Source organism: Kitasatospora sp. NPDC051170 (assembly GCF_044455705.1).
Taxonomy (GTDB): Bacteria; Actinomycetota; Actinomycetes; order Streptomycetales; family Streptomycetaceae; genus Kitasatospora.
Genome location: NZ_JBITFA010000020.1, coordinates 68,912 through 126,582 on the forward strand (window position 1 = coordinate 68,912; position 57,671 = coordinate 126,582).

At 73.3% G+C, this 57,671-nt stretch carries 45 protein-coding genes (1 of these 45 cut by a window edge); 11 read left to right on the forward strand and 34 right to left on the reverse strand.

The window, feature by feature from the left end:
- Window positions 1-160 precede the first annotated feature (160 nt).
- From ACIBCA_RS32765 to nrdR, 6 genes are all read right to left on the reverse strand, one after another.
- On the reverse strand, window positions 161-1,543 hold the full coding sequence (locus tag ACIBCA_RS32765) for an ABC transporter substrate-binding protein (RefSeq protein ID WP_396286705.1): 1,383 nt from the start codon (window positions 1,541-1,543) through the stop codon (window positions 161-163).
- Window positions 1,544-1,750: 207 nt separating this feature from the next.
- On the reverse strand, window positions 1,751-2,980 hold the full coding sequence (locus tag ACIBCA_RS32770; protein WP_396286706.1) for a cytochrome P450: 1,230 nt from the start codon (window positions 2,978-2,980) through the stop codon (window positions 1,751-1,753).
- Window positions 2,981-3,159: 179 nt separating this feature from the next.
- Window positions 3,160-3,738: a Clp protease N-terminal domain-containing protein gene (locus ACIBCA_RS32775; protein WP_396286707.1), complete on the reverse strand. Its 579-nt coding sequence runs from the start codon at window positions 3,736-3,738 to the stop codon at window positions 3,160-3,162.
- A gap of 3 nt (window positions 3,739-3,741) precedes the next feature.
- A complete protein-coding gene (locus ACIBCA_RS32780; RefSeq protein WP_396286708.1) occupies window positions 3,742-3,978 on the reverse strand; it encodes an RNA polymerase subunit sigma-70 in 237 nt (78 codons plus the stop codon).
- Window positions 3,979-4,144: 166 nt separating this feature from the next.
- On the reverse strand, window positions 4,145-7,036 hold the full coding sequence (locus ACIBCA_RS32785) for a vitamin B12-dependent ribonucleotide reductase (protein WP_396286709.1): 2,892 nt from the start codon (window positions 7,034-7,036) through the stop codon (window positions 4,145-4,147).
- A gap of 200 nt (window positions 7,037-7,236) precedes the next feature.
- Window positions 7,237-7,734: a transcriptional regulator NrdR gene (gene nrdR, locus ACIBCA_RS32790; RefSeq protein ID WP_396286710.1), complete on the reverse strand. Its 498-nt coding sequence runs from the start codon at window positions 7,732-7,734 to the stop codon at window positions 7,237-7,239.
- A gap of 530 nt (window positions 7,735-8,264) precedes the next feature.
- Here nrdR and lexA point away from each other — a divergent pair.
- On the forward strand, window positions 8,265-8,960 hold the full coding sequence (gene lexA / locus ACIBCA_RS32795) for a transcriptional repressor LexA (protein ID WP_396286755.1): 696 nt from the start codon (window positions 8,265-8,267) through the stop codon (window positions 8,958-8,960).
- Window positions 8,961-9,084: 124 nt separating this feature from the next.
- On the opposite strand, the gene ACIBCA_RS32800 is transcribed toward lexA, so the two are convergent.
- From ACIBCA_RS32800 to ACIBCA_RS32820, 5 genes are read right to left on the reverse strand one after another with little or no spacing between them, the layout of a single operon-like run.
- Window positions 9,085-11,217 (reverse strand): ATP-dependent DNA helicase, encoded by a 2,133-nt coding sequence (locus tag ACIBCA_RS32800; protein ID WP_396286711.1) that lies wholly within the window; start codon window positions 11,215-11,217, stop codon window positions 9,085-9,087.
- Between the two features lie 12 nt (window positions 11,218-11,229).
- Window positions 11,230-13,095, reverse strand: coding sequence for an IucA/IucC family protein (locus ACIBCA_RS32805; RefSeq protein WP_396286712.1), 1,866 nt, complete (start codon window positions 13,093-13,095; stop codon window positions 11,230-11,232).
- Window positions 13,073-14,458, reverse strand: coding sequence for a lysine N(6)-hydroxylase/L-ornithine N(5)-oxygenase family protein (locus ACIBCA_RS32810; RefSeq protein ID WP_396286713.1), 1,386 nt, complete (start codon window positions 14,456-14,458; stop codon window positions 13,073-13,075). Before ACIBCA_RS32810 ends, ACIBCA_RS32805 begins: the two co-directional genes overlap by 23 nt.
- Window positions 14,459-14,468: 10 nt before the next feature.
- The gene (locus tag ACIBCA_RS32815; RefSeq protein ID WP_396286756.1) at window positions 14,469-15,155 is read right to left on the reverse strand and encodes a GNAT family N-acetyltransferase; all 687 of its coding nucleotides are present in this window, start codon (window positions 15,153-15,155) and stop codon (window positions 14,469-14,471) included.
- Entirely contained in the window at window positions 15,044-16,846 is a 1,803-nt protein-coding gene (locus ACIBCA_RS32820) for an IucA/IucC family protein (protein WP_396286714.1), read from the reverse strand. The genes ACIBCA_RS32815 and ACIBCA_RS32820 overlap by 112 nt, the downstream gene beginning before the upstream one ends.
- Window positions 16,847-17,183: 337 nt before the next feature.
- Between ACIBCA_RS32820 and ACIBCA_RS32825 the strand changes: the two genes are divergently transcribed.
- The gene (locus tag ACIBCA_RS32825; protein WP_396286715.1) at window positions 17,184-18,365 is read left to right on the forward strand and encodes a trypsin-like serine peptidase; all 1,182 of its coding nucleotides are present in this window, start codon (window positions 17,184-17,186) and stop codon (window positions 18,363-18,365) included.
- Window positions 18,366-18,407: 42 nt separating this feature from the next.
- Window positions 18,408-19,517 (forward strand): trypsin-like serine peptidase, encoded by a 1,110-nt coding sequence (locus tag ACIBCA_RS32830; RefSeq protein ID WP_396286716.1) that lies wholly within the window; start codon window positions 18,408-18,410, stop codon window positions 19,515-19,517.
- 68 nt (window positions 19,518-19,585) lie between these two features.
- On the opposite strand, the gene hflX is transcribed toward ACIBCA_RS32830, so the two are convergent.
- The 5 genes from hflX to miaA all read right to left on the reverse strand — a co-directional run bounded on the left by hflX (window position 19,586) and on the right by miaA (window position 26,391).
- The gene (gene hflX, locus ACIBCA_RS32835; protein WP_396286717.1) at window positions 19,586-21,088 is read right to left on the reverse strand and encodes a GTPase HflX; all 1,503 of its coding nucleotides are present in this window, start codon (window positions 21,086-21,088) and stop codon (window positions 19,586-19,588) included.
- A gap of 210 nt (window positions 21,089-21,298) precedes the next feature.
- Window positions 21,299-23,536: a RelA/SpoT family protein gene (locus ACIBCA_RS32840; RefSeq protein ID WP_396286718.1), complete on the reverse strand. Its 2,238-nt coding sequence runs from the start codon at window positions 23,534-23,536 to the stop codon at window positions 21,299-21,301.
- A 191-nt stretch (window positions 23,537-23,727) separates the two neighbouring features.
- Window positions 23,728-24,684, reverse strand: coding sequence for a diaminopimelate epimerase (gene dapF, locus ACIBCA_RS32845; protein WP_396286719.1), 957 nt, complete (start codon window positions 24,682-24,684; stop codon window positions 23,728-23,730).
- A gap of 30 nt (window positions 24,685-24,714) precedes the next feature.
- Window positions 24,715-25,227, reverse strand: a complete 513-nt coding sequence (locus ACIBCA_RS32850) for a hypothetical protein (protein ID WP_396286720.1) — start codon at window positions 25,225-25,227, stop codon at window positions 24,715-24,717.
- A 228-nt stretch (window positions 25,228-25,455) separates the two neighbouring features.
- Window positions 25,456-26,391, reverse strand: coding sequence for a tRNA (adenosine(37)-N6)-dimethylallyltransferase MiaA (miaA, locus tag ACIBCA_RS32855; protein WP_396286721.1), 936 nt, complete (start codon window positions 26,389-26,391; stop codon window positions 25,456-25,458).
- Between the two features lie 169 nt (window positions 26,392-26,560).
- On the opposite strand from miaA, the gene ACIBCA_RS32860 reads away from it, so the two are divergent.
- Window positions 26,561-26,818 carry an antitoxin gene (locus tag ACIBCA_RS32860; RefSeq protein ID WP_396286722.1) on the forward strand — a complete coding sequence of 86 codons (258 nt, stop codon included), beginning with the start codon at window positions 26,561-26,563 and terminating at the stop codon, window positions 26,816-26,818.
- A gap of 13 nt (window positions 26,819-26,831) precedes the next feature.
- Here ACIBCA_RS32860 and ACIBCA_RS32865 read toward each other — a convergent pair whose 3' ends face one another.
- Together ACIBCA_RS32865 and miaB are read right to left on the reverse strand one after the other, a co-directional pair.
- Complete coding sequence (locus ACIBCA_RS32865) at window positions 26,832-27,539, reverse strand: hypothetical protein (RefSeq protein ID WP_396286723.1); 708 nt, start codon at window positions 27,537-27,539, stop codon at window positions 26,832-26,834.
- Window positions 27,540-27,731: 192 nt separating this feature from the next.
- Window positions 27,732-29,234: a tRNA (N6-isopentenyl adenosine(37)-C2)-methylthiotransferase MiaB gene (gene miaB, locus ACIBCA_RS32870; RefSeq protein ID WP_396286724.1), complete on the reverse strand. Its 1,503-nt coding sequence runs from the start codon at window positions 29,232-29,234 to the stop codon at window positions 27,732-27,734.
- Window positions 29,235-29,330: 96 nt separating this feature from the next.
- On the opposite strand from miaB, the gene ACIBCA_RS32875 reads away from it, so the two are divergent.
- Entirely contained in the window at window positions 29,331-30,350 is a 1,020-nt protein-coding gene (locus tag ACIBCA_RS32875; protein ID WP_396286725.1) for a TAXI family TRAP transporter solute-binding subunit, read from the forward strand.
- Window positions 30,351-30,373: 23 nt separating this feature from the next.
- Here ACIBCA_RS32875 and ACIBCA_RS32880 read toward each other — a convergent pair whose 3' ends face one another.
- Entirely contained in the window at window positions 30,374-31,807 is a 1,434-nt protein-coding gene (locus tag ACIBCA_RS32880; protein WP_396286726.1) for a sensor histidine kinase, read from the reverse strand.
- Between the two features lie 6 nt (window positions 31,808-31,813).
- Window positions 31,814-32,560 (reverse strand): response regulator transcription factor, encoded by a 747-nt coding sequence (locus ACIBCA_RS32885; RefSeq protein WP_396286727.1) that lies wholly within the window; start codon window positions 32,558-32,560, stop codon window positions 31,814-31,816.
- A 437-nt stretch (window positions 32,561-32,997) separates the two neighbouring features.
- Between ACIBCA_RS32885 and ACIBCA_RS32890 the strand changes: the two genes are divergently transcribed.
- The 5 genes from ACIBCA_RS32890 to ACIBCA_RS32910 all read left to right on the forward strand — a co-directional run bounded on the left by ACIBCA_RS32890 (window position 32,998) and on the right by ACIBCA_RS32910 (window position 38,195).
- Entirely contained in the window at window positions 32,998-33,771 is a 774-nt protein-coding gene (locus ACIBCA_RS32890; protein WP_396286728.1) for an amino acid ABC transporter ATP-binding protein, read from the forward strand.
- A gap of 118 nt (window positions 33,772-33,889) precedes the next feature.
- Window positions 33,890-34,801, forward strand: coding sequence for a glutamate ABC transporter substrate-binding protein (locus ACIBCA_RS32895; protein WP_396286729.1), 912 nt, complete (start codon window positions 33,890-33,892; stop codon window positions 34,799-34,801).
- 57 nt (window positions 34,802-34,858) lie between these two features.
- The gene (locus ACIBCA_RS32900; protein ID WP_396286730.1) at window positions 34,859-35,509 is read left to right on the forward strand and encodes an amino acid ABC transporter permease; all 651 of its coding nucleotides are present in this window, start codon (window positions 34,859-34,861) and stop codon (window positions 35,507-35,509) included.
- The gene (locus tag ACIBCA_RS32905) at window positions 35,506-36,351 is read left to right on the forward strand and encodes an amino acid ABC transporter permease (RefSeq protein WP_396286731.1); all 846 of its coding nucleotides are present in this window, start codon (window positions 35,506-35,508) and stop codon (window positions 36,349-36,351) included. The genes ACIBCA_RS32900 and ACIBCA_RS32905 overlap by 4 nt, the downstream gene beginning before the upstream one ends.
- Window positions 36,352-36,473: 122 nt before the next feature.
- Window positions 36,474-38,195: an FAD-dependent monooxygenase gene (locus tag ACIBCA_RS32910; RefSeq protein WP_396286732.1), complete on the forward strand. Its 1,722-nt coding sequence runs from the start codon at window positions 36,474-36,476 to the stop codon at window positions 38,193-38,195.
- Window positions 38,196-38,253: 58 nt separating this feature from the next.
- Here the strand turns inward: ACIBCA_RS32910 and recX are convergent, their stop codons facing one another.
- The 5 genes from recX to ACIBCA_RS32935 form a co-directional block, all read right to left on the reverse strand.
- Window positions 38,254-39,084 carry a recombination regulator RecX gene (recX, locus tag ACIBCA_RS32915; RefSeq protein ID WP_396286733.1) on the reverse strand — a complete coding sequence of 277 codons (831 nt, stop codon included), beginning with the start codon at window positions 39,082-39,084 and terminating at the stop codon, window positions 38,254-38,256.
- Window positions 39,085-39,088: 4 nt separating this feature from the next.
- Window positions 39,089-40,216, reverse strand: a complete 1,128-nt coding sequence (gene recA / locus ACIBCA_RS32920) for a recombinase RecA (protein WP_396286734.1) — start codon at window positions 40,214-40,216, stop codon at window positions 39,089-39,091.
- A 197-nt stretch (window positions 40,217-40,413) separates the two neighbouring features.
- On the reverse strand, window positions 40,414-41,646 hold the full coding sequence (locus ACIBCA_RS32925; RefSeq protein ID WP_396286735.1) for an AI-2E family transporter: 1,233 nt from the start codon (window positions 41,644-41,646) through the stop codon (window positions 40,414-40,416).
- Window positions 41,647-41,678: 32 nt separating this feature from the next.
- Window positions 41,679-41,873: a DUF3046 domain-containing protein gene (locus tag ACIBCA_RS32930; protein WP_031076654.1), complete on the reverse strand. Its 195-nt coding sequence runs from the start codon at window positions 41,871-41,873 to the stop codon at window positions 41,679-41,681.
- A gap of 52 nt (window positions 41,874-41,925) precedes the next feature.
- Entirely contained in the window at window positions 41,926-43,380 is a 1,455-nt protein-coding gene (locus ACIBCA_RS32935) for a S8 family peptidase (protein ID WP_396286737.1), read from the reverse strand.
- Window positions 43,381-43,592: 212 nt separating this feature from the next.
- On the opposite strand from ACIBCA_RS32935, the gene ACIBCA_RS32940 reads away from it, so the two are divergent.
- Window positions 43,593-48,296, forward strand: a complete 4,704-nt coding sequence (locus ACIBCA_RS32940) for an ATP-dependent helicase (RefSeq protein WP_396286738.1) — start codon at window positions 43,593-43,595, stop codon at window positions 48,294-48,296.
- A gap of 72 nt (window positions 48,297-48,368) precedes the next feature.
- Here ACIBCA_RS32940 and ACIBCA_RS32945 read toward each other — a convergent pair whose 3' ends face one another.
- The 9 genes from ACIBCA_RS32945 to ACIBCA_RS32985 form a co-directional block, all read right to left on the reverse strand.
- Window positions 48,369-48,659 carry a hypothetical protein gene (locus tag ACIBCA_RS32945; protein ID WP_396286740.1) on the reverse strand — a complete coding sequence of 97 codons (291 nt, stop codon included), beginning with the start codon at window positions 48,657-48,659 and terminating at the stop codon, window positions 48,369-48,371.
- 55 nt (window positions 48,660-48,714) lie between these two features.
- Entirely contained in the window at window positions 48,715-49,083 is a 369-nt protein-coding gene (locus ACIBCA_RS32950; RefSeq protein ID WP_031077754.1) for a helix-turn-helix domain-containing protein, read from the reverse strand.
- A 318-nt stretch (window positions 49,084-49,401) separates the two neighbouring features.
- Window positions 49,402-49,902 carry a CinA family protein gene (locus tag ACIBCA_RS32955; protein WP_396286741.1) on the reverse strand — a complete coding sequence of 167 codons (501 nt, stop codon included), beginning with the start codon at window positions 49,900-49,902 and terminating at the stop codon, window positions 49,402-49,404.
- 27 nt (window positions 49,903-49,929) lie between these two features.
- Entirely contained in the window at window positions 49,930-50,568 is a 639-nt protein-coding gene (gene pgsA, locus ACIBCA_RS32960) for a CDP-diacylglycerol--glycerol-3-phosphate 3-phosphatidyltransferase (RefSeq protein WP_396286742.1), read from the reverse strand.
- Window positions 50,565-52,055: a 30S ribosomal protein S12 methylthiotransferase RimO gene (gene rimO / locus ACIBCA_RS32965; protein ID WP_396286743.1), complete on the reverse strand. Its 1,491-nt coding sequence runs from the start codon at window positions 52,053-52,055 to the stop codon at window positions 50,565-50,567. Before rimO ends, pgsA begins: the two co-directional genes overlap by 4 nt.
- 97 nt (window positions 52,056-52,152) lie before the next feature.
- Window positions 52,153-53,007, reverse strand: coding sequence for a helix-turn-helix domain-containing protein (locus ACIBCA_RS32970; protein ID WP_396286744.1), 855 nt, complete (start codon window positions 53,005-53,007; stop codon window positions 52,153-52,155).
- A gap of 204 nt (window positions 53,008-53,211) precedes the next feature.
- Window positions 53,212-55,896 carry a DNA translocase FtsK gene (locus ACIBCA_RS32975; RefSeq protein ID WP_396286745.1) on the reverse strand — a complete coding sequence of 895 codons (2,685 nt, stop codon included), beginning with the start codon at window positions 55,894-55,896 and terminating at the stop codon, window positions 53,212-53,214.
- 144 nt (window positions 55,897-56,040) lie between these two features.
- Entirely contained in the window at window positions 56,041-56,721 is a 681-nt protein-coding gene (locus tag ACIBCA_RS32980) for a response regulator (RefSeq protein WP_396286746.1), read from the reverse strand.
- A 295-nt stretch (window positions 56,722-57,016) separates the two neighbouring features.
- Window positions 57,017-57,671: the 3' portion of a HAMP domain-containing protein gene (locus ACIBCA_RS32985; RefSeq protein ID WP_396286747.1), read on the reverse strand. It continues 4,010 nt past the right edge of the window; only the last 655 of its 4,665 coding nucleotides appear in the window; the start codon falls outside the window, past its right edge; its stop codon occupies window positions 57,017-57,019.

Below are 57,671 nucleotides of genomic sequence, written 5' to 3' on the forward strand. Positions count from 1 at the left end.
GGGCCTTTATTTGGGGCTGGGGGGGGGGTTTTGGGGGGGGGGGGGGGGGGGGGGGTGGGGGGGGGGGGGGGGGGGGGGGGGGGGGGGGGGGGGGGTGGCCCCGCACCGCCCTCGGCAGATGGTCCCGGTGAGCCCGGCCGACCGTCCCGGCGCGGGCCGGCTACTGCGGCCAGGCGGCGTCGATGTCGGCGGCGGTCTTCTGGATCGACTGGCCCTCCGCGAACCAGGCCGTCAGCGACTTCCACTCCTGCCCCGCGCCCACCGCGGCCGGCATCAGGTCGGAGGCGTCGAAGCGGAAGGTGGCGGCCGGGTCGGTCAGCGCCGCGGCCGACAGCTGGTCGATCGGATCGGTGTACAGGCTCTTGTCCACGCCCTGGTTGGCCGAGACCCAGCCGGTCGCCGTCCTCACCCGGCTGCTCGCCCACTCCGAACTGGACAGGTAGTTCTGCACCGCCTGCACCTCGGGCTTGTCGGAGAACGCGGCCAGGAACTCGCCGCCGCCCTCGACCGGGCTGGGGATCGACGGGTTCACCGCGGGCAGGTGGAAGGCGAAGACGTCCCCGTCCGGGCCGACCTTGGTGCCCTTGGGCCACTGCGCCTCGTAGAAGGACGCCTGCTGGAGCATCGCGCACTTGCCGGTGAGGACCGGCGCGCCCGCGTCCTGGAAGGTGGTGGTCGCGATCGACTTGACGTCGCCGTAACCGCCGTTGACCCAGGCCGGGTTCTGCAACCAGTCGGCCACGGTCCTCATCGCCGTCCGGATCTTCTCGTCGGAGAACTTGACCTGGTGGCCCACCCACTGGTCGTACACCTCACCGCCGTACGTGCCCAGCACCACCTCCTCCAACCAGTCGGTGGCCGGCCAGCCCGTCGCCGTGCCGGAGGCGATGCCGCCGCACCAGGGCTTCGGCCCGCCCGCCTTGGCGATCCGGTCGCTGAGCGCCATCAGGTCCGCCCAGGTCTTCGGCACCTCGTACCCGGCCGCCTTGAACGTCTTCGGCGAGTACCAGACCAGCGACTTCATGTTGGCGCTCATCGGCGCCGCGTAGAAGGTGCCGTTGACCGAACCGTACGTCTTCCAGACCGGGCTCCACCTGTTCTGGTTCTCCACGGTCTTCGCGGGCGGCTTGACGACCTTGCCGCTCTTCACCATCTGCGCCAGCAGGCCCGGTTGGGGGATGATCGCGAGGTCCGGGGTGTTGCCGCCGGCCACCCGCACGGGCAGCTGGGACTCGAAGTCGTTGGACCCCTCGTAGCTGATCCTGATCCCGGTGCACCGGCTGAACTCGGCCCAGGACTTCTCCAGGTTGTCCGACTCCGGGCTCAGGATCGAGGCGAACATCGTCACCTTGGTCCCCGAGTGCCCCGCGTACTCCTGGTACTTGGCGCAGTCACCGGTCAGCGACGACGCTGCGCCGCCGCCACCGGAACCACTCGAACTGTTGGAGCAGGCCGCCGTCAGGGCCAGTACCGCCAGCAGGGCGGGTACGGCGGCGAATCTGTGGCGTGAACCCGTGGACGGCGCGGGCGGGTTGAGGGTCAATGCGGTTCTCCTCGCCAGGGCGTGCTGCCGACTGTGAGCTGAACGACATCGCGCTGTACGGGAGTTGGCGTACGGGGATCGCAGGGTGAGCGAACGACCGGGCGGCCGAACCGATCCGTAGACGTTAACGCAGCCACCCGCCGCCGTCGAGATCCGCGTCCGGCCTTCGCACTGGCCTTCGCACCGGCCCTCCCACCGGCCCTGCCCTCAGCGGAGCCGGACCGGCAGCTCCAGCAGGCTGTTGACCACCAGCGACGGGCTCATCCGCAGTTCGCCGTCCGGCACCGCGAGGGCGAGATCCGGGAAGCGCTCGAACAGCGCCGGCAGCGCGACCCCCGCCTCCAGCCGCGCCAGCGGCGACCCCGGGCAGACGTGCGGGCCGTGGCCGAAGGACAGGTGGCGGCTCTGGTCACGGGTGACGTCGAACAGCTCCGCCGTCACCCCGTGCTGCAGCGGGTCCCGGCCGATCGCGTTGTACGAGACCAACACCGGCTCCCCCGCCGGGATCACCAGATCCCCGACCTCGATCTCCTCCGCGGCGAAGCGGAACAGGAAGTTGCTGGTCGGCGGCGTCCAGCGCAGCGACTCCTCCACCACCGCGTCCCAGGACACCTCCCCCGCACGCACCAGCGCCAGCTGCTCCGGGTGCGCCAGCAGCGCCCGGACGGCGTTGCCGATCAGGTTCACCGTCGTCTCGTGCCCGGCCGCGATGATCACCCGCAGGGTGGCCGCCGCCTCCGCGTCGGTCAGCGCCCCGCCCTCGGCGTCGGCCGCCAGCAGGGCGCTGGCCAGGTCCTCGCCGGGGGCCGAACGGCGCTGCGCCACCAGGTCGTTGACGAAGGCGTTCAGGGCGGCGACCGTCGCCCGGATGCCCTCCGGGTCCGGCTTGATGCCGAAGAACCGCTCGTACAGGTCGCGCAGGACGGCGTGGTCGCGCTCCGGCACACCCAGCAGGGAGCAGATCACCGTCATCGGCAGCGGGAAGGCGAAGGCCGCCTTGAGGTCCACCACCCGCTCACCCGTTCGAAGACCCGCCTCGAGGCCGTCCAGCAGGGCGCGGGTGATCTCCTCCACGCGCGGACGCATCAGCTCGACCCGGCGCGGGGTGAACGCCTGGGCGACGATCGCGCGCAGCCGGCGGTGCTCGGCGCCGTCCGTGGTGACCATGCTCGGGCCGGGCACCGCGAGGCCGATCAGCGGCCAGTTCGCGGGCACCTCGCCGCGCTGGTAGGCGGCCCAGTGCCGGGCGTCCTTGACCATGCGGGCGTCGGTGAGCAGGTCCCGCGCGGCCGCGTGCTGCGCCACCGCCCAGGCGGCGACCCCGCCGGGCAGGACCACCGGCACCACCGGTCCGGCCGCCCGCAGCAGGGCGCCTTCGGCGGCGCTGTCACGGGCCAGCGGGTCGAGGGCGATCGGGGCCTGGGCGGCGGCGGTCATCGGCGGTCTCCTTCGAGTCGGGCGCGCACACCAGACCGCCCGGCGACGTCGGGAGACGTCTCCGGGCGGCTGTTCGGTTCACGCGATCCGGCCGATCATAGTCATTCAGTTCGCCGACTCAACCGGACGGCTGACGTGACGTCCGGCCCCGCGAGCACCGCACACGTACGACCCCCGGCTCACCCGGACCCCGTCGCCAGCGCCCCCTCGATCGCGCTCCGGACGGCGGCGAGGTCCAGCCCGTGGTCGGCGATCACCTTCACACCCAGCCCCTCGCCCTCCCGGATCACCCCGAGCAGCAGGTGGCCCACGCCGATACGGCCCGACCTGAGCTGCAGCGACTCGCGCAGGGACAGCTCCAGGGCCTTCCTCGCCCGGGGCGTGAAGGGCGCGCGCCCGAACGAGACCGAGCCGGAGCGGAACCACCCCCGGCGCCTGGGCTCCTGCACCGCCGGAGCGTCCAGCGCGCCCTCCCCGAACACGGACTCCACGGCCTCCCGCACCGCGTCCAGGTCCACCCCGATCGAGGCCAGCGCCTGCGCCCGGTCGCCCTCCCCGAGCAGTCGGCGCACGGCCGCCCGCGCCGTCTCCAGGTCCAGCCCGGCGTCGATCAGCACCGCGGCGGACGGGTCGCCGGTCTGCCGCAGGGCCGCCAGCAGCAGGTGCTCCGTCCCCACGGAGGAGTGATGCAGCTCCCGCGCCTCGTCCGTCGCGGCGACCACCGTCTCCCGGGCCGCCTCCGTGAAACGCTCGAACATCGCTCAGCCTCCGTCCTCGTCCTTACCGGCTCCACGTCGGGCGTACTTCTTGTGCACCGCCTGCCTGGTCACCCCGAGGCAGACCGCGATGTCCTGCCAGGACCAGCCCTGCGCACGGGCGCTGCCCACCTGCAAGCCCTCCAGCCGGTCCGCGAGATCCCGAAGGGCGCGGACCGCCCGGAGCCCCACGGCGGGGTCACGGCTGCTCGCCGCGGCCGCGAGTTCTCCGCTGTCGCTCATGCTGTCAACTATGGTTGACACCACCCCTGGCGTCAACCCCGGTTGACAGATCCCGGCGCCCGCCGCACCGCGCCGAGACGCGCAGCGGCAGCCCGGCCCCAACGATGAAGAGGCGGGGCGGGGACCGAAGTCCCCGCCCCGCCTCAGCGGTGCGTCAAGCCGGTGATCAGCTGCAGCCGCTGGTGGAGCCGCAGCCCTCGCAGAGGTAGCAGGAGCCGGCGCGGCGCATCTTGGTGCCGCAGGAGAGGCAGAGAGGAGCATCGGCGTTGAGGCCGAGCTGGATCTCCATCAGCTCCGTGGAGTTGTGGGCCTGCCGGGGGGCCGCCTTGGGGGCCTCGACGGCGGCCGGGGCCGGGGTCGGGGCGGCGGGCTTGGCGGCGACCGGGGCGGACTGGGCGAGGGACTCGGTGTCGAGCTCCTCGGCCTCCAGCGGCTCGTAGGAGCCCGTCTCCAGGTGGCGCGTGCGCTCCTCGACGGAGTGGATGCCCAGCGCCGAGCGGGTCTCGAACGGCAGGAAGTCCAGCGCCAGGCGGCGGAAGATGTAGTCGACGATCGACTGCGCCATCCGCACGTCCGGGTCGTCGGTCAGACCGGCCGGCTCGAAGCGCATGTTGGTGAACTTCGAGACGTACGTCTCCAGCGGCACACCGTACTGGAGGCCGACCGAGACGGCGATGGAGAAGGCGTCCATCATGCCCGCGAGGGTCGAGCCCTGCTTGGACATCTTCAGGAAGACCTCGCCGAGGCCGTCGTCCGGGTAGGAGTTGGCGGTCATGTAGCCCTCGGCGCCACCGACCGTGAAGGAGGTGGTGATGCCGGGACGGCCCTTGGGCAGGCGCTTGCGGACCGGGCGGTACTCGACGACCTTCTCGACCGCGGGGGCCGGGGCCTCCTCGGCCTTGGCCTCGGTCTCCTTCTTCTTGGCGGAGAGCGGCTGGCCGACCTTCGAGTTTTCGCGGTAGATGGCGAGCGCCTTGACGCCCATCTTCCACGCCTCGAAGTAGATCTCCTCGACGTCCTCGACGGTCGCGCTGCCGGGCATGTTGACCGTCTTGGAGATGGCGCCGGAGATCCAGGGCTGGATCGCCGCCATCATCCGCACGTGGCCCATCGGCGAGATGGTGCGCTCGCCCATCGCGCAGTCGAACACCTCGTAGTGCTCGGACTTGAGGCCCGGCGCGTCCACGACGTTGCCGTGCTCGGCGATGTGGGCGACGATCGCCTCGATCCGCTCGTCCTGGTAGCCGAGGCGCTTGAGCGCCCGCGGCACGGTGCCGTTGACGATCTGCATCGAGCCGCCGCCGACGAGCTTCTTGAACTTGACCAGGGCCAGGTCGGGCTCGACGCCGGTGGTGTCGCAGTCCATCATCAGGCCGATGGTGCCGGTGGGGGCGAGCACCGACGCCTGGGCGTTGCGGAAACCGTTCTGCGCGCCGACGCGCAGCACGTCCTGCCAGGACTTGTTGGCCGCGAGCCGGACCGGGGCGTCGAGCTCGTCGTAGGAGACGGCGTCCAGGGAGGCGTCGGCGTGCTGCTTCATGACGCGCTGGTGCGCGGTCGCGTTGCGGGCGTAGCCGTCGTACGGGCCGACGACGCCGGCGAGTTCGGCGCCGCGGCGGTAGGCGGTGCCGGTCATCAGGGAGGTGATGGCGCCGGCCAGGGCGCGGCCGCCCTCGCTGTCGTAGGCGTGGCCGGTGGCCATCAGCAGGGCGCCGAGGTTGGCGTAGCCGATGCCGAGCTGGCGGTAGGCGCGGGTGGTCTCGCCGATCTTCTCGGTGGGGAAGTCGGCGAAGCAGATGGAGATGTCCATCGCGGTGATGACCAGCTCGACGACCTTGGCGAAGCGCTCGGCGTCGAACGAGTCGTCGTCCCGCAGGAACTTCATCAGGTTGAGCGAGGCGAGGTTGCAGCTGGAGTTGTCCAGGTGCATGTACTCCGAGCACGGGTTGGACGCGTTGATGCGGCCCGACTCCGGGCAGGTGTGCCAGTGGTTGATGGTGGAGTCGTACTGGATTCCGGGGTCGGCGCAGGCCCAGGCGGCCTCGGCCATCTTGCGGAACAGCTTCTTGGCGTCGACGGTCTCGATGACCTCGCCGGTCATCCGGGCGCGCAGGCCGAATTCGGTGCCGTTCTCGACGGCGGTCATGAATTCGTCGTTGACGCGGACGGAGTTGTTGGCGTTCTGGTACTGGACGGACGTGATGTCGTCGCCGCCCAGGTCCATGTCGAAGCCCGCGTCGCGCAGGGCGCGGATCTTCTCCTCCTCCTTCACCTTGGTCTCGATGAAGGCTTCGACGTCCGGGTGGTCGACGTCGAGGACGACCATCTTGGCCGCGCGGCGGGTGGCGCCGCCGGACTTGATGGTGCCGGCGGAGGCGTCGGCGCCGCGCATGAAGGAGACCGGGCCGGAGGCGTTGCCGCCGGAGGAGAGCAGTTCCTTGCTGGAGCGGATGCGGGAGAGGTTGAGGCCGGCGCCGGAGCCGCCCTTGAAGATCATGCCCTCTTCCTTGTACCAGTCGAGGATCGACTCCATGGAGTCGTCGACGGACAGGATGAAGCAGGCGCTGACCTGCTGGGGCTGCTTGGTGCCGACGTTGAACCAGACCGGCGAGTTGAAGCTGAACACCTGGTGGAGGAGGGCGTGGGTCAGCTCGTGCTCGAAGACCTCGGCGTCGTCCTTGGTGGCGAAGTAGCCGTGCTTCTCGCCGGCGGCGCGGTAGGTGAGCACCACGCGGTCGATGATCTGCTTGAGGCTCCACTCGCGCTGCGGGGTGCCGACCGCGCCGCGGAAGTACTTGGACGTGACGATGTTGACGGCGTTGACCGACCAGAAGTCGGGGAACTCCACGCCGCGCTGCTCGAAGTTGATCGAGCCGTCGCGCCAGTTGGTCATGACGACGTCGCGCCGCTCCCAGCGGACCTCGTCGTACGGGTGCACGCCAGGAGTGGTGTAGATGCGCCCGATCTTGAGGCCGCCCTTGGGGGCCTTGCCGGCGCCCTTGGCCGCGGTCTTGTCGGACTTCGACCCTCGTGCGGAACCGCTCGTGGTGTCTGTCACTTCTCCTCCTCCTGGGCAAACGCCCGAAGCGCCCTGAAAAGTCCGGGCACCGCTGGTTCGTTCTTCCGGTGTGCGGGCAGGCGGAGCCTCGCCTGCTTGCGCACGGTTTGTGATGTTCTGCGCCCCGGTTTCGGGCGCGCGGGGCCCCGGGGGGCCGTCGTGGTGCGGGGTGGCCCGCGAGGGGGCCGGGGGCGCGCCGGTTAGGGCGCGGGGACGGGGACGGACACGCAGGCGTCCTCCCCTTCCGGGGTCGACCGCTCGGCGCGGAGTTCCGCGATGGCGGCCTCGAAGTCTTCCAGTCCGTCGTACGCCTGGTACACGCTGGCGAAGCGCAGGTAGGCGACCACGTCGAGTTCCTTGAGCGGGCCGAGTATGGCCAGCCCGACGTCGTGGGTGGTCAGCTCCGCGCTGCCGCTGCCGCGCAGGCACTCCTCGACCCGCTGGCCGAGCTGTGCGAGCGCGTCCTCGGTGACCGGGCGGCCCTGGCACGCCTTGCGGACGCCGGTGATCACCTTCTGCCGCGAGAACGGTTCCGTCACGCCGCTGCGCTTGATGACCATCAGTGCGGCCGTCTCCACCGTGGTGAAGCGGCGGCCGCAGTCCGGGCACTGTCGGCGGCGTCGGATGGAGCTGCCGTCCTCGGTGGTCCGGCTGTCGACAACGCGGCTGTCGGAGTGCCGGCAGAAGGGGCAGTGCACCTGAGAGATCCCTCCCTGGCAGGACGTGCGGACCGGTTGAGTCTATGCGATGTGCCCGGGGCCTCGGCAAGCTGATCATGCGCCGTGACCACTACCACTGGGCACGGAGAGGACTGTAGCCACTACATCTAGGTCTTCGGGGGAGGCGGCACCCCTGGCGTGTCGAGGGGAGATTAGACTTCCGAAGTCAACTTCCGGTCGAACATTTAATCGATGTACAACAAAGCCTTGATCGAGTCAGTCAACTCCCGAATAATTCACTCGAACGTGTGTTTGGCGCAACCTTTCGATAGGAGGCGCGTTGGGCTGGAAAAGGGAGAGGACAGCCGTCGAGAGGGGCCGCCGTGAACACGATCGAGAGCAACACCATCCCGGTGCAGGAACACTCCCAGTTCAAGGTGGGGCAGCGCACCACGAATCCGCAGGGTGTGGACATCAATATGGACCGTAGCGAAGAACACCGCCTCTCCGGAGCGGCCCTCTCCGGCGCGGGCCGCGTCCCCGACCAGCCGATCGAGCACTCCCCCGCCATGGACGACACCCACCACTCCCCCGCCCGCGCCCTGCCCGGGCGCCCCCCCGGAATCCGCACGGACGAAGCGGGCCTCACCGAGCGCCAGCGGCGCGTGATCGAGGTCATCCGGGACTCCGTCCAGCGCCGGGGGTACCCGCCGTCCATGCGTGAGATCGGCCAGGCCGTGGGCCTGTCCAGCACGTCCTCCGTCGCCCACCAGCTGATGGCGCTGGAGCGCAAGGGCTTCCTGCGCAGGGACCCGCACCGGCCCCGCGCCTACGAGGTCCGCGGCGTCGAGGTGGCCCGCCCCAACACCGCCGAGACGGCCGGGCGCCCCTCCACCTCGTACGTGCCGCTGGTCGGCCGGATCGCCGCCGGCGGGCCCATCCTCGCCGAGCAGACGGTCGAGGACGTCTTCCCGCTGCCGCGCCAGCTCGTCGGCGAGGGCGAGCTGTTCGCGCTCACCGTCCGCGGGGACTCGATGATCGAGGCCGCCATCTGCGACGGCGACTGGGTCACCGTGCGCCGCCAGCCCGTCGCCGAGAACGGCGACATCGTGGCCGCCATGATCGACGGCGAGGCCACCGTCAAGCGCCTCAAGCGCGAGGACGGCCGGATCTGGCTGATGCCGCACAACCCGGCGTACGAGCCGATCAACGGCGACAACGCGACCATCCTGGGCAAGGTCGTCGCCGTCCTGCGCCGCCTCTGACGGGCCGCGCACCGCGCCGCTCCCCGACGGGCCGCGCACCGCACCACCGACCACGGGAAGGGGCTCCACCGCGGAGAATCCGCGGGGAGCCCCTCCGTCGTTCCCCAGGAAGCTCGCGGGGCCCTCAGCCCCGCTTCGCCACCGGCCGCACCGGCTCCGCCGAGGCGTCGATGGCCGCCAGCGAGCGCCGCACCTGGTTGCGGTCCGTGGTGTACCAGAACTCGGGCATCGAGGAGCGGAAGAAGCCCCCGTACCGCTTGGTCTCCACCCGCGGGTCGAGCACCGCCACCACGCCCCGGTCCTCCGAGGCGCGCACCAGCCGGCCCGCGCCCTGCGCCATCAGCAGCGCCGCATGGGTGGCCGCCACGGCCATGAAGCCGTTCCCGCCGTGCTGCTCGACGTCCTTCTGCCGGGCGCTCATCAGCGGGTCGTCCGGCCGCGGGAACGGGATGCGGTCCATGACGACCAGCTGGCAGGCCGAGCCGGGCACGTCCACGCCCTGCCAGAGCGACAGCGTGCCGAACAGGCAGGTGGTCGCGTCCGAGGCGAACTCCCGGATCAGCTCGCCGAGGGTGTCCTCGCCCTGGAGCAGGACCCGGTGGTCCAGCCGCTCCCGCATCGCCTCGGCGGCCGCCTGGGCGCCGCGCATGGAGGAGAACAGGCCCAGCGTGCGCCCGCCCGCCGCGCCGATCAGCTCCTCCAACTCGTCGAGCATGTCCGGCCGTTCGGGATCGCGCCCGGGGTCGGCGAGGTGCTTGGCGACGTACAGGATGCCCTGCTTGGGGTACTTGAACGGCGAGCCGACGTCGATGCCCCGCCAGTACGGGACGGCGTCCTCCTCGAAGGACAGGCCCGGCTCCGGGTTGTCCCCCGGCGTGCGCTCGTCCGGCAGCCGGGCCTCCTTGGGCAGGCCCACCGATCCGGCCACGCCGTTGAAGTCCCCGCCGAGCTTGAGGGTGGCCGAGGTGAGCACCACCGAGCGCTCCTTGTACAGGCCCTCGCGCAGCAGCCCGGACACGCTCAGCGGCGCGACCCTCAGCGAGGCCGTGCCCAGCCCGTAGCGGTCGCTGCGCTCGATCCAGACCACGTCGTACTCGGAGCCCTCCAGCAGCCGGTCCGCCGTCTCGTGCAGCGTCTCCGCCGAGGCCATCGCCTGCTTGCGCACGGCGTCCTCGTCGCTGAGCCCCTTGTCCCTGGTCTCCCCGAGCGAGGTGATCACCTGCCGGGAGGCGTCCCGGATCGCGGTGACGGCGTACGCCAGGTATTCGGGCAGCTCCTCCACCCGGCCGGGCTGGGCGGTCTCCATCAGGCCGTGGTAGTTCTCGGCGGCGGCCTGCAGCGCGTCCACGGCCTTCTCGTTGGCCAGGCGCGCCGCCCGCTTCACGGCCCGGTTGACGGCGCCCACGGTCAGCTCGGCGGTGGCCGCGCCGGTGACGCGGTTGACCAGCTCGTGCGCCTCGTCCACGATCAGCAGCCCGTGCTCGGGCAGCACCGGCGCGCCCTCGATCGCGTCGATCGCCAGCATCGCGTGGTTGGTGACCACGACGTCTGCCAGCTTGGCGCGCTCGCGGGCCTTCTCGGCGAAGCACTCCTGCCCGTACGCGCAGCGGGTGGCGCCCAGGCACTCCTTGGAGGTGACGGCCAGCTGCGCCCACGCCTTGTCGGAGACGCCGGGGCTCATGTCGTCGCGGTCGCCGGTCTCCGTCTCCTCGGCCCAGTCGCGCAGCCGCAGGACGTCCTTCCCGAGCTTGCCGGTGGGGCCGCCGAGCGCGTCCACCGCGTCGAACAGGCCCTCGCCCTCCTCGCTCGGGGTGCCCTCGTTGACGCGGTGCAGGCACACGTAGTTGGACCGGCCCTTGAGCATCGCGAACAGCGGGCGCCGCCGCAGCACCGGGTGCAGCGCCTCGACAGTGCGCGGCAAGTCCCGTTCCACGAGCTGGCGTTGGAGCGCCAGGGTGGCGGTGGCGACGACCACGCGGTCGCCATGGGCCAGCGCCGGCACCAGGTAGGCGAGGGACTTCCCGGTGCCGGTGCCGGCCTGGACGAGCAGGTGCTCGCCGTGGTCGACGGCGTCGGCGACGGCCTCGGCCATCCGGAGCTGGCCGGGGCGTTCCACGCCGCCCACGGCCGCCACCGCGGCGTGCAGCAGATCGGGGATGCGCGAGCGCGGGACGGCCACGGGCTCTTCGACCTCGGCGGCCTCGGCAGCCTCGTCGTCGAGCGGTGCCGCGAGCTGGGATTCGGAGTCGTTCGTCATGACACTCCCACCCTACGGGGCAGGGGCGACAATCCGATCCTGCTGCGCGGGAAGACGCTGCCCGGAGGGGCTCCGCGAAGGACTCGGCGCCGGAAGACGCACGTCCACCCCGACCAGCGCGTTGGGCACCGTCCCGTGCCGCGCGGCGTGCGGGCGGGCGGGGCGGTCGTGGTAACCGTCCAGGAGCAGCCGGTTGCGGTTGAGGCAGAGCCGGTCGATCTCGGGCCGGAACAGGTCGAAGAGCTCGAAGCGCTCGCCCAGCTCGGGGAAGCGCGCCTGGTGGCCGCGGATCCCGGCGCGCAGCAGCGCCCAGAACTCCGTCTCGGGCAGGCCCGTCTGCGCCTCCAGCAGCGGGGCGAGGTAGCGGAAGACGCCGATGAGGAGCCCGGAGTGGATGAACTGGCACAGGCCCTGGGGGTTCTCCCGCAGCAGCACCTCGGCGACCTCGGCGGGCAGGTCGCGCAGTTCGGGCAGGTCCTGGTCGCTGAGGTTGACGTCGTCCACGAAGTCCTTGACCGCGAGCCTGGCGGGCACGTCCCGCTCGTCGAAGACCACGATCGCGTTCTCCCCGTGCGGGGAGAAGACCAGCCCGTAGCGGTAGAGGAAGTGCAGCAGCGGCGGCAGCATCGCGGCGAAGAGCCGGCCCGTCCACTCGGCGGGGGTGAGCCCGGAGCGGTCGATCAGCTCGGCGGCGAGCGCCCGCCCGTCGGAGCCGGTCTGCAGCAGGGCGGCCAGGGTGCGGGCGCGCTCGCCGGGCTCGAGGAAGGGGCCGAGCGGTTCGCGCCAGATCGCGCCGAGCAGCTCCTTGTACTGGTAGGGCGCCTCGGGCAGCTCCCGGTAGACGGGGTGGTCGACGGTGACGGAGGCGATCTCGCCGAGGAGGATCACCCGGCACTCGTCGCGCAGGTACGGGTCCTTGTCGCGCAGCCCGTGCAGCCAGGCGGTGACGGCGGGCGCGGCGAGGGTGCGCTCGGTGGGCAGGCCCCGCCAGACCAGGGTGTTGAGGATGGACAGGGGCAGCTTGACGGTGCAGCGCTCGGGGTGGGCGGTGTTGAAGAAGGAGCGGATGGACTGCTGCGGCAGCCGTGGGTCGCCGTCCGTGGGCAGCGGGACGATCTCGCCGGAGGCGATCCAGGGGGCGAACAGCGGCAGGACGGTCTGCTCCCACTGCCAGGGGTGGACGGGCAGCAGCAGGTAGTCCTCCGCGTCGGGGCCGAGCACGGCGCGCAGCGCGTCCACGTCGTCGAGCTCGCGGGCGTACAGCTGCTCGGGCCGCTCCAGGCCGGGCACGCCGCGGTACTCGGCGAGCCGGCGGTGCACGGCGATCCAGGGCAGCGGGCGGGGGCTGCGGGCCTCGGGGGTCCAGCGGGCGGCGTCGCTGCCGGAGAAGCCGATGCGCCCCTTGTTGGGGACGATCCAGGGGTGGCCGCCCTGGCGGCCCTCGATGGCGGGGTGGTCGAGCTCGGCGAGTTCGGCGGCGCTGAGGGCGGTGGCGAGCTGGCGGGCGTCGGCGGTGAGGGTGGCGGCGAGCTCGCGCACGAGATGGCCCGCGGTCTCGCCGCCGACGCCCAGGGTGGTGCGGGCGTACGGGAGGAAGCGCAGCGGGTCCAGCCCTTCCGGGCGGGTGCAGCGCACGGAGGCCGGGTCGACCTGCCAGCTGCCGTACGCGCCCCGGCGGGCGGTGAACTCGTAGGCGACGTCGGGTAGTTCGAGACGGTACTCACCCTCGGCCCGGCCGGGCGCGGGGGTGAGCAGCTCCTCGTAGGCGAACTCGCCGATCATCTTGGCCAGGAGGTCGCGCGCGGCCCGGCGCCAGTGTCCGGCGGTGAGGTGCGGTGGCAGGTAGAGCGGGGTGTCAGCGGCCGGCGGTTGCGGCACGGGTCAGCTCCTGGGGGCGAGGGATGGAGGCTTGCGGGGTGGGCGCGGGTGGCGCGAAGCCCGTCCAGGCGGTGCGGGTGGGCAGGCGGTGGACGGTGCGCCCGGTGAGGGCGTTGAGGATGACGGCGGCCCGGTGGGCGCCGAGCCCGAGGTCGGGGGTGCCGACGCCGTGGGTGTGCAGCTCGGCGTTCTGGACGTAGAGGCCGCCGGTGAGTTCGGGTCGGGTGGCGACGCGGTGGTCGAGGTCCACCCGGTAGCGCCCGGTCTCGTCCCAGTCGATCAGGTGGGCGAGCGGTTCGAGCGCGGCGGGCCGGACGGCCCGGTAGCCGGTGGCGAGCACCACGGCGTCGGTGCGCAGCAGGTGCTCGGTGCCGGAGTCGGTGTGCCGGCAGTGCAGTTCGAGGCCCCCGCAGGGGCCGGGGCGGGCGGTGGTGACGGCGGTGCCGGGGGTGATCTCGACGGGCGCGGAGTCGATCGGGCGGCCGATGGTGCGCTCGTAGAGGTGGTCGTGGATCTCGGCGAGGGTCTCGGCGCTGGCGGCCTTGTGGAGCTGCCACTGGGCGGTGACGAGGCCGTCGCGCACGGGCGCGGGCAGGCCGTGGAAGTAGCGGGTGTAGTCGGGGGTGAAGTGCTCCAGGCCGAGCTTGGAGTACTCCATGGGGGCGAGCGCCCTGGTCCGGGTGAGCCAGCGCAGCCGGACGCCGTCGCCCTGGTGGCGGCGCAGCAGGTCGAGGAAGACCTCGGCGCCGGACTGGCCGCTGCCGACGACGGTGATGTCCCGGGCGCCGTCGAGGTCGGCGCGGCGGTCGAGGTACTGGGCGGAGTGGAAGGCGCCGGGGTGGCCGGCCAGTTCGGCGAAGGCGTCGGGTACGACGGGTTCGGTGCCCACGCCGAGGGCGAGGTGGCGGGCGCGGACGGTGGAGCGGCGGCCGGTGGCGGTCTCGGTCAGCTCGGCGCGGTAGTGGGGATCCTCCCAGCGCAGGGCGGTGACCTCGGTGCCGAAGCGGCAGGTGGGCAGCCCTTCGGCGGCCCAGCGGCAGTACTGGTCGTACTCGCGGCGGGGCAGCTGGAAGCGCTCGGAGAAGTAGAACGGGAACAGCCGGTCCTGCTCGCGCAGGTAGTTGAGGAAGGACCAGCGGCTGGTCGGGTCGACGAGGGAGACGAGGTCGGCGAGGAAGGGCACCTGCATCCGGGCGCCGTCCACCAGCATGCCGTGGTGCCAGCGGAAGTCCGGGCGCCGGTCGCAGAAGAGCGTGCGCAGGCCGGGCACGGGGTCGGCGAGCGCGGCGAGCGAGAGGTTGAACGGGCCGAGGCCGACGCCGAGCAGGTCGTACGGCGGCTGGGCGGGTGCCGGTGTGTCCACGGGAGGCGTCCTAAGAGAGCTGGGCGGATCGGGCGCGGACCATGAGGGCCGCGCGCTTGTCGGGCAGGTCGAGTTCGGCGGTGGCCGTGAAGCCCGCCCGTTCGAAGGCGCGGATCGAGCGGCGGTTGCGCAGGTCCGGTTCGGCCACCACCCGTTCGCAGGCGTCGACTTGGCGCAGGATCAGCGAGGAGAGCGCGGCGAGCAGCACCGCGCCGAGCCCCCGTCCCCGGGCGGTGGCGGGGCCGAGGAGCAGGTGCACCCCGGTGTCGTACGGCCGGGCGGGGTAGTGCCGGGCGAGCGGGTCGAGGTCGGCGCGGTAGACCTCCCAGTAGCTCATCGGCTCGCCGTCCAGCAGCCCGAGGCAGGGCACGCTGTGGCTGGGCACGCTGCCGCCGTCGCCGTCGAGTTGGGCGCGCAGGTGCGCCTCGGTGCGGGAGGGCGGCCCGGCGAGCTTCCAGAACTCGTCCACCTCGGGGTCGTTCATCCAGCCCGCGATCAGCCCGGTGTCCCGGGGCAGCCGTACGGGGCTCAGCGCGAACTCGCCCGCCTCGGTGGGAACCGCGCCCCACCCGGACGGCTCGCCCGTCATCGGGCGTCCGCCAGCGGGTTGGGGATGTCCACGTACACGGACTGGGTGGCGACGGGCCCGACCAGTTCGTCCAGGCCGTTGATCCGGGTGAGCAGATTGGCCTTGCAGGGCAGGGTGGGCGAGTCCAGCATCAGCGCGGGCAGCGCCGAGCCGGTGGCGGTGGCGCGCGGGCCGGCCAGGAAGCGGCGCAGCCCGGCGAGCAGGACGCCCTCGTCGGCGAGGCCCTGGCTGCCGAGGGCGCCGATCAGGCCGAGCACGTGGTTGATGCCGAGGTAGTAGGCGAAGTGGTGGTCGATGACCGGGTCGGGCAGGAAGGTGTCGCTCTCGGCGCCGAGCCCGGGCAGCCGGGCGGTGAGCCGGTCGGCGGCGCTCTCGCGGTAGTAGTAGCCCTGGTTGTCGCGGTAGCGGCCGCCGAGGGGCCAGCCTTCGGCGTCGAGCAGGACGAGGCTGTTCTGCTGGTGGGCCTCCAGCGCGATGCCGCCGCGTCCGTCGAGCCACAGGACGGGCAGCACGACGGCGTCCAGGTAGCGCAGGAACCATTCGGCGGAGACGGTGCGCAGCGGCCGTCCGGTGCGGGCGGCGAGGGCGCGCAGGGTGTCGCCGAGGCGGGAGGGCACGGTGTCCCCGGTGCCGCGCGGCTGTTCGGCGACGAGCCCGGCGACGCACAGCACCCGGTCGGTGGGGGCGAAGGGCTGGGCGCGCAGCACGGTGTCCAGGCCCCCGGGGTCGCCGAGGCCGGGGTGGTCCACGCCGATCCAGGCCGGGTCGCGGACGATGTCGAAGCCGGGGTGGGCGGCCCGCCACTCGGCGGCGAGGCCGCTCTCCAGCAGCCGGTGCATCTCCAGGCCGCGCAGGAGTTCCTTGCGCAGGTTCTCCCGGCGGGAGTTGGTGATCCGCAGGCCGAGGGAGAGCTTGAGCATCCAGGGGGTGCCGGGCCGGTAGACGGTGCGCACCGAGGAGGTGGGGTGCCAGGGTTCGCCGGCGGGGCCGAGGTCGCGCAGCGTCCCGTCGGCGAGCAGCGCGGCGACGGCGGGGCGGTGGGCGAGTTCGCGGGCCTGCCAGGGGTGCAGGGGCAGGGCGGCGGTGCCGGGCGGCAGGGTGAGGGCGTCTCCGAGCAGGGCGGCGGTGAGGCTCTCGGCGCTCTCGGAGGCGGCGGAGCCGGAGGCGAGGAGGCTGCGGTCGACGGCGTACCAGTGGACCTGGAAGGAGCCGTGCAGTTCGGGCGAGTAGGCGGCGCTCTGGGCGGGGCCGAGGCCGTCGCGGCTCTTGGGGGTGGGGTGCAGGGGGTGGCCGAGGAGCAGGGCCTGTTCGGCGGCGAGGAAGCGGGAGCGTTCGGGGCCGCCGGGTTCGACGGCGCCGCGGTGGTGGGCGAGGATCTCGGCGGTGCGCACGACGGAGTCGGCGACGCGGGCGGCGAGGTCGGCGACCTGCCCGGGGTCGGGGCGGTCGGCGGCCGCGGCGGCGAGCAGCGCGGCGGTGGTGACGGCGTCGACGGGGGCGTCGGCGCCGCCCGGCCCGGCGCCGAGGGTGGCGGGGCCGAAGCGGTGCCAGCCGGCGGGCGACCAGTGGCGGACGGGCGCGGTGAGCCGGGCGGCGCCGCCGAGGACGTCGATCCGCAGCCGTCCGTCCGGCCCGGGGCGGGCGCCGGTCTCCCGGGTCCAGCAGCGCAACAGGGCTTCCAGGGCGGCCTGTTCGGCGGCGACGGCGGGGTCGGAGTGCAGCAGCGGGTCGGGCCCGGGAGGCTCGTCCGCGGCGGCCGGCGGTACGGGCGGGGCTCCGGTGAGGGCGGCGGTGCTCAAGGCTGCTCCTTGGTGCGCGTGGGGTGCTGACGCGCGGGTGGCGGTGCGTGGGCCTGCGACACGCGTATCCGTCGCGTCAGGTAAGGGTTACCTATCCATGACGGGTGATCACAAGGACGCCTCACTCGTACGGGTGAAGATCGGTGATAGTCGGCCGACAGCCCCGCGAACCCTGCTGCGACAACGGAGCGGGCGCGTCCGCGTCACGGATCGGTGACCCCCGACCGGGTCCGCAACCCGGGGGGCGGCGCCCGCCGTCGTGTACGGCGATGGAAGACTCCAGGGCGGCGAACCGCCGTACCACCGCCCGATCGAGCGCACAGGGGGAAGTGCACAGATGCCTACGATCCACCGGTCAGCCCTGGCCGCCGCCCTGGTCGCGGGAACGCTGCTCGCCGCGAGCGCCTGCGGGCCGGACGGCCCGGCCGGCGACGACCCTTCCACGGCGGCCGCCCCTCCGCCCGCCTCCGGGAGCGCCGCTCCGGCCGTGATCACCCTGCCGTCCGGTCTGCCGACCAGTCTGCTGGAGGGCCTGCCCAGGACCTGGGACGACCTCAAGAAGTGGAAGCTCGAGGACTGGGACAGGTGGGCGTCCAAGCACGTGTTCGACAACCCGGTGGTGAAGGACTTCTGGGACCCGGACAAGATGGGCGACTCCAAGCCCGCCGAGCCGGCCCCGCCCGCCGACAAGCCCGCCCCCGCCACCCCCAAGCCGGCCACCGACGACGGCGTGACGGACCCGGAGCCGCCGGTGGTCAAGGCCGTGCCGGTGCCCCGCCCGTACATGCGGCAGCCCTCCGGCAAGGTGTTCTTCAGCGCCAAGGGCGGCCGCGGCAACTGCTCGGCGACGGTGATCACCGACCCGCAGCACCCCGGCAAGAGCAACCTGGTCTGGACGGCCGGGCACTGCGTGCACGAGGGCAAGGGCGGCGGCTACTTCAAGGACCTCGTCTTCGTGCCCGCCTACAACAACTCAGGCGCCTCCAGCGGCGGAAAGCGCGCCCCGCTGTCCGAGCTGGCGCCACTGGGCACCTGGTGGGCCGACCAGGTCACCACCTCGCCGCAGTGGATGGTCGAGGGCGGCGGGGGCGGCGACGCGGCCAACCAGTACGACTTCGCGGTCATGCGGGTGCACAACCAGAGCGACACCGGCAAGTCCCTGGAGGAGACGGTCGGTTCGGCCGTCCCGGTCTGGTTCAACGCCCCCCGCGACCGGCTGAAGGTCGCGGCGACCGGGTACCCGCTGGTCAAGCCCTTCGACGGCCAGGAGCTGTACCGCTGCGACGGCGGCAAGCCGACCCGGCTCTCCTTCGACGCCAAGCGGCCCACCATGCTCACCATCGGCTGCGACATGACCCAGGGCGCCAGCGGCGGCGGCTGGTTCGCCACCATGCCGGACGGCCGGACGGCCCTGGTCAGCAACACCTCCATCGGCACCCTGGAGCACACCTCGCTCAGCGGGCCGTACCTGGAGGCCGTCGCCGAGCAGGCGTTGGAGTGGATCTCCCACAAGCAGTAGCGCCGCACAGCGGTGAGGAACCACCACGGGGGACGATCCAGCATGCCCAGGAACACCGGCCGACGGCGCCGGACCGCGACGGCGGCCGCGCTGCTCGGCGCGCTCGCGCTCACCGCGACGGCCTGCGGGCCGGACGCCGCCCCCGGCGTGTCCGAGCCGCCCAGCGCGCTGCCGAGGACGGCGCCGACCAGCCTGGGCGACCTGAGCGGCTGGAAGCTGGAGGACTGGACGCGGTTCACCGCCGACAGCGCCTTCCGCAACGACGTGGCGCCGGGCTTCTGGACCACCTCCCGGATGGACGCCTCCAGGGCCCGCCTGGCGCAGGAGTACTCCCTCGCCGCCCCCGCCAAGGGGGACGTCCAGCGCGACGCCCCGCCCGCCGCCGTCCGGGCCGCGCCGCAGCCGCACCCGTACGACCCGGCCTCCGCCGTGGTCGGCCGGCTGTTCGCGACCACGCCCAAGGGCGACACCGCCTGCTCCGCCACCGTGGTCTCCGACCCGCTCAACCCGGGCCGCAGCAACCTCGTCTACACCGCCGCCCACTGCCTGCACGAGGGCAAGGGCGGCGGCTGGCTCAGGAACCTGGTCTTCGTCCCCGCCTTCAACCGGGACGGCCAGGCCGCCCACGGCAAGCCGTACACCGAGCAGCAGGCGGCCCCCTACGGCCGGTGGACGGCGGTGCGCGCGCTGGTCTCGCCGACCTGGCTGCAGGAGGGCGGCGCCGGCGCGCACGACCAGTACGACTACGGGATCCTGCGCGTCCGCGGCGAGGGCGGCGCCTCCCTGGAGGAGGCCGTCGGCGGCTCGGTGCCGGTCTGGTTCAACGCCCCGCGCGAGCAGATCACCTCCGCCGTCGCGTACGGCTTCCCCGTCGAGAGGCCCTTCGACGGCCTGGAGCTCCAGCGCTGCGACTCCGCCGCGGCCCCGGGCCGGCTCTCCTTCGACCGCACCCGCCCGCCGATGTACGTGATCGGCTGCACCATGACGGGCGGGGCGGACGGCGGCGGCTGGTTCGTCACCCGGGACGGCAAGCCCAACCTGGTCAGCGTGGGCTCCCTGGGCAATCGCAACCCGTCCTCGTACCTGGCCGGGCCCTCCCTCCAGGAGCAGGCCAAGCAGGCGTTCGACTACTTCACCAAGAACGTGCGCTGACAGCCGGAAGGCCCCGGGCGGGATCCCTGGAACCAGGAATCCCGCCCGGGGCCTTTCTCGTACTGCGGTCAGCCCTGCAGGGCCACCGTGAAGTACTCCAGCTCCGCGGCCAGCTCGGCCGGCACCTTGGCGTGCACCAGGGTGCCCTCGGCGGTGTGCTCGGTGGCGATCAGCTCGCCCTCCGCGTGCACCCGCGAGACCAGCGCGCCCTGGGTGTAGGGCACGAGGGCCTTGACCTCGACGGCCGGGCGCGGCAGCTCGTCGTCGATGAGCTTGAGCAGCTCCTCCATGCCTGCGCCGGTGCGGGCCGACACCACGATGGCGTGCGGCTCGCGGCGCAGCAGCCGCTGGAGGACCTCCGGGTCGGCGGCGTCCGCCTTGTTGATGACCACCAGCTCGGGCACGTTCTGCGCGTCGACCGAGACGATGACCTCGCGGACGGCGGCCAGCTGCGTCTCCGGCTCGGGGTGCGAGCCGTCGACCACGTGCAGGATGAGGTCCGCGTCGGCGACCTCCTCCATGGTCGAGCGGAAGGCCTCGACCAGGTGGTGCGGCAGGTGCCGCACGAACCCGACCGTGTCCGCCAGGGTGTAGAGCCGCCCGCTCGGCGTCTGGGCCCGGCGCACGGTCGGGTCCAGGGTGGCGAACAGGGCGTTCTCCACCAGCACGCCGGCCCCGGTGAGCCGGTTGAGCAGGGAGGACTTGCCGGCGTTGGTGTAGCCGGCGATGGCCACGGACGGCACCTGGTGGCGCTTGCGCTCCTGGCGCTTGGTGTCGCGGCCCTTCTTCATGTCGACGATCTCCCGGCGGAGCTTCGCCATCTTCTCGCGGATGCGGCGCCGGTCGGTCTCGATCTTGGTCTCACCGGGACCACGGGTGGCCATGCCGCCGCCGGACGAGCCGGAGCCACCACCACCCATCTGCCGGGACAGCGACTGACCCCAGCCGCGCAGGCGCGGCAGCATGTACTGCATCTGCGCGAGCGAGACCTGCGCCTTGCCCTCACGGGACTTGGCGTGCTGGGCGAAGATGTCCAGGATCAGGGCCGTCCGGTCGACGACCTTGACCTTGACCACGTCTTCCAGGTGGATCAGCTGGCCGGGGGTGAGCTCACCGTCGCAGACCACGGTGTCGGCACCGCTGGAGGCGACGATGTCGCGCAGCTCCTGCGCCTTGCCGGAGCCGATGTAGGTGGCCGCGTCGGGCTTGTCACGGCGCTGGATGACGCCGTCCAGCACCTCGGAGCCCGCCGTCTCGGCGAGGGCGGCGAGCTCGGCCATCGAGTTCTCCGCCTCCTGCAGGGTGCCGTCCGTCCAGACGCCGACGAGCACCACGCGCTCCAGGCGCAGCTGGCGGTACTCGACCTCGGTGACGTCTTCGAGTTCGGTGGAGAGGCCGGCGACACGGCGCAGGGCGGCACGCTCGCTGCGGTCGTACTGGTCGCCGTCGTAGTGGCGGTCGAGGTCCTCGTCGATGGCCGCGAGGTCCTCGTCCATGAGGGCTTCCGCCCGCAGACCGTCCAGGCGGCGCGGGGCGTCGGCGTGGTCGCGGGCTTCGAACGTGGAGGTCATTCTGTCCTTTGGCTGCTGGTACGGGTGGCCTTCCGGGGGCCGTCGGTACGGCCCCGTACGGGAGTGTGCCCAGCCGTGGCCCCGGCTACCGTCCGGGTGAGAGGTGAGCTACCCCTGGGGGCCGCGGGTTCCCCCGGGCTCCTGTGCCCTGAGAACACCGCGGACCGGCCGTGAATTCCCCATGATGGTCGCACGTCGGTAGCGGACCGGTCACCCCTTTTTCGTCCCGGCCCGGCCCGTCCCGCCTCCCGCCAGGGCCTGCGGACGGCTCACGTCGTACACCCCGGAGACCTTCAGCATCGCCCGCATCAGCCCGGGCAGGGCCCCCGGCTCGGGCAGTTCCACGGTGTAGCGGTGGCGCACCCGCAGCTGCTGCGGCGGCTCGACCTCGGCCGAGACGATGCCGACGCCCTCGGCGGAGATCGCCGCCGTGAGGTCGGCGAGCAGCCGGGGCCGGTTGAGCGCCTCGGCGTCCAGGGTGACGCGGTGGCCGGCCACCGGGGCGTCCTGCGGTTTCCAGCGCACCTCCAGCTCGGCCCGGCCGTCCGCCCGCATCCGCTCCCCGGCCGGGCAGCCGGTGCGGTGCACGGCGACGGCGCCGCCGCGGATCGGGTAGCCGGTCACCTCGTCGGGCGGTACGGGCGTGCAGCAGCGCGCCAGCCGTACGGGCGCTCCGGGGCGGCCGGTGACGGTGACGGGCGCGGAGCGGCGCCCGGCGGCGGGCCCGGCGGCGGTCTCGGCGGCGGGCTGGTCGACGGCGGCGGAGGCCGCGCCGGAGGGTCCGGTGCGCACCACCGGCGGGCCCGCCGGGTGGTCGGCGATCCAGCGCGCGATGGCCAGCCGGGCGGCCGGGGTGCGGGCGAACTCCAGCCACTGCGGGGAGGGCCCGGAGGGCTGGGCGCCCCCGGTGGTGGGGGCCTCGGTGAGGACGGCCAGCACGTCGCCGTCGCGCAGCGCGGTGGACAGCGCGGTGAGCCGGCCGTTGACGCGGGCGCCGATACATCGGTGGCCGGTCTCCTCGCCGAGCAGGTAGGCCGCGTCCACGCAGGTGGCCCCGGCCCTCAGCTGAAGCGTTTCGCCGCTCTCCGTCACCACGGTGATCTCGCGGTCACCGGCCAGGTCGGCGGTGAGCGCGGACCAGAAGGCGTCCGGGTCGGGGGTGTCCTGCTGCCACTCCAGCAGCCGGCTGAGCCAGCCGGGCCTGGCCGGGTCGGTGCGGTCCAGCTCGTCGGCGCCCGCGGCCACCGCCTCGGCGGGCGTCGGGTCGCCGAGCGCGACCACCCCGGTCTGGGCGACCTCGTGCATCCGCCGGGTGCGCACCAGCACCTCGACGACGGCTCCGCGCTCCAGCGCCACGGCGGTGTGCAGCGACTGGTAGAGGTTGAACTTGGGCGCGGCGACGAAGTCCTTGAACTCCCCGGGCAGCGGCGTCCAGCAGGTGTGCAGCTCGCCGAGCACGGCGTAGCAGTCGGCGTTCTCCTCGACCACGACCAGCAGCCGCCCGAAGTCCGCGGGCTGCGGGCCCTGCGGCCGACCGTCGCGGCCGGGGACGGCGGAGCGCCTGAGCAGCATCCGGTGCAGCGAGACGCAGTGCCGGGGCCGGACGGTGACCTCGGAGGCGATGCCGGCCTCGGCGAGCTGGCGGGCGAGCCGCCGGGCGAAGGGCTCCAGCAGGGTGTCCGGCTCCTCCTCGTGACCGGTCATCAGGGCGCGGGTGCGGGCGTGCTCCTCGGGGTGCAGGGTGGCGAAGACGATGTCCTCCAGCTCCGCCTTGAGCACCTGGATGCCGAGCCGCTCGGCCAGCGGGATCAGCACGTCCCGGGTGACCTTGGCGATCCGCACCTGGCTGGCCGGCTTCATGTGCCGGATGGTGCGCATGTTGTGCAGCCGGTCGGCGAGCTTGATCACCATCACCCGGACGTCGTCGCCGGTGGCGACGAGCATCTTGCGGAAGGTCTCGGCCTCGGCGGCGGCGCCGAAGTCGACCTTCTCCAGCTTCGTCACCCCGTCGACCAGGTAGGCGACTTCGGGCCCGAACCCGGCGCTCACCTGGTCCAGAGTCAACTCGGTGTCCTCGACGGTGTCGTGGAGGATCGAGGCGACCAAGGTGGTCGTCCCGGCGCCGAGTTGGGCCAGGATCATGGTGACGGCCAGCGGGTGGGTGATGTACGGCTCGCCGCTCTTGCGCTTCTGGCCGCGGTGGCTGGCCTCGGCCAGCCGGTAGGCGCGGGCGAGCAGCGCGAGGTCGGCCTGCGGGTGGTGCTCCCGGTGCACGCGCACCAGCGGTTCCAGCGCGTCGGGCACGGGTTGACGGCCGGTGGCGAGCAGGGCGGCCCGGCCGGCCCTGCCCAGGGCGGCCAGGCCCAGCTCTCCTAGGGGCCGTCGGGCCCCGGCTTGCCGTGCGGTCGTCGGCTGCCCCGTCAGGGACTGCCCGGCTTCGATGGTCATCGGCACCTCCGGCAGCTCGCCGGGCGTGCCCCTCGTGGGGGCCGGTCGTGCTACCCCTCCCCCGAGGGGTGATCACCCGGTGGTCCATGCTACCGAGCAGAGCACGTTCCGCGTCGCCTTGCTTCCCCTCCGCGACCGGTATCACCCGAACGGGGGGATTCGTCACCCGCCGAAGTGGGCAAAACGGGCCGTCAGCCCTGGTCTGCCTCGGTGACCGACTCCCACCAGCGCTCGTCCAGCCGCCCCTCGGCCACGATCACGGCCGGGCCCGTCATCTCCACCAGACCGTCGGGGTGCTCGGTGATGACCAGCCGGCCGCCGGGCAGGTCCACGGTGTACGAGGCGGCCTCGCCGGTGACGGCCGGGTCGTCGCCGTCCCGGCGGATGGCCGCCACGGCGACGGCGCACGCGCCGGTCCCGCAGGAGAGGGTCTCGCCGGAGCCGCGCTCGTGCACCCGCATGGCGACCTGACGCGGGCCCCGGTCCACCACGAACTCGACGTTGACGCCCTCGGGATAGGCACCCTCGGGGCTGGTGAGCGGCGCGTCGTACAGCTTGCCGGCGTGGTCCAGGCTCTCGACGAAGGCGACGGCGTGCGGGTTGCCCATGTTGACGTTCAGGGCCGGCCAGCGGCGCTCGCCCACGGCCACCTCGATGCCGTCCGGGCCGGGCAGCCGGGCGTGGCCCATGCCGACGGTGACGTCACCGGGGGTGCCGTCCGGCCCGGCCTCGGCGATCCGGGCGGTGCGCACCCCGGCGCGGGTGGCGATCGCCAGCTCCCCGGGCTCGGCCAGGCCCGCCTCGATCAGGAACCGGGCGAAGACCCGCACGCCGTTGCCGCACATCTCGGCGATGCTGCCGTCCGCGTTGCGGTAGTCCATGAACCACTCGGCCCGGTCGGCCTGCTCCTTCGCGGCCGGGTCGTTGGCCGCCCGCACCACCCGCAGCAGCCCGTCCGCCCCGATCCCGGCCCGCCGGTCGCACAGCGCGGCGACGGCCCGGGGGCCGATGTCGAGCAGCCCGTCCGGGTCCGGGACGATCACGAAGTCGTTCTGGGTGCCGTGCCCCTTGAAGAAGGGGAGACCGGACTGCGGGAAGGAGCCGGTCTGCGGGAAGGGGCCGGACTGCGGGAGGGAGGATGCGCTCACCCTCCCGATGGTACTGACGCGGCAGCGGCCCTACCGGAGGTAGGCCACCCGCCAGACGGCGAGCACCGAGGCGGCCAGCGCGATGAGGGTGTAGACCACGATCGCCTTCCACCCCGCCCGCTGCCCCGAGCCGCGGCGCGGCAGGCCCGGCCACTTGTAGCCGGCGTGCCGGGCGGCCATCGCGCCCCAGCCGACCGAGGCGGCGGTGAGCAGCAGCCCGAGCATCCCGACCATCGTGGCGCGCGACCCGGCCGAGCCGAAGGCGAGCGGGAAGGCGAACATCAGCGAGCCGAGGATGCCGAGCAGCGCGATCGGCAGGATCTGCCACCAGCGCAGGCGGCGGCGCGGCCGGATCTCCCGCTCGTGCACGGCGGCGTCCGGCGGGGTGCGGGTGTCCAGCGCGGGCACCGCGGCCGCGTACGAGGTGGGCACGTCGAGGCCCGTCAGCACGGGGAGGTCACCCATGGTCGACTCGTCGAACTCCTCCGCCGCAGCGGTGACGCTCCCGCTCTGGCCGGGTTCGGGGCCGGTACCCGTCGACACACGGCCTCCCCTGACAGTTCGACACGAGCGGACTCGCGGCCTGGCCCGGTCGGCCCGCCCGGGCCGACCCCTACGGCATCGATGATGGCATGTCCAGAGGTGCGGCCCGGTCCGTATCGGGGTCGTCGGGTGATCCGTGGCCATCACGTGATCGGGCCGTGACCCCCGGTTCGTCCTGCACGGTCGGCTGCGCGCGCAGGTGCACCGCCGAATTGGCCGAAACCCGTGTCAGGGGGCCGGAACCTCCTGACGACCGATCAGTTCGAGGGAGCGTTCCAGCAGCTCCACGGGGTCCGTACCCGCCGGGCGGGAGAGCCAGGTGATCCGGTCGTCGCGGCGGAACCAGGACTCCTGGCGGCGGGCGAACCGCTTGGTGGCCCGTACGGTTTCGGCCCTCGCCTCGTCCTCGGTGCACTCCCCGGCGAAGTGGGCCAGCACCTGCTGGTAGCCGAGCGCCCGGGAGGCCGTCCTCCCCTCCCGCAGGCCGACCCCCTCCAGCGCCCGCACCTCGTCCAGCAGTCCGGCCTCCCACATCCGGTCCACGCGCAGGGCGATCCGCTCGTCCAGCTCGGGGCGCGGCACGGCGACGCCGATCTGCACCGCCTCGTACACGGCGGTGTTGCCCGGCAGGTTGGCGGTGAACGGCTGCCCGGTGATCTCCATGACCTCCAGCGCCCGCACGATCCGCCGCCCGTTGCTCGTCAGGATCGCCTCCCCGGCCGCCGGGTCCAGCTCGGCCAGCCGCCGGTGCAGCGCGTACGGGCCGACCTGCTCCAGCTCGGCCTCCAGCCGGGCGCGCACGGCCGGATCGGTGCCGGGGAACTCCATCTCGTCGATCGCCGCCCGTACGTACAGTCCGGAGCCGCCGACCAGGACGGGCGTGCGCCCGGCGGCGAGCAGCCGGTCGATCTCGGCGCGGGCCAGCCGCTGGTACTCGGCGACGCTGGCGGCCTCGGTGACGTCCCAGACGTCCATCAGGTGGTGCGGCACTCCCCCGCGCTCGGCCGTGGTGAGCTTGGCGGTGCCGATGTCCATGCCCCGGTAGAGCTGCATCGAGTCGGTGTTGATCACCTCGCCGTCGAGGCTGCGGGCGAGGGCGACGGCCAGGTCGGACTTTCCGGCGGCGGTCGCGCCGACGATGCTGATCACACGGGAGCTGCTCACCGCTCCAGTCTCCCAAAACCGGCCCGGCACCGGAGACCGGGCTGCCGCCGGGCCCGACCTGCGCGACGATATGACTGTCTCCTCCGCTTCGCCGCCGGGACTCCTTTGCGAACTCTTTGCCCGTCCCGGACGTTGTGCGGGAAGACAGCCGAGGAAGGGTGAGATCGCCATGGGTCTGATGGACAACCTCAAGGGCAAGGCCGAGGAGCTCAAGGAGAAGGCCAGCGAGCTCGCGGGCAAGCACCACGAGCAGATCGACAGCGTGGTCGACAAAGCCGGCGGCGTGATCGACAAGGCGACCAAGGGCAAGTACAGCGACAAGATCGAGCACGGCGCCAGCAAGGCCAAGGGCGCGGTGGACGACTTCGCCCACAAGCCCGAGCCCGGGCAGCCGGGCGGCGGGGGCCCGACGCCGCCGCAGTCCTGACCGGCCAGGCCCCTTAGGACTGCTGGGACCAGGAGGCCACGAGGTACCCGACGCCGTACGGCGCGTCCTCGTAGCCGAGTCGGGCCGTGAGGCCGGCGCCCTGCGCGGCGCCGGCCAGGACCTGCCAGGGCGCGCGGCCCTCGGCCTTGAGCTCGGCGGCCAGGGCGGCGTCCAGCGCGGCCAGGGCCGCGACGTCGGCCGAGCCCAGCGCGGCGGCCAGTGAGGCGTCGAAGCCCTCGGCCCGCTCGTCCAGGTACCCGGGCGCCTTCAGCGTGCGGCAGGCGCTGCCGTCGCCCATCACCAGCAGGCCCACCCGGTCCGCGAGCCCGGCCAGGCCCTGGCCGAGGCCCAGCATCCGGTCGGCGGGGGCGTCCGCGGGCACCGCACAGGCGTGCGTCGGCACGTCCACCCCGGCGCGTTCCAGCAGCCACGCGCCCACGGTCAGCGAGGGCGCCAGCTCCGGCCCCTCGACCCGCCCGCCGGGCAGCTTGGCGACCATCGGCACCCCGTACCGGTGGAACGACCCGGCCCCGCCCTCGGTCCACACCTCGGCCTCCGGCCCGGTACCGACCACCACGAGCAGCTCGGGCCCCGCCGCGACCAGCGCCGCCAGCGCCTCGTCACAGGCGGCGCGCAGCCCGTCCAGCTCCGGCGCCGCACCGACGGCGACCTCGGGGACGAGCAGCGGCGGACAGGGGCACACGGCGGCGGCTACCAGCATGTGGATCACTCTAGCCGGGAAGCCGAACGGCCCGGCGGGAGCTGCTACTCGCGCGCTCGCCTCCGGGGCGCTCCGACCCGATGCCGACGTTCGTCGCTCCGGCGCTCGTACCTCGCTTGTCGCTCCTCGCTTTCGGCATCGGCGCGCCCCTTCGGCTCGGCGCGGGTCCAACCGGGCCGCCCGGAACAGCGATCAGTCCCCGCAGCAGGCCCCGCCCGCCGGGGCGGCCAGCGGCAGCTCGGCCGGAACGCCGATCTTCGGCAGCCCGAGCATCACCCCGGCCGGCTTGGCCGCCGGCTGCGCCTGCCGCTTCTCCCAGGCGTCGCCCGCCCGGGTGCGTCGCACCCCGAGCGCCGGGCCCTCGGCGAGCAGGTGGTGCGGGGCGGCGTAGGTGATCTCGACGGTCACGATGTCGCCCGGCCGCACCGGCTCCTCGGGCTTCGAGAAGTGCACCAGCCGGTTGTCGGGCGCGCGCCCGGAGAGCCGCTGCGTCCGGTCGTCCTTCTTGCCCTCGCCCTCGGCGACCAGGATCTCCAGCGTCCGGCCGACCTGCTTCTTGTTCTCGTCCCAGGAGATCTCCTCCTGGAGCTTGATCAGCCGGTCGTAGCGGGCCTGGACGACCTCCTTGGGCACCTGGTCCTCCATCTCGGCCGCCGGGGTCCCGGGCCGCTTGGAGTACTGGAAGGTGAAGGCGTTGGTGAAGCGGGCCTCGCGGACGACGTGCATCGTCTCCTCGAAGTCCTCCTCGGTCTCGCCGGGGAAGCCGACGATGATGTCGGTGGAGATCGCGGCGTCCGGCATCGCCTCGCGGACCTTGCGGATGATCCCGAGGAAACGGTCCTGCCGGTACGAACGGCGCATCGCCTTCAGCACGCGGTCGGAGCCGGACTGCAGCGGCATGTGCAGCTGGTGCATCACGTTCGGGGTCTCGGCCATCGCGGCGATCACGTCGTCGGTGAAGTCGCGCGGGTGCGGCGAGGTGAAGCGGATGCGCTCCAGGCCCTCGATCTGCCCGGCGGCGCGCAGCAGCTTGGAGAAGGCCTCGCGGTCGCCCAGGTCGGAGCCGTACGCGTTGACGTTCTGGCCGAGCAGGGTCACCTCGATGACGCCCTCGGCGACCAGCGCCTCGACCTCGGCGAGGACGTCGCCGGGGCGGCGGTCCTCCTCCTTGCCGCGCAGCGCGGGGACGATGCAGAAGGTGCAGGTGTTGTTGCAGCCGACCGAGATGGCGACCCAGGCGGCGTAGGCGGATTCGCGGCGGGTCGGCAGGGTGGAGGGGAAGGTCTCCAGCGACTCCAGGATCTCGACCTGGGCCTTGCGCTCGACCGCGGCCCGCTCCAGCAGGGCCGGCAGGTGGCCGATGTTGTGGGTGCCGAACACCACGTCGACCCAGGGGGCCCGCGCGACGATGCTCTCGCGGTCCTTCTGCGCCAGGCAGCCGCCGACGGCGATCTGCATGCCCTTGTTGCGGGTCTTGGCCGGCGCGAGCTGCCCGAGGTTGCCGTACAGCTTGTTGTCGGCGTTCTCCCGCACCGCGCAGGTGTTGAACACCACCAGGTCCGGGTCGCCCTCGGCGCCGGCCTTGACGTAGCCCGCCTCCTCCAGCAGGCCGGACAGCCGCTCGGAGTCGTGGACGTTCATCTGGCAGCCGTGCGTGACGACCTTGTAGCTCTTCAATCCGCTCTCACCGCTCACCAGACCAGGGTACGGGCACCCGCGAAGCGGTTTTCCCGGCCCGCCGCACAAGCGCTCCCCCTCCCGTTCGGCGGGAGTGCCTGGCAGTATCCCTGCATGGCCCCCACCCTCCCGTCCCGTCTCGGCGCCGCCACCCGCACGGCCGCGCGCAGCCGGCTGTGGCGGACGGTGCTGGTCATGGCCCTGCTGCTGGCGGGCCTGGGCGGCTGGTGGCTGTCGGCTGGCGGGTCCCCGCGCGGCCCCCGCGGCGAGGTCCGCTTCGCCACCGGGGTGCCCAGCGGCGTCTACGACCGGTACGGGCAGATGCTCCAGGAGCACGTCACCCGGGCGATGCCGGGGGTGCGGCTGGCCCTGGACGGCACCGCGGGCTCGGTCGAGAACCTGGAGCGGGTGATCAGCGGCAAGGACGACTTCGCGATCGCCACCGCCGACGCCGTGGCCGACTACCAGGGCCCGGAGAAGGGCAAGCTGCGGGCCATCGCCCGGCTGTACGACGACTACCTGCAGCTGATCGTCCCGGCCGACTCCACCGTGCACCGCACGGCCGACCTCAAGGGCAAGCGGGTCGGCGTGGGCCTGCGCCAGTCCGGGGTGAACCTGGTGACCAAGCGGCTGCTGGCGGCGGCCGGGCTGGACCCGGACCACGACATAACGCCGGCGCCCACCGGGATCGTCGAGGCCGCGCAGAAGCTGCGCGACGGCGAGCTGGACGCGTTCTTCTGGTCCGGGGGCCTGCCGACCAGCGCCCTCACCGACCTCTCCGCCCGGATGGCGATCAGGGTGGTGCCGCTGAGCGACCTCGCCGAGGCCCTGCACCGGGCCGAGGGCGGCGGCACCGACGCCTACCGCGCGGCCACCATGCCCAAGGGCACCTACCCGGACGCCCAGCCCTCGGACGCCGTCGCCACCGTGGCCGTGCCCAACCTGCTGATCACCAGGGCCGACGTCGCCGACGACCTGGTCGAGGGCATGACGAAGGCCGTGATCGACAGCCGCGACCAGATCGGCTCCAAGGTCCACGCCGCCCAGCTCGTCGACCTGCGCACCGCCGTCTACACCGACCCACTGCCCCTGCACACGGGCGCGTCCCGCTACTACCGCTCGGTGAAGCCCTAGAAGCCCCGCGAGACCTGGGCGCCCTAACGTGCCTCCGGCCTGGGCACCGTCAGCGTCACGGCAAGCCCGGTCGGCTTCACCGGGGCGAAGGAGAGCGAGCCGCCGCCCGCCGTCAGCAGGGTGCGGGCGATGGACAGGCCCAGCCCCGAGCCGTCCACGTTCTGGTGGCGCGCGCTGCGCCAGAACCGGTCGCCGGCCCGGGTCAGTTCGTCCTCGGTGAGGCCCGGCCCGGCGTCGCTGACCGTCACCGCGACCTCGCCGCGGCGCACCGCGACCCGCAGCCGCACCTGGCTGCCGGGCGGGCTGAACTTGAGCGCGTTGTCGAGGACGGCGTCCAGCGCGGAGCCGAAGCCGATCGGGTCGGCCATGCCGATGGCCAGCGCCGGACCGTCCCAGCGCAGGTCCAGGCCGCGCTGCTCGGCCACCGGCCGCCAGGCGTCCGCCCGGGCCAGGGCGAGCTGGGCGAGGTCGGTCTGCTCGGGCTCGGGCCGGGAGTGCTCGGCGGTGGCGAGGCCGAGCAGGTCGTCCAGCACCCGGGCCAGCCGCACGCCCTCCTCCCGTACGCCGCCGAGCTCCTCCTCGTGGCCCTCGGGCAGTTCCAGGCCGAGCAGCTCGACCCGCAGCAGCAGGGCGGCCAGCGGGTTGCGCAGCTGGTGCGAGGCGTCCGCGACGAACGCCTTCTGCTGGTCCATGGCGAGCACCACGTGGTCCGCCATCTCGTTGAACGACCGTGCCAGCCGCTGGAGTTCGGGCGGCCCTCCGCCGGGGGCGACGCGGGCGTTCATCCGGCCGGTGGCGATGTCGTGGGTCGCCCGGTCCAGGGTGCGCACCGGGCGCAGCACCCACTCGGTGAGCCGGACGGCCAGCAGCACGGCGACGATCATCGCGGCCGCCTCGCCTCCGGCGATCACCAGCCACTGGTGGAAGACCCGGGTGCGCAGCGCCCCGGTCGGGGACTCGCTGAGCACCACCGCGACCACGTCGCCGTCGCGCACCACCGGGGTGGCCACGGTGATCGTGCGATCCGGGGTCCACGGCCAGACCTGCGGGGGGTTGTGGCTGCGCCGCCCGTCCAGCGCCTCCTGGAACGCCTGGGCGCCCCAGCCGCTCGTGGGCACCCGCCAGTCGTCGGGGGCGACGGAGATCGGCGACCCGTCGCGCTGGAAGATGCCCAGGCGCACGCCGTACAGGTCGAAGTAGCGGCGGACCTCGGCGTCGATCGCGTGCCTGCGGCTGAGGTCGCCGGGGGCGGCCTCGGTCTCGCCCTTGCGGGCGGCGTCCACGGAGACGGCGCCCGAGGTGGGCAGGTCCTGGGCGAAGCGGGCGGCGTCGTCGAGCCGGTCGACGACCACCCTGGACTGCTCGGCCGCCGCCACCGCCGCCGCGAGCGGCAGGCCCAGGGCGGCCAGCACGCACAGCATGAGGGCGATCAGGATGCCGAGCAGGCGGGTGCGCACGTGCGGTCAGTGCTCCGCGGGGGGCTGCTGCCCGGCGGGGGCCGGGGACTCGGGGATCAGCCGGTAGCCGACGCCGCGCACGGCCTCGACGAGCCCGGGCAGCGCCAGCTTGTTGCGCAGCGAGCCGATGTGCACCTCCAGGGTGCGCCCGTTGCCCTCCCAGCCGCTGCGCCAGACCTCGCTGAAGATCTGCTCGCGCCGGTAGACCACGCCGGGGCTCTGCGCGAGCAGGGCCAGCAGGTCGAACTCCTTGCGGGTGAGCGGCACGTCGCGGCCGTCGACGCTGACCCGGCGGCGCTCCCGGTCGATGCGGATGCCGCGCGACTCCAGCGGGCCGCGCTGCTGCGGGACGGCGTCGGACGCGGGCGCCGAGGCGGCGGAGGGGCCCGCTCCGCGGCGGGCGACCGCGTGGATGCGGGCGAGGAGCTCGCCCATGTCGTACGGCTTGGTGACGTAGTCGTCGGCGCCGAGGTTGAGCCCGTGGATGCGGGAGCGGATGTCGGCGCGGGCGGTGACCATGATCACGGGCACGCCGCTGCCGGCCCTGATCCGGCTGCACACCTCGAAGCCGTCCCGGTCGGGCAGCCCGAGGTCGAGCAGCACCACCCGGTACGGGTCGTTGCCGTCGGGCACCAGCGCGTCGAGCGCCTCGTGCCCGCTGCGCGCGTGCCGGACCTGGAAGCCGTGCCGCCCGAGCACCGCGACCAGTGCGGCGGCCACGCGTTCGTCGTCCTCGACGAGCAGCAGTCGCATGCCGTTCTCCTCCTCTCCCCACGAGATCGTTCGCGATCATCCGCGATCAGATGTGATCACCGGGATCGGCTGTGACCCGCCGTGATCACCGGACCGTTCGGTCGGTCCCGGTCCTGCGCAGTATGAGCCAGAGGGCGGCCCGGCGCCAGGCACGGCCGCGCTCCGGACCCGTGGGGAGCGGTGAGCTCCGGTGCGGCCGCCCGCTGTGACATGCCCGATCGGCGCCCTCACGAACGAGGCGCGCAGGCCATGTGGCCGTTTTGTGATCCTCAAGTTCCGCTCAGATCGGCTGACTGGGCGTCGTCAACCCTCCTAAGGTCGGCCCACCGGGGGCTGCGGCTCCGCCGGTCGCGGCCCCCGATCCACGTACCACCATTGCCACCCAAGGGAGTTGAGGCTTTCCTGGTGGCATGACCGACATTGAGGGAGCAGGCGCGATGACCGAGAGCCCCATCGAGGACTCCACCCCCGCAGCCCGCCCCCTGGTCGAGCTGAACAACGTCAACAAGCACTACGGCGCGCTGCACGTGCTCCAGGACATCGACCTGGAGATCGTCCAGGGCGAGGTCGTGGTGCTGATCGGCCCGTCCGGGTCGGGCAAGTCCACGCTCTGCCGGACGATCAACCGGCTGGAGACGATCGACTCCGGCCGGATCAGCATCGACGGCCGCCCGCTGCCCGAGGAGGGCCGGGAACTGGCCCGCCTGCGCACCGAGGTCGGCATGGTGTTCCAGGGCTTCAACCTCTTCGCGCACAAGACCGTGCTGGAGAACGTGGTCATCGGCCAGGTCAAGGTGCGCAAGGTCGCCAGGGCCGCGGCCGTGAAGACCGCGCGGGAGCTGCTGGAGCGCGTCGGCGTCGGCGCGCAGGCGGACAAGTACCCGGCCCAGCTCTCCGGCGGCCAGCAGCAGCGCGTGGCGATCGCCCGGGCGCTGGCCATGAAGCCCAAGGTCATGCTCTTCGACGAGCCGACCTCGGCGCTCGACCCGGAGATGGTCAACGAGGTCCTGGAGGTCATGCGCCAGCTGGCCGCCGACGGCATGACGATGGTCGTCGTCACGCACGAGATGGGCTTCGCCCGCTCCGCCGCCAACCGGGTCCTGTTCATGGCCGACGGGAAGATCGTCGAGCAGAACACCCCGGATGCCTTCTTCACCGCGCCGCGTTCCGACCGCGCGAAGGACTTCCTCTCGAAGATCCTCCACCACTGACGCTTCGAGCCCTCGCGGAGCCGGCCCGGCAACCACGCCGGCCGGCCCCGCCCGCGCACAACCCCCAGACGTCAGAGCCCGGTTGACGCCGTGGCCCGGCCCCAGGAGAACGACCCTCATGAAGGCTTCCCGTACCCTCGCCGTCGCGCTCTGCGCCGTCGCGCTCACCGCCACCGCCGCCTGCGGCAAGGACGGCACCCCCGGCGCCTCGGACAACCCGGCCTCGGCCAGCAACGCCCCCAAGGCGCCGGGCTACACCGTCAAGACGGACGTCAAGATCGACTCCCCGACGCTCGCCGAGGCGAAGAAGCGCGGCCAGCTGATCATCGGCGCCAAGGCCGACCAGCCCTTCCTCGGCTTCGAGGAGCCCGGCAGCGGCGACCGCAGCGGCTTCGACATCGAGATCGCCAAGATGATCGCCGCAGACCTCGGCTTCACCCCGCAGCAGATCAAGTGGTCGACCCTGGTCTCCTCGCAGCGCGAGCCGGCCATCTCCAAGGGCCAGATCGACTTCTACGTCGGCACCTACAGCATCAACGACGAGCGCAAGAAGACCGTCTCCTTCGCGGGCCCGTACTACATCGCCGGCCAGGACCTGCTGGTGAAGGCCGACAACACCTCGATCACCGGCCCGGACAGCATCGCGGGCAAGAACGTCTGCACCGCCACCGGCTCGACCTCGATCAAGAACATCCAGAAGTACAACGCCAAGGTCACCCAGTTCGACACCTACTCCGCGTGCGTGGACAAGCTGACGACCGGTGAGGTCGACGCCGTCACCACGGACGACGCGATCCTCAAGGGCTACGCCTCCAAGTTCAAGGGCCAGCTCAAGGTCGTCGGCAAGCCGTTCACCGAGGAGAAGTACGGCGTCGGCCTGAACAAGGACGACAAGAACCTGCGCGACGCGATCAACGACGCCATCAAGGCCCACCAGGACAACGGCGACTGGAAGAAGGCGTACGACGCGACGCTCGGCCTCTCCGGCTCCCCGGCGCCGGCCACCCTGCCGACCATCGACCGCTACTGATCCACCGCAGTCGATCCACCGCACGTTCCGACAATCCCCTGAGAGGAGGGCCGCCGAATGGGTTTCCTGTTCGAGGACGACAACTTCGCGTTGTTCCGCGACGGCTTCCTGCAGACGATCGAGCTGAGCGCGCTCAGCGCACTGCTCGCCCTGCTGCTGGGCACCCTGCTGGCGGCCTTCCGCGTCTCACCCGTCCCGATCCTCCGCGGATTCGGGACCGCCTGGGTCACGGTCTTCCGCAACACCCCGCTGACCATCCTGTTCTTCGCCGCGGTCTTCGGCCTGCCCCGGCTCGGCGCGAGCCTGAGCTACCTGACCCTCGCCACGCTGGCGCTCGGCGGGTACACCGCCTCGTTCGTCTGCGAGGTCATCCGCTCGGGCATCAACACCGTGCCGCTGGGCCAGGCCGAGGCCGCCCGGAGCCTGGGCATGGGCTTCGGCCAGACCCTCCTCCACATCGTGCTGCCGCAGGCCGGCCGCACCGTCCTCGCCCCGATGAGCAGCGTGTTCATCGCCCTGCCGAGGAACTCCGCGATCGCCGGCGCGTTCAGCGTCAGCGAGCTGTACAGCGCGCAGCAGGCGTTCTCCGAGAAGGGCTACTCGATCTTCGCGATCTTCTTCTGGGTGGCCTGCGCCTACCTGCTGATCAGCTTCACGATCGCCTCGCTGTTCCGCTTCCTGGAATCCCGACTGGCGGTGGCCCGATGAGTCTCCTCAACCGCTCCGCGACCGCGAGCGTCCTCTACGACGCCCCCGGCCCGCGGGCCCGCGCCCGCTACCGGGCGTTCGGGATCGTCGCGCTGCTCGCCATCGCCGGGCTGATCTGGTTCGCCGTCTCCACCCTGGCCGACAAGAACCAGTTCGACGCGGACCTCTGGGACGTCTTCCAGTACACCAACACCCAGCAGCGCATCGTGGACGGCCTGCTGTCCACCCTGAAGGCGTTCGGCCTGGCCGCGCTGTTCTCCCTCACCCTGGGCGCCCTGCTGGCCGCCGGCCAGCTCTCCGACCACAAGCCGGTCCGCTGGACCTGCACCACCGTCGTCCAGTTCTTCCGGGCGATGCCCCTGCTGATCCTGATCGTCGCGCTCTACTACGCGTTCTTCGCCAAGGAGCCGATGTGGGCGCTGGTGCTCGGCCTCACCCTCTACAACGGGTCGGTCCAGGCCGAGATCATCCGCAGCGGCGTCAACGCCGTGCCCCGCGGCCAGGGTGAGGCGGCATACGCCCTCGGCATGCGCAAGACGCAGGTCATGACCTTCATCCTGGTGCCGCAGGCCGTCCGCTCGATGCTGCCCTCGATGATCGGCCAGCTGGTCGTCACCCTCAAGGACACCTCGCTGGGCTTCATCATCACGTACCACGAGCTGCTGTTCGTGGGGAAGGCGATCGCCAGCCAGCCGCTGTACGCCGCCTTCCCCTACATCCCCGTGGTCCTGGTGATCGGCCCGATCTACATCGCGATGTGCCTGCTGCTGACCGCGCTCGCCCACTGGATCGAGGGCCGCGGGCGCCGCGGCGCGAACCGGCGCACTTCGACTGCTGCTTGACGGACACGCAGGTGATCTGTTGCATTGCTCTTCGTGACACCTCCCGGGAGCATCCACGCGGCATATGCGGCAGCGGTAACTGACGCCGGCCGATCGGCCGGTTCGTCCCCGGAGGTCCCCTCATGGACCCGGTGATCGTGGTCGGGGCCGGACCGGTCGGTCTGGCCCTGGCCCTCGCCCTGGCCCGGCACGAGGTGCCGACCGTCATCCTCGACGAGGGCTCCGGGCTCTGCCCCGAGGGCCCTCGCAGCGTCGTCCTCGGCGCCGACTCCACCGCCTTCCTGACCCGCATCGGCTACCCGCGGGCGGTCTCCGACTCCGCGCTGTGGGACTCCTTCTCCATCTGGCGCCGCCGCCAGGAGATGCTGCGGATCGACCTCGCCGACTCCCCCACCTTCCACCTGCCGCAGCACCGCCTCCAGCGGGGCCTGCGCGACGCCCTCACCGCCACCCCGCTGATCCGGCTCGTCCCGCTGCACCGGGTCGTCGAGCTCGAACAGGACCGCGACGGCGTCAGCGTCCGCACCACCGGCACCCGGGACGGCGCGAGCACCTGGTGGCGCGGCAGCCACCTGGTGGGCTGCGACGGCGCCAGATCCGCCGTCCGCAAGCTGCTCAGGATCCGCTTCCCCGGCCGCCCGGCCGTCGACCGCAACGCCGTCGCCACCGTCCGCGTCGACCTGCCCTTCGACGGCGCCCGGCTGCACCGCGAACCCCCGTGGCGCGGCGACCGCGAAGCCTCCGCCCGCCCCCTGCCCGACGGCGTCTGGCGCCTCGACTGGCGCCTGCCCCCCGGCCGCCCCGACCCCGCCGAGCAGGTCGACCCGCACGCCACCTGGCCCGGCATCGTCACCGGCGACACCCTGCTCACCCGGGTCACCTCCACCCTCACCGGCTGGTGCGGCGGCGAGCTCCCGCGCTACGAGCTGCTCGCCGCCGCCGACCACACCGCCCAGCAGCGCCTCGCCGCCCGCTTCCGGGTCGGCCGCTGCTTCCTCGCCGGCGACGCCGCCCACCTGCACGGCGCCCTCGGCATGCAGAACCTCGCGGACGGGCTGCGCGACGCGGACAACCTCGCCTGGCGGCTCTCCCTCGCCTGGCACCTGCACAGCGGCGGCCCCCAGCCCGGCGGCTCCCTGCTGGACGGGTACGAGGCCGAGCGCCGCGGCGCGGTCGGCGCCCGGCTGCGCGCCGTCGACCAGTCGATGCCGCTGCTGCGCCCCCTGCGCGGCTGGGCGCAGACCCGCCGCTCTCTGCTCGTCGGCGGCTTCCGCAAGCACGCCCCGCTGCTGGCCGACGGGCAGCTGGGCACCGGCCGCTTCGGCGGCGCCCCCGCCTACCCGGCGGCGCCCTCCGGCGTGCCCAGCCGCGTCCCGGTGCAGCGCGGGGCGCGCGGCTCCACCTCGCTCAGCGAGCTGCTGCCCGCCACCGCCCCCGGGGTCCTCGTGCCGGACCTGCCGGTGCTCGCGGCGGACGGCACCCCGGACCACCTCCACGCCCGGCTCGGCGCCACCTTCCTGCTGCTGCTGGTCGCCCCCGGCACCGCCGTCTGGTCCTCCGAGCACTGGCTGAGCGCCGGACTGATGCCCCGCCTCGCCGAGGTCGCCGCCGCACTGCCCGTACCGGCCGAGGTCCTGGTCACCGAGGAGTACCCGGAGGCGGGCCCGCACACCGTCCTGCTGATCCGCCCCGACGGCCACCTGGTCGGCGCCACCCAGGGCGCCGCCGCCGACGACCTGCTGGCCCTCGCCGACGGCGCCCGCGGCGGCCCGGCCCCGCTCACCACGGCTCCCGAACCAGCCCCCGAACCCGTCCCCGAACCCGTCGCCCAGCCGGTCGAATAGCCGGTCGAACAGCCGGGTCACACGGACCGAGACCGGGTCCGAGGGCCCGGCCTTCGTCCTACTCCCGCCCCTCGTCCTCCAGGGCCTCCCGCACCACCCGGAACGCGAGGCCCTCCGAGTAGCCGCGCCGCGCCAGCACCCCGACCAGCCGCCGCATCCGGACCTGCGTCTCCAGCCCCCGGGTGCTCCGCAGCCTGCGCTCGACCAGCGCCCGGGCGGCCTCCGTCTCGTCGTCGTAGTCCAGATGGGCCACGGCCCGCTCGACCAGCTCCGCGTCCACGCCCTTGGTGCGCAGCTCCTGCGCCAGCGCCCGCCGGGACAGCCCCCGTACGGCGTGCCGGGACTCGACCCACGCGGTGGCGAAGGCCGCGTCGTCGATCAGCCCGACCTCCTCCAGCCGGGTCAGCACCCCGTCGGCGACGTTCTCCGGGATCTCCTTCTTGCGCAGGGCGTCCGCGAGCTGCTTGCGGCTCTTGGCGGAGCCCGTCAGCAGCCGCAGGCAGATGTCCCTGGCCCGGGACTCCGGGTCCTCCGGGTCCTCCGGCTCCTCCGGCTTCTCGGCCCGCTTCCGGGCCGTGCGGCCCTCGCCGCGCTCCTCCCCCGAGCGCGAGCGCCCGCGCCGGCCCTCCCCCGGGGCGGCCGCACCCCCGTGACCGGCCGCCCGCCCGACCGTCCCCCCGGCCGCGCCGTCCGTCTGCTCGGCCGCCAACGCCGAGCGCCTCCGACGCCGCCCGGTGGGCAGCTCGGAGGCGGTGACCAGGCCGAGCTCCTCGACCGTCACCTCCGCCGGGCCCGGGCCGGGCGCCGGACCGGGCTCCTCCGCGACTGCGGCGAACCAGTCCGGCGGCCCGTACTCGTCCTCGGCGCCCGCCGTGTCGTGCTTCCTCAACGGCTCAGCCCTTGGCTGCCGCCGTCTTCTTCGCCGCGGCCGTCTTGGTGGCGGTCGCGGTGATCGGCTTCGCGGCGCCGTCGACGGCAGCGGCGGCAGCCGCCTCCGGCGCGGCAGCCTCGGCCGGCTCCTCCACCTTCGGGCCGATGCCGAGCTTGCCCTTGATCTTCCGCTCGATCTCGTCGGCGAGCTGCGGGTTGTCCCGCAGGAAGTTGCGGGCGTTCTCCTTGCCCTGGCCCAGCTGGTCGCCCTCGTACGTGTACCAGGCGCCCGACTTGCGGATGAAGCCGTGCTCGACGCCCATGTCGATCAGGCCGCCCTCGCGGCTGATGCCCACGCCGTAGAGGATGTCGAACTCGGCCTGCTTGAACGGCGCGGCGACCTTGTTCTTGACCACCTTGACGCGGGTGCGGTTGCCGACCGCGTCGGTGCCGTCCTTCAGCGTCTCGATGCGGCGGATGTCCAGGCGGACCGAGGCGTAGAACTTCAGCGCCCGGCCACCCGTCGTGGTCTCCGGCGAACCGAACATCACGCCGATCTTCTCGCGCAGCTGGTTGATGAAGATCGCGGTGGTGTTCGACTGGTTCAGCGCACCGGCGATCTTGCGCAGCGCCTGGCTCATCAGACGGGCCTGCAGACCGACGTGCGAGTCACCCATCTCACCCTCGATCTCGGCGCGCGGCACGAGCGCCGCGACCGAGTCGATGATCACCAGGTCGACCGCGCCGGAGCGGATCAGCATGTCGGTGATCTCCAGGGCCTGCTCACCCGTGTCCGGCTGGCTGACCAGCAGGGCGTCGGTGTCCACGCCCAGCTTCTTGGCGTACTCGGGGTCGAGCGCGTGCTCCGCGTCGACGAAGGCGACCGTGCCGCCGGCCTTCTGGGCGTTGGCGGCCACGTGCAGGGTCAGGGTGGTCTTACCGGAGGACTCGGGGCCGTAGATCTCGACCACGCGGCCGCGCGGGATGCCGCCCACACCGAGGGCGACGTCCAGCGCGGTGGACCCGGTGGAGATCACCTCGATCGGCTCGTTCGCCTTCTCGCCGAGGCGCATCACCGAGCCCTTGCCGAATTGCCGTTCGATCTGGGCGAGTGCGGCCTCTAGGGCCTTCTCCTTGTCCGTACCTGCCATGACTTTTTCCCTCGGGTTCTGTGCTGTGCGCTTCATCGTCCTCGACGCTAGCGCGTCCCACTGACAAACGAGCCCCACCCGCGTCAGCCTGTGGAAAACTCCTGGCCGGAGAGTACAAAGAACATCTGTTCGATTCAAGCGTCACCCGAACGCCACGCACCCCGACCAGGCGCCCCGACCACACGCCCCGCCCCCGGCTACTCCCCCCGCTCCCCGTCGCCGCCCACCATCCGCCGCAGCCGCCGGCTCGCCTCGCGCCGCAGCGCCCGTCGGGCCCGCCGCTGCTCGCCCCGGTCGATCCGCGGGTCGCTGGCCACCTCGTACCGCTTCACGTACGTCCCCACGAAGCCCTGCAGCGTCGCCGCCGCCGGGATCGCGATCAGCGCCCCCACCGCCCCCAGCAGCGCCGCCCCCGCGATCACCGCCCCGAACGCCACCGCCGGGTGCACGTCCATCGTCCTGGCGGTGATCCTCGGGTGCAGCAGGTAGTTCTCGATCTGCTGGTACACCACCGTGAACACCAGCACCCACAGCGCGTCCACCGGTTCCACCGTGAGCGCCACCAGCACCGGCAGCGCTCCCGCCAGGTACGTCCCGATCGTCGGCACGAACTGCGACATGACGCCCACCCAGATCGCCAGCGCCGCCGCGTAGGGCAGGTCGATCAGCGCGAACATCACCCAGTGCCCGGTCGCCGACACCAGCGCCAGCACCGCCCGCGAGTACAGGTACCCGCCGGTCTTCGCCAGCGCGATCTCCCAGGCCCGCAGCACCTCCCCCTGCTTGGCCGGCGGCAGCATCGAACACACCGTCCGCCGCACCCGCGGCCCGTCGGCCGTGAAGTAGAAGGTGAACAGCCCGACCGTGAACGCCTGGAACAGCCCGCCGATCAGCGTCGAGGACAGCCCCCACACGTTGTCGGCCGCCTGCTGGGCGTAGTTCTCGATCGCCCCGGAGTCCTTGAGCAGCTTCTTCTGCAGCTCGCCCAGCGACACCTCCTGATGGAACGTCGTGTTGATCCACCCGATCAGGTTGTCGACCAGGTGCGGCAGGTCCCCCGCGATCTTCGCCACCTGATCGACCAGCAGCGTCCCCAGCGCCCCCAGGAACCCGGCCACCGCCACCCCGACCGCGACGAACACCAGGCACGTCCCGACGCCCCGCCGCACCCCCCGCGCCGCCATCCGGTCCACCGCCGGCTCCAGCGCCAGCGACAGGAAGAAGGCCACCAGCAGCATCACGAACAGGTCCGTCAGCTGCAGGAACGCCCAACTGGCCAGTTGGAACACCCCGACCAGCACCAGCGCCAGCACCATCGCCCGGGGCAGCCATCGCGGCATCCCCCCGCCCCACAGCGCCCCCGCGCCGCCACGGCGCTCCTCGCCGGCACCCTCGGCCGGCCCTTCCCGCTCTTCCGTACCACTCGTCACCCGAACAGTCTGGCGCACCCCCCTCGGCGCGATCAGCGCAGCGGCCCCGAAACCCCCTGGGTCTCGCACACCACCCGCCACACGTCCTTGGCCTCCCACCCCGCCTCCAGCGCCTGCCGCACCGTCCGCCCCCCGAGCTCGCTCATCACGTGATCGCTCGCGAACGACTCCGCGTACCCCTCGCCGAAGTGCGCGTACATCCGTCGCCAGAACTCCGTCAGCCTCATCCCCCCAGTATCCCGAACCCCGCCCCCACCAGTGCTGCGTCACCACCCGCCCTCAGCGGGGCAGGACCACCAGCCCCGCCCCGAAGTACCGCCGGTCCCCGCACCCGTACGGCCCGGCCGAGCATCCCGCCGAGGCCGCCTCCGCCAGCGCCCCCGCCAGCCGGTCCGCCCCGTACTCCGGGTGCCCGGCCGCCACCACCGCCACCGCCCCGGTCACGTGCGCGGCCGCCATCGACGTCCCCGCCAGCGCCGCGTACTGCCCGCCCGGCCAGTCCGAGACGATCGCCCCCCGGGGGCCCCCGTCCGGGTCGCCCCCCGGGGCCGCCAGCGACACGTGCCCCCGCCCGAAGTTGGAGTACCCCGACGGCCGCCCGTCCCGGTTCACGGCCGTCACCGTCACCACCCCCGGCAGCTCCCCGGGCAGCCGGACGCACTCCGTCCCCAGGTACCGCGTCCGCGCCGCCCCCGACACCCGGTCGTTGGGGCTGCGCTCGTCCGTCCGCCCCGCCCCCAGGTCCTGCCCGTCGTTCCCCGCCGAGGCGACCACCACCGCCCCCTTGCGCCGTGCGTAGTCGACCGCCCGCCCGACCGCCGCCGTGATCGCCGCCTGGTCGGCGTCCTCCGGGCAGTTGTACTTCCACGGGTCGGCGAAGTAGCTGTTGTTGATGGCCCTGGCCCCGTGGTCGGCCGCCCACAGCATCCCGCAGACGATGTTCTCGGCGTAGTACTGCCCGAGCGGCCCCAGCAGCCGTACGGCCCCGATCCGCACGCCCGGCGCCACCCCGCTGACGCCCCGTCCGTCCCCCGCGGCCCCGACGATCCCCGCCACGTGCGTCCCGTGCCCGCTCTCCCCCACGCCCGGGTCGGGCCGCCAGGCCCCGGTCCGGGCGTCCGGCCGGCCGTCCGCGCAGGACACCGACGCCTTGGGGTCGACGGCCGCCCGCAGATCCGGATGGGTGTCGTCCACCCCCGAGTCCAGCACCGCCACCAGCACCTTCCGCAGTGCCTCCACCGACGCGCCCCCGGCCCGCACCGCCGGCCCCGTCGCGCCGCCGCCCCACACGCTCACGGCGCCCACCATCGCCAGGTTCCACCCGTCCCCCTGCGCGGGGTCGGGCACCACCGGCGTCACCCCCTCGTCCCGCGCATCGGCACTGACCCCCGCGGCGAAGTCCCCCGCCCCCGCGACCCCGCGCGGCGGCCCCACCACCGGCGCCGTCCGCGTGGCCCCGACCGCCGCGATCCCCGGCCGCCCCCGCAGCTTCTGCGCGAAATCCCCGGTCGCGTACGCCAGCACCGCCCCGATCTGCGGATACTCCTGGACGACCTGCCCGCCCGCCTCCTTGCTCCCGGCCCCCGCCAGGGCGGCCCCCGCCGCGTCCGCCCGCTCCCCGAGGACCAGGTAGCTGAGGTACGCGCGCCCGGGCCCCGACACGTACGGAACGGCGCCGCCCAGCACCAGCGCGGTGAGCAGCATCGCCAGCAACGCCCGCGCGGGCCCCTTCACACGACGGCGTACGCGCCTGCCGGAAGGGTGCGCCTGCGGCATCGCACGGTCTCCGCTCGTCGATCCAGTGAGGTCCCGGTCACGGAATGGTCACATGTCCGAATCATCACCATATGAGCAGATCATCCAACCCGCTCCCCCGGCTACACCCGGCCGGTGCGCAGCCCCATGAGTCACCCCCATGTGTCAGCCCCACGCGGCACCATGGGGGCATGGCGCCCCACACCCCTCCCCCGCCCCCGGACGACCCCCTGGCCGGCTTCGCCCCCGCCACCCGCGCCTGGTTCACCGGCGCCTTCTCCGCCCCCACCACCGCCCAGTCCGAAGCCTGGCGCGCCATCCAGCGGAACACCGACGTCCTCGTCGTCGCCCCCACCGGCTCCGGCAAGACCCTCGCGGCCTTCCTCTCCGCCCTCGACCACCTCAGCAGCACCCCGCCCCCCGCCGACCCCAAGCGCCGCTGCCGCGTCCTCTACGTCTCCCCGCTGAAGGCCCTCGCGGTGGACGTCGAACGCAACCTCCGGGCCCCCCTGACGGGCCTGCGCCAGGCGGCCGTCCGCCTGGGCCTGCCCGAGCCCGAGGTCCAGGTCGCCATCCGCTCCGGCGACACCCCCGCCGCCGACCGACGCCGCTTCGCCACCCACCCGCCTGACATCCTGATCACCACCCCCGAATCCCTCTTCCTCCTCCTCACCTCCGCCGCCCGGGAGGCCCTGCGCGGCATCGACACCGTGATCCTGGACGAGGTGCACGCCGTCGCCGGCACCAAGCGCGGCGCCCACCTCGCCCTCACCCTGGAACGCCTCGACGAGCTCCTGGACCACCCGGCCCGTCGCATCGGCCTCTCCGCGACCGTCCGGCCCGTCGAGGAGGTGGCCCGCTTCCTGAGCCCCCGGCGCGGCGCCGTCGTCGTCCAGCCGCCCGCCGCCAAGGAGTTCGACCTCTCCGTCGTCGTCCCCGTCCCCGACCTGGACGACCTCCCCGCCGCCCCCGCCACCGGCGGCGCCTCCGACGGCGACCCCCAGCGCCAAGCCTCGATCTGGCCCCACGTCGAGGAACGCATCGTCGACCTCGTCGAGGCCCACCGCTCGACCATCGTCTTCGCCAACTCCCGCCGCCTCGCCGAGCGCCTCTGCAACCGCCTCAACGAGATCGCCCACGAACGCGCCACCGGCGCCGTCGCCCCCGAGGCCCACGCCCCGGCCCAGCTGATGGGCGGCTCGGGCGCGGCCAAGGGCGCCCCGGCGGTGATCGCCCGCGCCCACCACGGCTCGGTCTCCAAGGAGCAGCGCTCCCTCGTCGAGGAGGAGCTGAAGGCCGGCCGGCTCCCCGCCGTGGTCGCCACCTCCAGCCTGGAGCTGGGCATCGACATGGGCGCCGTCGAACTGGTCGTCCAGGTCGAGTCCCCGCCCTCGGTCGCCTCCGGCCTGCAACGCGTCGGCCGCGCGGGCCACCAGGTCGGCGCCGTCTCCACCGGCGTCTTCTTCCCCAAGTACCGGGGCGACCTCGTCCAGTCCGCCGTGGTCACCGAGCGGATGCGCTCCGGCCGGATCGAGGCCCTGCGCATCCCCCGCAACCCCCTGGACGTCCTCGCCCAGCAGATCGTCGCGATGACGGCCCTGGACGCCTGGCCGGTGGACGACCTGCTCGCCGTGGTCCGCCGCGCCGCGCCCTTCGCCACCCTCCCCCGGTCCGCCTTCGACGCCGTCCTCGACATGCTCGCCGGCCGCTACCCCTCGGACGCCTTCGCCGAACTGCGCCCCCGCGTGGTCTGGGACCGCGTGGCCGGCACGGTCACCGGCCGCCCCGGCGCCCAGCGCCTGGCCGTCACCTCCGGCGGCACCATCCCCGACCGCGGCCTGTTCGGCGTCTTCATCGCCGGCTCGGACCCGAAGAAGGGCGGCGGCCGCGTCGGGGAGCTCGACGAGGAGATGGTCTACGAGTCCCGCGTGGGCGACGTGTTCACCCTCGGCACCACCTCCTGGCGCATCGAGGAGATCACCCACGACAAGGTCCTGGTCACCCCCGCCCCCGGCATCCCCGGCCGCCTCCCCTTCTGGAAGGGCGACACCCTCGGCCGCCCCCTCGAACTCGGCCGCGCCCTGGGCGCGTTCACCCGCGAACTGGGCGCCCTCCAGCCCGAGCAGGCCACCGAGCGCCTCAAGCGGGCGGGCCTCGACGACTGGGCCGCCGCCAACCTCCTCGACTACCTCGCCGAACAGCGCACCGCCTGCGGCCACCTCCCCGACGACCGCACCATCGTCGTCGAGCGCTTCCGCGACGAACTCGGCGACTGGCGCATCGTCATCCACTCCCCCTTCGGCGCCCAGGTGCACGCCCCCTGGGCCCTCGCCCTCGCCGCCCGCCTGCGCGAGAAGCACGGCCTGGACCCCCAGGTCATGCACGCCGACGACGGCATCGTCCTGCGCCTGCCCGACGCCGACCTCCTCGACTTCCCCGCCGAGCCGACGGCCTCCACGGACGAAGCCCCCGTCGGCGCCGACGCCGCCCTCTTCGACCCCGGCGAGATCGAACAGCTCGTCACCGACCAGGTCGGCGGCTCCGCCCTGTTCGCCTCCCGCTTCCGCGAGTGCGCCGGCCGCGCCCTGCTGCTCCCCCGCCGCAGCCCCGGCCGCCGCACCCCGCTCTGGCAGCAGCGCCAGCGCGCCGCCCAACTCCTCGAGGTGGCCTCCGAGTACGGCTCGTTCCCGATCGTCCTGGAAGCCGTCCGCGAGTGCCTCCAGGACGTCTTCGACGTCCCCGGCCTGGTCGAGCTGATGGGCGACCTCGAGTCCCGCGCCGTCCGCCTGGTCGAGGTCACCACCCCCGAGCCCTCCCCCTTCGCCCGCTCCCTCCTCTTCGGCTACGTCGCCCAGTTCCTCTACGAGGGCGACTCCCCGCTCGCCGAACGCCGCGCCGCCGCCCTCTCCCTCGACTCCCGGCTGCTGTCCGAACTCCTCGGCCAGGCCGAGCTGAGCGAACTGCTCGACCCCCAGGTCCTCGCCGACCTGGAGGCCGAGCTCCAGCGCCTCACCCCCGAGCGCCGCATCAGGGACGCCGAGGGCGTCGCCGACGCCCTGCGCCTCCTCGGCCCGCTCACCGAGGCCGAGTTGACGGCCCGCGGCGCCGAACCGCTCTGGGCCCTGGAGCTGGAGGCCACCCGCCGGGTGATCGCCGTCCGGATCGCCGGCGAGCAGCGCTGGGCCGCGATCGAGGACGCCGGCCGCCTGCGCGACGCCCTGGGCACCCCGCTGCCCGTCGGCGTCCCCGAAGCCTTCACCGAACCGGTCAAGGACCCGCTGGGCGACCTGCTGGCCCGCCACGCCCGCACCCACGGCCCCTTCACCGCCGGCGAGGCGGCCGCCCGCTACGGCCTGGGCACCGCCGTCGTCACCGGCACCCTGCAGCGCCTCACCGCCGCCGGCCGCCTCGTCCAGGGCCAGTTCAGGCCCGCCGGAAGCCCTGTCGACCCCGAGTGGCACACAGCCCACGAGTGGTGCGACGCCGAGGTGCTGCGACGCCTGCGCCGCCGCTCCCTGGCCGCCCTGCGCCAGGAGGTCGAACCCGTCCCCCCGCGCGCCCTGGCCGCCTTCCTCCCCCAGTGGCAGCACCTGTCCGGCCACCGCCTGCGCGGCCCGGACGGCCTGCTGCGGGTGGTCGAGCAGCTCCAGGGCACCGCCCTGCCCGCCTCCGCCCTGGAGAAGCTGATCCTCCCGGCCCGCCTCGCCGACTACTCCCCGGGCCTGCTGGACGAGCTGACGGCCGCGGGCGAGATCGGCTGGTGCGGCGCCGGCGCCCTGCCCGGCAAGGACGGCTGGCTCAGCCTCCACCTCGCCGAGAACGCCCACCTGCTGCGCCCCGAGCCCGTCCCGCCCGCCCTCACCCCGCTGCACTCCGCCCTGCTGCGGGCCCTCGACGGCGGCTACGGCCTCTTCTTCCGCCAGCTCGTCCAGCAGCTGCCCGAGGACACCCCCGAGCCGGAGGCCGTCGAGGCCCTCTGGGACCTCGTCTGGGCCGGGTACGTCACCAACGACACCCTCGCCCCGCTGCGCGCCCTGCTCGGCTCCGGCCGCACGGCGGGCGCCACCGCCCACCGCGCGCCCCGGGCGACCCCGCGCGGCCGCTACGGCGGCGCGGGCCGCCCCTTCGGCCGCCCCTCTGACCGTCCGGGGGCCTCCTCGGGCCGCACCGGCCCGCCCACGGTGGCCGGGCGCTGGTCGCTGCTGCCCTCCCTCGCCGCCGACCCGACCGTCCGGGCCACCGCCCAGGCGCAGAGCCTGCTGGACCGCCACGGCCTGCTCACCCGCGGCACGGTGGCCGCCGAACGGGTGCCCGGCGGCTTCGCCGGGGTCTACCGGGTGCTGGCCGCGATGGAGGAGCGCGGCCGGGCCCGCCGCGGGTACTTCGTCGAGGGCCTGGGCGGCGCCCAGTTCGCGATGGAGGGCGCGGCCGACCGCCTGCGCTCGGTCAACGGCCGCCTGGAGCGCACCCGCGCCGCCGAGTGGCCGGCCGCCCCGGCCGCCGAGCCCCCGCAGCCGCTGGTGCTGGCCGCCGCCGACCCGGCGAACGCCTACGGAGCCGCCCTGCCCTGGCCCGAGCCGCCCACCGCCCCCGGCGGCGGCGAGGCCAAGGCCCACCGGCCGGGCCGCAAGGCGGGCGCCCTGGTGGTTCTGGTGGACGGCGAGCTGGCGCTCTACGTCGAGCGCGGGGGCAAGTCCCTGCTCGCCTGGCCCCAGGACGACGCCACCCTGGCCGTGGCCGCCTCCGCCCTGGCCACCGCCGCCCAGGAGGGCGCCCTGGGCAGCGTCACCGTCGAACGGGCCAACGGCGAGCCCGCCCTGGGCTCGGACCTGGGCCGCGCCCTGGAGGAGGCCGGCTTCCACCCCACCCCGCGGGGCCTGCGCCTGCGCCCGTAGACCGGGGAGACGCACGAGGGCCGCGGAGTCCGATGACTCCGCGGCCCTTCGTTCGACTCGTTCGAGGTTCCTTCACCCGGTCGGCGGCGGTTGTGCCGGTACGGGCACCGGCTCCCCTCGGCGTCGGCGCACCGGCCCGGTCGCCGTACGGTCGGCGTGGACCGGGATGAGCCCGAGCCCCCAACCGCCGGCCGCGAGCAGCCCCAGGGCCGCACCGTCCACCAGCTGGCCCCGGACGGCCACGAGCCACCAGGCGAGCCCGGCGGCCAGAACCACCAGCACCCAGCGCGCCCGCCACGGGAGCAACCGCCGCACCCGCAGCCGTATTCGGGCCACCGTGCGCACCGTCGCGGATCTCCGCACGACCGCCTCCTTCGCTCGCCCCTGGCCCTCACGGCCCGGGAGTACGAGGCCGGAGTCAGGCGGCGACCACGTCCATCGCGGCGTTCTTGGGCGACATGGTCGCCCGGTCGGAGCCGGGGGCGGGCAGCGGAACCGGTTCGAGTACCGGCCTCAGCAGATCACCTTCCGAGAGGGTGGCCATCGCCGCAAGTTCGGCGAGCGACAGTTCGTCGCTGACCTCGCGCATGACCTCGGACATCCGGACGTCGAGTGCGTCGCAGATGGCGGAGAGCAGCTCCGAGGAGGCTTCCTTCTGTCCGCGCTCGACCTCGGAGAGGTATCCGAGCGAAACCCTGGCGGCCGCCGACACCTCGCGGAGTGTGCGGCCCTGGCGCTGGCGCTGCCGACGCAGTACATCGCCCAGTAGGCGACGGAGCAGGATCATCGGTGCCTCCCTCCTCGGACTGCGGATCGAGATGTCACGCCCCCACCGTACCGCCTTGGCCGCTTCGCGTGCGGGGACCCTGTCCGTGTTCACTCTGGGCTGCAAGGCCGTCCCCCTCCTTGTTCCGGTGTCGCACCCGGGTTTGCGGGCCCCTCGTGGTACCCGACGCGGGCCACCCGGCCACCGTCACGCAATCCGTTCGCCACCTGGTTTCTGCCCAACCAGGCCATCGGATGTAACACGATCCTCCAGCCGGGCCATTCCGTCATGCCGGTTCGGCAGGTCTCGGTTCGGTGGAGATCCCGTCGGACGGGGCCGTCAGCGCGCGACCTCGGCGACGAGCAGTTCCAGTGCGGCGGTCACCGCCCCGTGACGGATTGTGGCACGAGCCCCGGACAGCCGGGGCGAAGTGACCAGACTTCCCCCCGGACCGGCGACGGCGAGGTGTACGGTGCCCACCGGCCGCCCGTCCTGCGGCTCCGGCCCGGCCACCCCGGTCGTCGCGAGCCCGTACGTGGCCCCCAGCAGCCGGCGCACGCCCTCGGCCATCTGCGCGGCCACCACCGGGTGCACCGGCCCGTACACGTCGAGCAGGCCCTCGTCCACGCCGAGCACCGACGCCTTCAGCGCGGTCGCGTACGCGGTGACGGAGCCCCGGAAGGTCGCGGAGGCCCCGGGGACGTCCACCAGGGCGGCGGCCAGCAGCCCGCCGGTCAGCGACTCGGCGACGGCCACCGTGGCCCCCTCGGCCCGCAGCGCCGCGTGCGCCCGCTCGGCGAGCGCGTAGTCCGCGCTCCCGGTCTCGACGGCCCCGTCCACCCCGTGCTCCACCCCGTTCCCCCCCGTTCACCGGTCCGCGTGCTCCGCGGCCATGCCCTCGCGGCGCAGGCGCACCGCCTGCGCGATGTAGTCCAGCGCGGTGCCCACGGTCAGCAGCACCGCGAGCCCCATCAGCACGGCCCGCCCGGTGGCCAGCCAGCCGGTCAGGGCCAGCACGTACATGCCGACGGCGGTGCCCTGGGTGAGCGTCTTGAGCTTGCCGCCGCGGCTGGCCGGGATGACGCCGTAGCGGATCACCCAGAAGCGCATCAGCGTGATGCCCAGCTCGCGGGCGAGGATCACGATGGTGACCCACCAGGCGAGGTCGCCCAGCACCGAGAGACCGATCAGGGCCGAGCCCATGATCGCCTTGTCGGCGATCGGGTCGGCGATCTTCCCGAAGTCGGTCACCAGGCCCTTGCGGCGCGCGATCTCGCCGTCGAACAGGTCGGTGATCATCGCGATCGCGAAGGCGGCCCAGGCGACGGAGCGCCACTTGGGGTCGTGCCCGCCCCCGGCGAAGAGCAGCGCCACGAAGACGGGCACGAGCAGCACCCGGACCATCGTGAGCACGTTGGCGATGTTCCAGATGCTCGGGGTCGCCGGGGCCGCGGCCGCCGGTCTGCCCGGGTGGGCCGCGGCCGTGGCGCCGGGCCCCTTGGTCATTCCCCCGCTCCCGGGGCCCGGCGCACGCGCACCTGCTCCAGCGCCTCGGCGATCAGGTCCACACCCTCGCTGGCGACGACCTTGGCCCGCCAGAACTGGCCGACCTCGGGCGCCTCGACGCCGGTCAGGGTGGTCAGGCCGTCCGTCTCGGGTGCCTGGTGGGCGGCGCGGCCCTCGACCACGCCCTCCTCGATCGACTCGATCAGCACCTCGACCTCGGTGCCGATCCGGGCCTCGGCCCGCTGGGCGGTCATCTCCTCGGCGAGGCGGCTGAGCCGGTCCACGCGCTCGGCGACGACGTCCTCGGGCAGCTTGCCCTCGAAGGTCGCGGCCTCGGTGCCGTCCTCGTCGGAGTAGCCGAAGACGCCGATCGCGTCGAGCCCGGCGTGGGTGACGAAGCGTTCAAGCTCGGCGAAGTCCTCCTCGGTCTCACCGGGGAAGCCGACGATGAAGTTGGAACGGGCGCCGGCCTGCGGGGCCTTGTCGCGGATGGTCTTCAGCAGCTCCAGGAACTGGTCGGTGGAGCCGAAGCGGCGCATCCGGCGCAGGACGGCGGGCGCCGAGTGCTGGAACGAGAGGTCGAAGTAGGGCACCGCGTCGGCGGTGCCGGTCATGGCGTCGATCAGGCCGGGGCGCATCTCGGCGGGCTGCAGGTAGGAGACCCGCACCCGCTCGATGCCCTCCAGCGCGGCGATCTCGCCGAGCAGCGTCTCCAGCAGCCGGATGTCGCCGAGGTCCTTGCCGTACGAGGTGTTGTTCTCGCTGACCAGGACGATCTCGCGGACGCCCTGCTCGGCCAGCCACTTCGACTCGCCCAGCACGTCGGAGGGGCGGCGGGAGATGAAGGAGCCGCGGAAGGCGGGGATGGCGCAGAAGGAGCACCGCCGGTCGCAGCCGGAGGCGAGCTTGACGGAGGCCACTGGGTTGTCGTCCAGCCGCTTGCGCAGGGTGCGCGGGCCGGAGGCGGGGGCGAGGCCCTCGGGCAGGTCGGCGATCGGCTCGGCGGGGGCCTCGGCGCCGTGGCCGGGCAGGGCGACGCCCTCGGCGGCCGACTGGCGCTCGGCGGGGCTGATCGGCAGCAGCTTGCGGCGGTCGCGCGGCAGGTGCGGGGCGTGGTGGCCGCCGGAGAGGATGGTCTGGAGGCGGTCGGAGATGTTCGTGTAGTCGTCGAAGCCGAGCACGCCGTCGGCCTCGGGCAGGGCGTCGGCGAGCTCCTTGCCGTACCGCTCGGCCATGCAGCCCACGGCGACGACGGCCTGGGTGCGGCCGTGACCCTTGAGGTCGTTGGCCTCCAGGAGGGCGTCCACGGAGTCCTTCTTGGCGGCCTCGACGAAGCCGCAGGTGTTGACGACGGCGACGTCGGCGTCGGCGGCGTCGTCCACGAGCAACCAGCCGTCGGCCTCCAGTCGCCCGGCGAGTTCCTCGGAGTCCACCTCGTTGCGGGCGCATCCGAGCGTGACAAGGGCGACAGTACGACGTTCAGGCATAGGCCCAAGATTAACGCGCGGCATCCGGTGCCGTTCGCCCCGGAGGCCGCGCGCCTCGGTTCACCTGATCGTCGCCGCCCCGTCGGGGCCTCTGCGGTCAGCCCGCCTGCGGGTCTCCGGGGGTGTAGGTGACGTGCACCACCTGGCCGTCCTTGCCCAGGAGACCGAGGTCCTTGCCGTTGACGTACGCGTGCACGGCCCCGCCGTTGCCGAGCACCAGCTTGATCTGCTTGGCGTCGGTGAAGGTCTGATCCTGGCCCTCGCTGATGTTGTTCTGGAACAGCGACTTGCCGCTGCCGTCGGTGGCCGAGATCCAGCTGGTGCCCTCGGCGACCAGCTTGACGGTGACCTTGTCGGCGGGGACGGCGGCGATGGCGGCCGCGGTCGGCGGCGCCGGCGGCTGGGCGGCGGGGGCCGCCGGGGCGACGGAGCCGGTGCCCGAGCCGCTGGGCAGCGGCGCGCTGGCCGTGCCGGTGCCGGTGTGGGCGCCCTTGCCGCTGACCAGGTTGAAGCCGATCAGCCCGACCACCGCGACGATCGCGGCGACCATGGCGGCGGCCCAGTTCGGCCGGCCGCGGCCGGGCACCTTGATCGGGCCGCTCTCGATGAGCTGGGTGGGCCGCTTGGAGGCGGGCGAGCCGCCGTGGGCCGCGTCGTAGCGGACGACCAGCGCCTCGCCGTCCGCGCCGACCGCCGAGGCGATCGCGCGGATGTGGCCGCGGGCGTAGAAGTCCCCGCCGCAACGGCCGAAGTCGTCCTCCTCGATGGCATGGACGATCGGCACCCGCACGCGGGTCGCCGTACTCACCTGGTCCACCGTGAGGCCCGCCTCGATCCGGGCGGTGGACAAGACCCGGCCGATGCTCGGGGCATCGGCCGCCTGCACCGCGTCGTCGGTCGGCGAGACGGACGACGGTGCGTTCTCGCGGTCGGGGGACTTGCCGATGGTCACGGGAGCACGCCTTTCGAGCGGATGGCCACCTGCTGGGGAACAGTCTAGGGGCGGGGGCGGATCGTTTCTCAAGCGGAACAGGCCCGAATGCGCGCCCCCGCCTCGCGCCGTGTGACGCGGTGTACGGACGTTCGGTTCCCCGGGCTCCGCCCACCCTCCTCCGAACGAGTGAACACACCCCCGGGACACGGCCGGTCGGCCCTGTCATCCCCTCAACGTGACGAGCACCCCGTCCAGTTCGTCCGGCTTCACCAGGACGTCGCGGGCCTTGGAGCCCTCGCTGGGGCCGACGATCCCGCGCGACTCCATCAGGTCCATCAGCCGGCCCGCCTTGGCGAAGCCGACCCGGAGCTTGCGCTGGAGCATCGAGGTCGAGCCGAACTGCGTGGAGACCACCAGCTCGGCGGCCTGGATCAGCAGGTCGAGGTCGTCGCCGATCTCCTCGTCGATCTCCTTCTTCGGCCCGCCGCCCACCGTCACGTCGTCCCGGTAGACGGCGCTCAGCTGGTCCTTGCAGTGCTGCACGACCTTGGCGATCTCGGCCTCGGTGACGAAGGCGCCCTGCATGCGGATCGGCTTGCTCGCGCCCATCGGCAGGAAGAGCGCGTCGCCCTTGCCGATCAGCTTCTCCGCGCCGGGCTGGTCGAGGATGACCCGGGAGTCCGCCATCGCCGAGGTGGCGAAGGCCAGCCGGGAGGGCACGTTGGCCTTGATCAGGCCGGTGACGACGTCCACCGAGGGCCGCTGGGTGGCGAGCACCAGGTGGATGCCGGCTGCGCGCGCCAGCTGGGTGATGCGCACCACCGAGTCCTCGACGTCGCGCGGGGCGACCATCATCAGGTCGGCCAGCTCGTCGACGATCACCAGCAGGTACGGGTACGGGCGCAGCTCGCGTTCGCTGCCCAGCGGCGCGGTGACGGTCCCGGCCTTCACGGCGGCGTTGAAGTCGTCCACGTGCCGGAAGCCGAACGCCGCGAGGTCGTCGTAGCGCAGGTCCATCTCGCGCACCACCCACTGGAGGGCCTCGGCGGCCTTCTTCGGGTTGGTGATGATCGGGGTGATCAGGTGCGGGATGCCCTCGTACGCGGTCAGCTCGACGCGCTTGGGGTCGACGAGCACCATCCGCACCTCGTCCGGGGTGGCCCGGGCGAGGATCGAGGTGATCAGGCAGTTGATGCAGGAGGACTTGCCCGCGCCGGTCGCGCCGGCGACCAGGATGTGCGGCATCTTGGCGAGGTTGGCCATCACGGTGTGGCCCTCGACGTCCTTGCCCATGCCGACGACCATCGGGTGGGTGTCCTCGGCGGCCGTGCGCGAGCGCAGGATGTCGCCGAGGTTGACCATCTCGCGGTCCCGGTTGGGGATCTCGATGCCGACCGCGGACTTGCCCGGGATGGGGCTGATGATCCGCACGTCGGCGCTGGCCACCGCGTACGCGATGTTCTTGGCGAGCGCGGTGATCCGCTCCACCTTGACGGCCGGGCCGAGCTCGACCTCGTAGCGGGTGACCGTCGGACCCCGGGTGAAGCCGGTGACCTTCGCATCCACCTTGAACTCGGCGAAGGTGCCGGTGAGCTGGGCCACCACCTCGTCGTTGAGGGCGCTGCGGGCCTTGGCCGGGCCGCCGCGCTCCAGCAGTTCGAGGGAGGGCAGGGCGTAGGTGATGCCCTCGGAGAGCTGGAGCTGCTCCATGCGCACGGGCGCCGGGCCGTGCTCCTCCGGCGCGCCGGGGCCGCCGCTGCGGGCGGCCGGGACGGCGGGCTCCTCGGGCGGGACGGTGCGGTCCTGCACCTGGTGCATCATGTCCGCCACCGCGGAGGAGGCGGGCACGCCGTAGACCAGCGCGCCGTCCAGGTCTGCGGCCGCGCCGGCGGCGAGGTCGCGGGTGGCGTACGGGTCCAGCGGCTCCTTGTCGAGGGAGATCCGGCCGGCCTCGGCCTGCTCCTCGCCCTCCTCGGGCTTCCTGCGGCGGCGGCGCCGGCGGGCGGCGATCTCGTCGCGCGGGTCCCCGTCCGCGGAGTGCCCGGAGTCCACGGAGTACGGCAGGGCGTCCGGGTCGGCGTCCTCCGGCGGATCGGTGGAGAGCTCGCGCTCCGGCGTGCGCCCCCGCCCGTACTCGTCCTCGGGGCCGGGCTCGATCACACCGAGCCTTATCCCGCCGGCCCGCAGCCGCTCGGGGATGCGGTTCACCGGGGTGGCGGTGACCACCAGCAGCCCGAAGAAGGCCAGCAGCAGGAGCAGCGGCACGGCGACGGCGGGCCCGGCGGCGGCCATCACCGGGGTGGAGACGGCCCAGCCGATGATGCCGCCGGCGGTCCTTATCCGGGAGGCCCCGCTGCCCATCGTGGGCGCGCCGCAGCCGATGTGCACCAGGCCGAGGACGCCCACCAGCAGGGCGCTGAGCCCGATGACGATCCGGCCGTTGGCCTCCGGCAGCTCCGGGTGGCGCCAGAGCCGGATCGCGACCCCGGCCAGCAGGAAGGGCACCAGCACGTCGAGCCGCCCGAACAGGCCGGACACCACGGCGGTGGCTGCCTCGTTGAGCCAGCCCTCCGAGCTGAACCAGGTGCCGGCGGCGACGACCAGCGCCAGCGCGAACAGCAGCAGGCCGACCCCGTCCTTGCGGTGGGCCGGGTCGAGGTTCCTGGCGCCGCTGTTGAAGCCCCGGAAGATCGCGGCGACGGGGCTCGCGACGGCGTTGAGGGTGCCCATCAGCACGCCCCGACGCGGCGGTGGCGGCGGGGCCTGCTTGGCCGCCGCCTTCTTCGCGGGGGCCTTGCCGGCGGCCGCCTTCTTGGCGGGCGGCTTGCCCGGGGCCTTCGCCGCGGCCTTCTTGGACGGTCCCGGGCTCGATTTGCGTGCCGCGCTTCCGGGCGTACGAGTGGCCATGGGTCAGCAGCCTACCGGGGTGGGTCGGTGGTGCACATGCGCCCGAGCCCGGGCGCCCGGACGTGTCGCAGACACACCGTCACGCTGATCGGGATTCACCCGGACGCCGCACGGAATCACCCGGAAGGGTGGAAAAGGGGGCTCCTACGAAGGGCCAGGACCACCAGGAGCACCAGGAGCGCCGGGGCTGCCAGGGCTGCCGGGCCGCATCGCGTCCAGCGCCCGGCGCAGCGCCACGAGCCTGCGCTCCAGGTGCGCCGCGGTGGCGGACACCCCGGCGTCCTCGACGCCGTCGAGCTGCTTGCCCAGCGCCTCCGCCTGCTCCTCCACCGCCGCCAGCCGCGCGGACAGCTCGCCCAGCAGCGCGCCGTGCGCGGCCGCCTCCCCGTCGCCGGTCTCCAGCTGCAGGCGCAGCAGCGCCGCCTGCTCCCGGAGCTGGCAGTTCTTCGCGTACAGGTCGACGAAGACGGAGACCTTGGCCCGCAGCACCCACGGGTCGAAGGGCTTGGAGATGTAGTCCACCGCGCCGGCCGCGTAACCGCGGAAGGTGTGGTGCGGGCCGTGGTTGATCGCGGTGAGGAAGATGATCGGGATGTCCCGGGTGCGCTCGCGGCGCTTGATGTGGGCGGCGGTCTCGAAGCCGTCCATGCCGGGCATCTGGACGTCCAGCAGGATCACCGCGAAGTCGTCGGTGAGCAGCGCCTTGAGCGCCTCCTCCCCGGAGGCCGCGCGGACCAGCGTCTGGTCCAGGGCCGAGAGGATCGCCTCCAGCGCCAGCAGGTTCTCCGGCCGGTCGTCGACCAGGAGGATCTTCGCCTTCTGCATCCGGGCTCGCCCTCCTGTCGCCTGCCTGCCAACCGGTGCAGGCACTCGCGTCCCGCCCACCGCTACCCCGGTCATGCTAGCCGCACCCCCTCGCCCGGCACATCGCTCCGGCATGACCCGTTCCGGAGCGGCACGCGGCGCGCGCTCCGGCGCGCGCTCAGCAGCGCGTCGCCGTCCGGTCACTGTTCGCAACGATCGGTGACCCTACCCGGTTCCCGGGCCCGGCCGCCAGCAAACCGGTCGACCCGAGGGCGTGAACCCCGGAGCACCGCCAGGAGTTCACGCCCCCGACATGTCAACTCCGGTCGGCGCGAAGCCACTCGGACATCACGGACAGCAGGTGGTCGGTCTCCACCGGCTTGGTGATGTGGTCGGTGGCGCCGGCCTCCAGGGACTTCTCCCGGTCGCCCTTCATCGCCTTGGCGGTCAGCGCGATGATCGGCAGGCCCGCGTACTGGGGCATCCGGCGGATCGCCTCGGTGGTCGCGTAGCCGTCCATCTCCGGCATCATGATGTCCATCAGGACCAGCGCCACGTTCTCGTGCTGCTCCAGCATCTCGATGCCCTCGCGGCCGTTCTCCGCGTACAGGACGGTCAGTCCGTGCTGCTCCAGCACGCTGGTGAGGGCGAACACGTTGCGCACGTCGTCGTCCACGATCAGCACCTGCTGGCCGTCGAAGCGGGTGTCCTCGCGCCCGGGCCGCGGCGGGGCCACGGGCTCGACCGTACGGGGGCCGGCCGGGCCCGGTTCCAGGGCGGCGCTGCGACGGCGCTCCAGGGCGCCCCTGCGGCGCTCCTCGGCCAGTTCGCGGACCTCCTGGGCCCAGTGCTCGGCCGGGTTCTCCCCGACCGGCACCGGCAGACCCACCGGGGTCACGCCGACCGAGGCGCGGTGCAGCGAGATGCCCGACCCGGCCGGGCGGCCGTCGCCCGGGGCCTCGGTGCGCAGC

Excerpts from the sequence above, each read along its gene's own strand:
- ACIBCA_RS32975 (WP_396286745.1), bottom strand. The coding sequence starts at position 55,896 with ATGGCCACTCGTACGCCCGGAAGCGCGGCACGCAAATCGAGCCCGGGA.
- ACIBCA_RS32830 (WP_396286716.1), top strand. The coding sequence starts at position 18,408 with ATGCCCAGGAACACCGGCCGACGGCGCCGGACCGCGACGGCGGCCGCG.
- ACIBCA_RS32980 (WP_396286746.1), bottom strand. The coding sequence starts at position 56,721 with ATGCAGAAGGCGAAGATCCTCCTGGTCGACGACCGGCCGGAGAACCTG.
- ACIBCA_RS32905 (WP_396286731.1), top strand. The coding sequence starts at position 35,506 with ATGAGTCTCCTCAACCGCTCCGCGACCGCGAGCGTCCTCTACGACGCC.
- ACIBCA_RS32930 (WP_031076654.1), bottom strand. The coding sequence starts at position 41,873 with ATGAGGCTGACGGAGTTCTGGCGACGGATGTACGCGCACTTCGGCGAG.
- ACIBCA_RS32825 (WP_396286715.1), top strand. The coding sequence starts at position 17,184 with ATGCCTACGATCCACCGGTCAGCCCTGGCCGCCGCCCTGGTCGCGGGA.
- ACIBCA_RS32770 (WP_396286706.1), bottom strand. The coding sequence starts at position 2,980 with ATGACCGCCGCCGCCCAGGCCCCGATCGCCCTCGACCCGCTGGCCCGT.
- ACIBCA_RS32895 (WP_396286729.1), top strand. The coding sequence starts at position 33,890 with ATGAAGGCTTCCCGTACCCTCGCCGTCGCGCTCTGCGCCGTCGCGCTC.
- ACIBCA_RS32885 (WP_396286727.1), bottom strand. The coding sequence starts at position 32,560 with ATGCGACTGCTGCTCGTCGAGGACGACGAACGCGTGGCCGCCGCACTG.
- ACIBCA_RS32800 (WP_396286711.1), bottom strand. The coding sequence starts at position 11,217 with ATGACGAACGACTCCGAATCCCAGCTCGCGGCACCGCTCGACGACGAG.
- ACIBCA_RS32875 (WP_396286725.1), top strand. The coding sequence starts at position 29,331 with ATGGCCCCCACCCTCCCGTCCCGTCTCGGCGCCGCCACCCGCACGGCC.
- ACIBCA_RS32940 (WP_396286738.1), top strand. The coding sequence starts at position 43,593 with ATGGCGCCCCACACCCCTCCCCCGCCCCCGGACGACCCCCTGGCCGGC.
- ACIBCA_RS32860 (WP_396286722.1), top strand. The coding sequence starts at position 26,561 with ATGGGTCTGATGGACAACCTCAAGGGCAAGGCCGAGGAGCTCAAGGAG.
- rimO (WP_396286743.1), bottom strand. The coding sequence starts at position 52,055 with ATGCCTGAACGTCGTACTGTCGCCCTTGTCACGCTCGGATGCGCCCGC.
- ACIBCA_RS32840 (WP_396286718.1), bottom strand. The coding sequence starts at position 23,536 with ATGACCATCGAAGCCGGGCAGTCCCTGACGGGGCAGCCGACGACCGCA.
- ACIBCA_RS32950 (WP_031077754.1), bottom strand. The coding sequence starts at position 49,083 with ATGATCCTGCTCCGTCGCCTACTGGGCGATGTACTGCGTCGGCAGCGC.
- ACIBCA_RS32780 (WP_396286708.1), bottom strand. The coding sequence starts at position 3,978 with ATGAGCGACAGCGGAGAACTCGCGGCCGCGGCGAGCAGCCGTGACCCC.
- hflX (WP_396286717.1), bottom strand. The coding sequence starts at position 21,088 with ATGACCTCCACGTTCGAAGCCCGCGACCACGCCGACGCCCCGCGCCGC.
- lexA (WP_396286755.1), top strand. The coding sequence starts at position 8,265 with ATGGACGACACCCACCACTCCCCCGCCCGCGCCCTGCCCGGGCGCCCC.
- ACIBCA_RS32900 (WP_396286730.1), top strand. The coding sequence starts at position 34,859 with ATGGGTTTCCTGTTCGAGGACGACAACTTCGCGTTGTTCCGCGACGGC.
- pgsA (WP_396286742.1), bottom strand. The coding sequence starts at position 50,568 with ATGACCAAGGGGCCCGGCGCCACGGCCGCGGCCCACCCGGGCAGACCG.
- ACIBCA_RS32775 (WP_396286707.1), bottom strand. The coding sequence starts at position 3,738 with ATGTTCGAGCGTTTCACGGAGGCGGCCCGGGAGACGGTGGTCGCCGCG.
- recA (WP_396286734.1), bottom strand. The coding sequence starts at position 40,216 with ATGGCAGGTACGGACAAGGAGAAGGCCCTAGAGGCCGCACTCGCCCAG.
- ACIBCA_RS32890 (WP_396286728.1), top strand. The coding sequence starts at position 32,998 with ATGACCGAGAGCCCCATCGAGGACTCCACCCCCGCAGCCCGCCCCCTG.
- ACIBCA_RS32910 (WP_396286732.1), top strand. The coding sequence starts at position 36,474 with ATGGACCCGGTGATCGTGGTCGGGGCCGGACCGGTCGGTCTGGCCCTG.
- ACIBCA_RS32865 (WP_396286723.1), bottom strand. The coding sequence starts at position 27,539 with ATGCTGGTAGCCGCCGCCGTGTGCCCCTGTCCGCCGCTGCTCGTCCCC.